Source organism: Pragia fontium DSM 5563 = ATCC 49100 (assembly GCF_900112475.1).
In the GTDB taxonomy this organism is placed as follows: domain Bacteria; phylum Pseudomonadota; class Gammaproteobacteria; order Enterobacterales; family Enterobacteriaceae; genus Pragia; species Pragia fontium.
Map to the genome: position 1 here is coordinate 461,372 of NZ_FOLW01000001.1, position 57,671 is coordinate 519,042.

Below are 57,671 nucleotides of genomic sequence, written 5' to 3' on the forward strand. Positions count from 1 at the left end.
GAGCATATCCGTAAATTCTATGCTGAACACGGCGATATCATTCTGAAACCGCTGGACGGTATGGGTGGTTCCTCGATCTTCCGCGTCAAACCAAACGATCCTAACCTGTCAGTCATTATTGAAACCCTGACGGAACTCGGTACTCGTTACTGCATGGCGCAAAACTTTGTTCCTCAAATCACCGATGGAGATAAACGCGTTCTGGTGGTTGATGGAGAACCTGTTCCCTACTGTCTGGCCCGTATTCCCAAGCAGGGCGAAACTCGTGGCAATCTAGCCGCAGGTGGACGAGGCGAAGCTAGACCATTAAGTGAAAGCGACTGGAAAATCGCCCGCAGTGTCGCGCCAATCCTGAAAGAGAAAGGTTTAGTGTTTGTTGGTCTGGATATCATCGGCGATAAATTAACCGAGATTAACGTCACCAGCCCAACCTGTATCAAAGAGATTGAAGCCGCATTCCCTGACGTTTCTATTACTGGTATGTTAATGGACGCTATTGAGCAACGTCTGAAGAAATAGTCATATCGAATCAATAAATTCGCTAAATATCACTCTGGTTTCTGAATTTCGAGATCCAGAGTCGATTTTTAGCGCCAAAATCATTCATTCTGAGCAACATCGAACCTCTAAATTTGTTATAATTCTCACAGGATGGCTGTGTTCATCCCTTTTTTTTATTTAGTCGGTGGTTTAACACGATGAACTTACAGCATCATTTTCTTATTGCTATGCCTACTCTGGAAGATCCCAACTTCAGCCATTCTGTGGTGTATATTTGTGAACACAATAAAAATGGTGCCATGGGGCTGGTAATTAACAAACCTCTGGGGCATCTGATAGTACAGGAAATTCTGGCCAAGTTAGACATCGATCCGATACCAAGAACCTCGAATCTTCATCTCAACAGTCCGGTACTGGATGGTGGGCCGCTGGCCGATGACCGAGGGTTTATTCTTCATACCCCGATGCAAAAATTCTCATCCAGCATTCAAATTTCTGATGATGTCATGATCACCTCTTCTAAAGACGTGCTGGAAACGTTGGGAACCGCCTCTCAACCACCGGAGGCATTAGTCGCCTTGGGCTATTCAGGTTGGGAAGCTGGCCAGCTAGAGCGAGAATTACTGCAAAATAGCTGGCTGACGGTGGAAGCCGATAGCAATATCCTGTTTCACACCCCTATCGAGCAACGCTGGCAGGCCGCAGCAGGCAAGCTGGGCGTCAATATCCACACCATTGCTCGACATGTAGGTCATGCATAATGGCTAATCGCACGGTTTTAGGATTTGATTTTGGCACTAAAAGTATTGGCGTAGCAATTGGTCAGGAGATCACTGGCACCGCCAGACCGCTTACCTCATTCAAAGCTAAAGAGGGCGTTCCTGACTGGCAGCAAATTGAAAAACTGCTGAAAGAGTGGCTGCCGGATTTAGTTGTGGTAGGACTGCCGTTAAATATGGATGGCACCGAGCAACCCGTTACCGCACAGGCCAGAAAATTTGCCAACCGCATTCACGGGCGTTTCGGCGTACAAATAGCCTTACATGATGAACGGCTAAGTACCGTGGAAGCGAAAGCCGATCTCTTCGATCGCGGAGGCTTCAGAGCCTTAAACAAAGGAAGCGTAGATGCCGCTTCCGCCGTCATTATTTTAGAAAGCTGGTTTGAACAGCAGTTAGGCTAACTCCCTATTACTTCAATAGGTTATCCAGCGTACCACCCCAATCAATGCTCAACTTAATGTTACAGGCCTGAGTCGCAGAATAATACACGGTATATCCCTGACGATTAGAGGTGCCTTTATATTCAGGTATCTCGCCGCAGCCGGTAATCACGTAATCGGTATTTGGCAAAGGAATTGAGTTTCCTGCCCCCAGTAAAGCAAAGTACTTACCGTACTCCCCTTGCCCGACCTTCTCTACCAACACATAATCGTTGGCGTTTAACTGGGTTCTGCTAACAATTTTTGCCGCACGCCCCTGGGCATCGGTCTTGCCAAACAGCGGTTTTTGAAACGCCGGATCGACTTCACCCTCTTTAATGACCACTAGATAAAAAGGTGTATTCGCCATTGGCTGATTTGTTTTTGGCTCCAGTAAACCAACGGTAATTTCAAACGTGCCTTCAGAACCATAGGTCGGTAATGTATTGTTATAATACCAATACCCACCACCGCCAATGCCCGCCAACAGAATTAATGCTACAACCCAACGTAATGCTTTCACTGCTTAATATTCCTTTTTATTACCTTGCTATGAATGGCGCCTACCCATAAAACAATAAATAGTTCAGCACATTTCAGCATAATAACAAAACCGTTTCTGGAATAAAGTCAGCTACCCCTCAATAACGCCTTCAGATACCAACTTAGCTCGATTTTGTTCCATAGTTTGCATACCTGTAGCCATTCCGGTCTGCAATAACGTTTGTAGTTGGTGACCTTTTCCCTCGCGAATCATATTGCTGACCGCTGGCGTATTTATCAGAACTTCGAATGCGGCAACTCGCCCTCCCTGACGGCAAGGAAGAAGCTGCTGGCAAACAACCGCGCGCAAGCTGGCGGCCAGTTGGCTGGCAACAAACTGTTTCTCTTCCGCCGGAAATACATCCAGGATTCGCTCAACGGACTGTATTGCTGAGCCGGTATGCAACGTGGCAAATACCAGATGCCCGGTTTCCGTCGCCGTTAACGCCAACCGTATGACTTCGGCATCACGCAGTTCACCGAGCAAGATAATATCTGGATCCTGACGCAACGCCGCATGCAGCCCCAGAGAGAATGAATTAACGTGAATCCCTATCTCTCGCTGTTGAATCAGGCTTTGCACACTATGGTGAATAAACTCAATGGGATCCTCCAACGTAATAATATGGCGAGATTGGTGGTGATTGATCTCAGCAATTAATGCCGCCAGCGACGTCGATTTCCCACTTCCCGTCGCCCCGGCCACAATAATCAAACCATGACGACGGCTCAACAGCTCAATTAACGCCGGGGGTATTCGTAGCGCTTCAGGTCTTGGAATTTCCGAACGGATAAAACGCAAGGCGGCGGATATCCCAGACCGCTGGCTGAAAATATTCGCCCTTAAACGCGTGCCATTCACCACCATAGCGCAATCCAGTTGACCATCTTGTTGGAATATCTGCCGCTGTTCGTCATTCAACATCGCCAAAAGCTGCTCTGACAACGATTCATTCGGCAACAAACTAGCGCCACAATGTTGTAAATCACCATTTACTCTCAATACGGCTAAATGCCCGGCGGAAAGATGCAGATCGGAGGCATTTTGCTTTACACTATAGGCAATTAATTCACATAGATTCATAAACGGGTTCCCTGAATAGACTTATGACGACTATCCAACAGAATCTTGCCGCGGTTAGGCAGAAAATTGCCGTCGCAGCACAACAATGCGATCGTTCTCCAGAAGAAGTTCAGCTACTTGCAGTTAGCAAAACCAAACCTGTAGCGGCGATTCAGGAAGCGATTGACGCCGGACAACGACAATTTGGCGAAAACTATGTACAGGAAGGCGTCGATAAAATTGCGCATTTCAATACCACACCTTTTGCCAACCAGTTGGAATGGCACTTTATCGGCCCTTTACAATCAAATAAAAGCCGTTTAGTCGCCGAACACTTCCATTGGATGCATACTCTGGATCGGGAAAAAATCGCTCATCGGTTAAACGAACAGCGACCGGCTGATATGCCGCCATTAAACGTGCTGATTCAAATTAATATCAGCGATGAACAAAGCAAGTCCGGCATTTCGCTAACAGAACTTCCTCAACTGGCACAGCAAATTAGCCAGTTACCTAATCTGGTATTTAGAGGATTAATGACTATTCCGGCACCTGAACCGGATCCTGCGCATCAATTGGCGGTATTTCAGCAAATGACCCAAGCATTTAACCAGTTGAAGTCCGAGCACCCACAAATAGATACCTTATCGATGGGCATGACCGATGATATGGCTAATGCCATTCGAGCCGGTAGCACCATGGTGCGCATTGGCACCGCTATTTTCGGTGCACGTGATTACGCTTAATTCGCGGGAATGATTCATTGGTTATCCGTGTGAAAACGAATAAAGAGAGACTTATCATGCAACATCGTAACATTGCGTTTATTGGTGCTGGCAATATGGCCAAAGCGATTATCTCCGGTTTAGTCAACAACGGTTATCCTGCTCAGTTGATTACCGCGACATCCCCTTCCATGAAGCAGGATGGCCCGCTGCATAACCAATACGGCATCAACTGCAGTAACGACAATATCGCCAGCGTTCGTCAGGCCGATGTAGTGGTATTAGCGGTAAAGCCGCAAATGATGGCGGAAGTCTGTGAGCAAATTCATCAACAGGTGGATCTAAATGGCAAGCTTATTTTGTCCATCGCCGCCGGCATCAGCGTAGAACGCTTCTATCAACTCCTCGGTAAAGTCGATCTTATCCGCATCATGCCTAATACACCTTCCCTGATCGGTTTAGGAATGAGTGGCCTGTACGCACCGGCTCAGGTTTCCATGCCGGATCGTCAGTTCACAGAACAACTGATGCAATCCGTGGGGGAAATCTGCTGGGTGGAACAGGAAAGCGGCATAAACAACATTATCGCCGCCGCCGGCAGTGCGCCAGCCTACTTCTTCCTGTTTATGGAATCCATGCAACAAGAAGCAGAGCGTCTGGGCTTTACCTCTGAGCAAGCGCGGTTGTTAGTTCAACAAACCGCCTTAGGAGCAGCGCAAATGGTAGTCAACAATCCCCAGTTAGATATTGCTACGCTACGTCAGCAGGTGACTTCCAAAGGAGGGACAACCGCAGAAGCATTACGGGTATTCAACGAAAATGGCCTGCCTGAAATCGTCGCCTCCGCGATGCAGGCTGCCAGCAAACGCGCCGTTGAAATGGAAAAATCCCTTTAATATGCGCTCAGGCAATGAATTCGCGGGTTCATTGCCATTTTTCCTTGAATTACTATATGCTAGCCACCAAATATAGCGCTGTACCATTTATCAGATTCAGAGCTGGTTGAGTGACTCAATCAGACATAGCCAAAGGGTTAAATATGAGTTTTTTATCTTATCTTATTGTGACTGTGCTCGATCTTTATGTGTCAGTACTGCTGCTACGAGTCTGGATGCAATGGGCAAAAGCCGATTTTTATAACCCATTCTCACAGTTTGTTGTGAAAATCACCCAACCGATAGTGGGTCCACTACGCCGAGTGATTCCATCCATTGGCCCTATTGATACCGCTTCAGTCCTGATCGCCTATATCCTGATCCTGCTGAAGTATGTACTTGGCTTATGGATACTCAATCAAGTGTTATTGTTCTTCCCGGTTTATTTGCCGCTGTCACTGCTGGAATTACTAACCATGGCAGGAAAATTGGTATTCTGGGTGATTATTATTCGTGCGTTGATGAGCTGGATCAGCCAGGGACGTAATCCGGTGGATCAGTTACTCATTCAGTTAACCGAACCCTTGTTATATCCAATTCGCCGCTTACTGCCGTCAATGGGTGGTATCGATCTGTCACCGATGATCCTGATTATGGTCCTGTACGGATTAAACTATCTGAAGTCCGATATTCTGGCGCTGATCTTATAATGAGCGCAGTTGAACAACAGCCGGATGCCATTGTGCTCCGGCTTTATATTCAGCCTAAGGCCAGCCGCGATCAAATTGTTGGTTTACACGGTGAAGAGTTAAAAGTCGCCATCACCGCTCCACCGGTTGACGGTCAGGCTAACGCCCATCTTATCAAGTTTCTGGCTAAGCAGTTCCGGGTCGCTAAAGGCATGGTGGATATTGAGAAAGGTGAGCTCGGTAGGCATAAGCAGGTGAAAATCAATCATCCCCAACAAATCCCACCAGAAATACAGAATTTACTGCCGTCTTCCCACGAGTAGCAGCGATCTTCACATCAGCATTTAAGTACATGCTCATCGATACGGAAGACATATCACTACCGAGTTTTGTTAGGTATTCACTTCAGCGACAGAGCGCATCGGCTCCAGAACGAGTATCCAGCCTAAAATAAGGTGATTACCCAGACCGTTTCACCGATTAAATTAAAATATCTGTGATGTCTTCAGTAAATCACAATGATAGTCCTGAATATCTCCGGTATAACCTAGATTCAGCCCCAATATATCCAGCCGGTTTGCCAGCATTAAATACATCGACGTATTGGCTTTATTGGTAAAGGGCACCAGCGCAATACCGTATTTAGCCATATTCTCTGCCGCATCGGGTACCTCAGCAGCCAACCGTTGAAACAGGCTCATCTGCCGGAATTGAAGTTCCGTTAACGTACGGGCGATATAATCATGATTGTTAATGCCATACTCCACCTTGGTCCACTTTTCGCTGAACTTATCCATTTGGTTATCCAACAGCGCTTTAATCTCTGGTTTAATGCAAGAGATATGAATATGGAGCTGTTCCTGACTACGCCCATAGGCCGAATTAATCGTCAAAGCCACCATATTACGCGGTATCGGTTGACCCGCTTGTCGAGCAAGGTAGTCCCGAGAATCCCAAGCCTTACTGAAATAGTCAGTCGTATCAGGTTGCAGTAAACGTTTATCTTCAATACCGCTAACTTTAGTGGCCGGAATTAACAAAAAATGCAAAGGGCCATTTCGATCCTTGAAAATAACGTATCCTTTGGCGACATCCGGCGTCAGGATCACATCCATACAAGAAGAAACCTGAGATTGCTTCATTTGCTGCTGAGGAATGCACTGCTGGCTGATGATTTTCCACAAGCTATCTGAATGACTGCGAACCCATCCCCACCAAGCCGCTAAAATAACTACAGCGACGATGAAAATAGCCGTCAACCATTTAAATAATTTCAACAGTCGCTTGTTGTTTTTCATTTATATTTTCAATCACTAATATGACCATTATACCGTCAGATTATAACACATTTGGAACAACACGTTAGAGTTTGGAAAAATATACCAATAGTATTATTTTTAATATAAATCAATATGATGGAATAACTCAATTAAGCCATCATATTGATTGTCCCCCATACCTGTGCAATAAAAAAGTCACTTTATACCATTTTCACTCATCAGCCAGCCTATGTTTGAGTTATGCTATGCGGCATTAAAAGTGAATGCATCAGCAGTAAGTCTGAGCATTTAGTATCATCCTCAGCTCAACTCTCGATAAAGGTCTCAATAAAGGTGGACTCCACTATGCAGAAACTCGTTCTGGCAACCGGTAATCCCGGTAAAGTTCGCGAACTGGCAAATCTTTTAGGCGATTTTGGTTTTGAGGTGATTGCCCAGACCGATCTTGGCGTTGATTCCGCCGAAGAAACCGGATTAACCTTTATAGAAAATGCCATTATCAAAGCCCGCCACACCGCTCAGGTTACCGGCTTACCGGCTATTGCTGATGATTCGGGCATTGCGGTAGATGCCTTAGGCGGCGCTCCCGGTATTTACTCTGCCCGCTATGCCGGCTTAGATGCCAGCGATAAAGCTAATCTGGAAAAACTGCTGGAAACGTTAAAAGATGTCCCGGCTGACCAACGCCAAGCCCAGTTCCACTGCGTACTGGTTTATATGCGCCACGCTAACGACCCAATCCCACTGGTCTTTCACGCCAGTTGGCCTGGAGAGGTCCTGTTTGAGCCAAGCGGCGACGGCGGGTTCGGTTATGACCCGGTATTCTACCTGCCAGAGTTGGAATGCACTGCCGCAGAATTAAGCCGTGAGCATAAAAGCAAAATATCCCACCGAGGTCAGGCTCTGAGTATGTTACTGGATACGCTACGCAATGCTTAAGCTGCCACCGTTAAGCCTCTATATCCACATCCCTTGGTGCGTGCAGAAATGCCCGTACTGTGACTTTAATTCTCACGCATTGAAGGGTGAAGTACCGGATAGTGATTATGTAAATCATTTGCTGAACGATTTGGATAACGATATCCAACTCACCAGTGGTCGCTCCATCAGTACCATTTTTATCGGCGGTGGCACACCAAGTTTGCTCAGCGCTGAAGCAATGCAGAAACTGCTGGACGGTGTACGCGAGCGACTACCGGTAGATGCGCAGGCAGAAATCACCATGGAAGCCAATCCGGGCACCGTTGAAGCCGATCGCTTTAACGCTTATCAGCAAGCCGGGGTTAACCGCATCTCAATTGGGGTACAGAGCTTCAATCAGGCTAAGCTTGAGCGTCTGGGCCGCATACACGGCCCGCAGGAAGCTAAACGCGCCGCTCGGTTAGCGCAAGAGTTGGGATTACGCAGTTTTAATCTCGATCTAATGCATGGTTTACCGGATCAGACGCTGGAGCAGGCTCTTGACGATCTGCGTCAGGCCATTGAACTGAACCCGCCTCATCTTTCATGGTATCAACTCACCATTGAGCCCAATACCCTGTTTGGTTCGCGCCCGCCGGTACTGCCGGATGATGATGCTTTATGGGATATCTACCAGCATGGTCACCAGTTACTGAGTACCGCAGGATATCAGCAGTATGAAACTTCCGCCTACGCTAAACCGGGTTATCAATGTCAACATAACCTGAACTACTGGCGTTTCGGCGATTATCTGGGGATCGGTTGCGGTGCCCACGGCAAGTTAAGCTTTACTGACGGACGCATTCTAAGAACGGTTAAAACCCGACATCCGCGCGGTTACATGACCGGTAATTATTTAGATAAGCAACATAACGTTGAAACAGATGAGCGCCCTTTTGAGTTCTTTATGAACCGCTTCCGCCTGCTTGAAGCCACACCCAGGGCTGATTTTGTTAACTTCACGGGTTTAGATGAAAGCCTTATCCGCGACAAGATCGATAGCGCGCTGGAACAAGGTTACCTGACAGAAACCGCTGAAGAGTGGCAAATTACCGAGAAAGGGAAATTATTTCTGAACTCGCTGTTGGAGTTATTTTTGTAGCCTAATGTTACTGTCATCCGTGCAAAATCTGGAACGCGTAACCATAGGCGAAGCAAACATTCACATAGTAAATAGCTCGAAGGGTGAGTGAAACGAATCATCTCACCCTAAAGCCAAGCGCTGCGATTAAGCTAGATTCCGGTTTTCACCGGAATGACGGAAAGGCGACCGATAAAAACATATCACCATATTAATACCGTCATCCCGACAAACTTACTGAGGTAATACTCTTAATAAATCAACACGCTGCTGTTCCAGTTTAACGACTCGACCACAGGCTTCTTTACCAAACTGGTCAAAATCTTTTTCCTGCTTCTTCCATTCGTCCTGAATCTGCTGCTGTAAGCCGCCTAAACTGCCTAAAACTGCCTGTAATGGATTACTGGATTTTCCTGCTTTAGCCACCTGTTGTATGCCCAGTTCATTAATACTGTCCTGAAGCACGCCACCTAATGTATTTTGCAGAATAGTACGGCCATTAGTTTCCACCTGAGCAACGGCCTGATGATGGAACGCGATGCCTTCGGCGCGCGGCTCCAGCACTTTTTCCATTTCTTTGGTCAGATCGGAAGACAGCGTAACCAAACGCTTACGGACATTACTTTCCGTACCCAGCTGTTTAACAATAATACCGTCAAGCGCGCCCTGAGCCGTCTTCAAACGGGAGCGAACACCATCATTAATATAAGGCAAATCACCGCGTAAACTTTGTTGATAAGTCACGGCCTGGTTACGCGCGGCATCAGAAAGCGCTAACGCTTTGCCATTACGGGTAACATCACCATTTTTAGCGATCACCAATTCTCCGCTGGCGCCGACAACTTTAACCGTTTGCTGATTAATAAAAACGTCATCCTGCGGTTTAACATTACACTGATAAGCCGCTTGAGCCTGACAAGCCATCAACAGCAACAACGCTGCGCCGGTTTTTCGTAACATAACTATTCCTCAATAATTGACGCGAAATGGTTCTATTGACCGTCTTCGGCCTTCGCCTTCGCTGAACGCACCTGAGTATAGACAGTAATGTCAGGTGGGCGTTCAATATGAATTGCAGACAATGAAAAGAACTGATTGGTGATTAAATTAGCTTAATTGTAGATTTCGTCCGCTAACAATATTGAGACTAAATCAACACCTGTGTAGCGGCGAGTAAGGGGTGTTAACGGCGAACACCCTTTACAACCCCCGCCTTGCGCTGACGACTGTTGACCGGCGCTACGCGCCGGCAACCTCAGTCCAGACGAAGGCTTAACGTACCGGCCTAGCGCCGTTCCAGACGGCGCTAGGCCTTTCACAGCATCCATGCTGCTCATGCTATCTTCGTCTAAACTGAGGCAACATTCGTACGCTAAGTTTAAAGGTCAAGATCAAAAATTATTCGTCGTAATAATTAATATCCATCAGCTCGCTGACTTTTACATTCAGCATACCTTTATCTTCCAGCCAGTTACTCACAATACCGCGATGTTCTTCAGTACATTTACCGATTTTCTGTAGGCAAACCAAACCATCCCACTGTAGGTAACCACCACCTTCAAAGGACAGCCCATGAGTCTCAAAGACTTCATCGATAAAACGATCGATCGTTTCATCAATTTTCTCAACCGGCGTTCCTTCAGGAAACGCCCAATTAACTAAAAATCCAATTTCCTGAAACTCATCAATCCGCATTTTTTTACGTAAACGACGACTACGTTGGTGTGCCATTATTCAATCCTCTCAAACATCAAATCCCAAACACCATGCCCCAAACGTTGACCGCGCAACTCAAACTTGGTGAGCGGACGAGAATCAGGACGCGGCACATAAGTACCATCAACAGACAGGTTACGATACGCGGAAATCGCGTTCATCACCTCTAACATATGCTCGGCATAATTTTCCCAGTCGGTAGCCATATGGAAAACCCCACCTACCTTCAATTTTTTCAGAATCTCCATCGCGAACGGAGCTTGCAAGATACGGCGCTTATGATGGCGCGCTTTATGCCATGGATCGGGGAAAAATAGCTGAACCATATCCAGAGAAGCATCAGGGATCATCTTGTCCAACACTTCCACCGCATCGTGACACATCACCCGTAAATTCGCCACATCAGCTTCGTGAGCGGATGACAGGCAAGCACCAACACCGGGGCTATGCACTTCAATCCCCAGAAAATCCTGAGTCGGATTATCCTCAGCCATTTTGACCAACGACATCCCCATACCGAAGCCAATTTCCAACGTAATTGGAGCGCTACGACCAAATAATGCCGATAAATCCAACGGTTCTGGCTGAAACTCAACCCCCATAACCGGCCAGTAGTTATCCAGAGCAAACTGCTGCCCTTTGGTTAACCGCCCCTGACGGCGAACAAAGCTCCGAACGCGGCGTAATGCGCGCCCATTCTCATCAAACTCGGGAGAAATCACATCATTAATCATAGAAATTCTGTTTTATGTCGATCGCAGTTAATTACGCACTATATAGCCCAAATAATTCAAGTAGCGGTCAGACAGCCAAGAGTCCCCTGCAACGTGAAGTATGACGGGTATACAAATTCAAACCGGCATAATACCTTATATTAGACAAATCCTTAAACAATCCCTGATGAGCAATCACTCTAAGCTCACTATTTATTACTCTAATCAGGTAAAGATAAATCATTATCTCAAGTTACGGTTTACTCTGGCGGTCGTCTGTGCTGGAATCACCCCCATATTATTTTCTATCCGGGAAACATCACACTTATATGATGCAAGCGAAACCATTTGCACAGGCAGTTTTGAACTGGTACCAACAATACGGTCGAAAAACCCTTCCCTGGCAAATTGAAAAAACGCCGTATCATGTCTGGTTATCCGAGGTGATGTTGCAACAAACTCAAGTTGCTACCGTTATTCCCTATTTTCAGCGTTTTATTGCTAAATTTCCCGATATTAATTCGCTGGCCGCTGCGCCAACCGATGAGGTGTTACATCTCTGGACAGGACTAGGCTATTACGCCAGAGCACGTAACCTGCATAAAGCCGCCAAAAAAATCGCTCAAGAACATGGCGGTATTTTCCCCACAGATTTCGACACGGTTTTCGACCTACCGGGTATTGGGCGTTCTACCGCCGGTGCTATCCTCTCGCTATCCCTTAATCAGCACTACCCTATTCTTGACGGTAACGTAAAACGGGTCATTGCTCGCTGTTATGCCGTTGAAGGCTGGCCGGGTAAAAAAGAGGTTGAAAAACGCCTGTGGGATCTCAGTAGCGAAGTCACACCAGCCCAAGGCGTTGCCCAGTTTAATCAGGCGATGATGGACTTAGGCGCGATGGTCTGTACTCGTTCCAAGCCGAAATGCGAGCTCTGCCCGTTAAACAACGGCTGTATTGCCTATGCCAACCAAAGCTGGTCAGCTTATCCGGGTAAAAAACCGAAACAGCAAATCCCAGAAAGAAACGCGTGGTTCCTGTTACTCAAGAACAATGATAAAGTCTGGCTGGAACAACGACCGGATGTCGGACTCTGGGGCGGCCTTTACTGTTTTCCACAATTCAGTGATGAGGCTACCATGTCGCAATGGCTGGAACAGCGCGGCATGTCGGCTAAAAATTTAAAGCAGCAGATCGCTTTTCGTCATACTTTTAGCCACTTCCATCTGGATATTATCCCGATGTTACTCGACGCTATCCCGGATAAGCGCTGTTTGGATCAACCCAACGGCCTCTGGTATAACCTGGCGCAGCCACCCTCCGTTGGTTTGGCAACGCCCGTTGAACGATTACTCAATCAGCTTAGAAATGAACACGAGGATTAAGCATGAGCAGAACCATTTTCTGTCGTTACCTGCAAAAAGAAGCCGAAGGGCAAGACTTCCAGCTTTATCCCGGTGACCTAGGCAAACGCATTTTCAATGAAATATCTAAAGAAGCATGGTCACAGTGGATGACAAAACAGACTATGCTTATCAATGAGAAAAAATTGAATATGATGGATCCGGAGCATCGCAAGCTCCTTGAACAAGAGATGACCAATTTTCTGTTCGAAGGCAAAGACGTCCAAATTGATGGATATACGCCACCTAGCCAATAATCTTTATTTTTAAATAGTGCACCATCAGAAAAATGATCATTAACTTTAAAAAAATCTGTGCGTTACTGCTGGTAACGCCTTTACTGTTTTCCTGCGGTGGTAAGAAACCCAAGGTTAACACCGACCAATATATTAAAGATACCAATGCCTTCGATATTCTGATGGGGCAGTTTGCCCACAACGTAGAGAATATCTGGGGCATGAGTGAAGTCCTGATCGCCGGTCCAAAAGACTATGTGAAATACACCGATCAGTACCGCACCCGCAGCCATATCAACTTTGATGCCGGTACGATTACCGTGGAAACGCTGTCTCCGGAAGATCCTGTTGGGAGTCTGCGCCAAACGATTATTGCCACCCTGTTGATGGGTGAAGATCCACAAACTACCGACCTCTACTCTGACGTAAACGACATCCAAATCAGCAAAGAGCCGTTTCTGTACGGTCAGGTGTTAGATCAGGACGGGAATACCATTCGTTGGCAATGGCGTGCCTCCCACTTTGCCGATTATCTGTTACAGACCAAACTGCAAAAACGCACCGTTGGCCTCCGTGTGATCTGGTCGGTGAATATCCCACTGGTGCCAAACCACTTGGATAAGCGTGCGCATAAGTATCTGTCTTATGTACGTAAAGCATCGCAAAAATACAAAGTGGAAGAATCACTGATTTTGGCGATTATGCAAACCGAATCCAGCTTTAACCCATACGCCGTCAGCCGTTCAGATGCGCTGGGTCTGATGCAGGTAGTACAGCATACCGCCGGTCAAGACGTCTTTAAAATGCAGGGTAAATCAGGCAACCCAAGCCGTAATTATCTGTTCGACCCAGAAAGCAATATCGACACCGGTACCGCTTATCTGGCTATTTTGCAGAACAACTATTTGGGTGCCATTACTAACCCAACCTCACGTCGTTATGCGGTTATTACCGCCTATAACGGCGGTGCGGGCAGCGTATTAAAGGTGTTCTCCAGCGATCGTAATAAAGCGCCGGATGTGATTAACCGTATGTCACCGGGGGATGTGTACCAAACCTTGACCACTAAGCATCCGTCGGCGGAATCGCGTAACTATCTGTATAAAGTGAATACCGCACAGAAGAATTACCGACGCTAACACCAATCTTCAGGCCACTGACAAACGGTGGCCTGAAACCCAACAATTAAGGAATATCGCTATGGGTGGCATCAGCTTACCTCAAATTATCGGCATTGCAGTCGCCGTTGGCATTGTTATCTTCTGGCAAAAGCGCCAGCGTGACAAAGCTACCGCGCTACGCAAGCAGCAAGATAACCAGCAAAACAGTCAGGATTAATCATGTTTTAATGACAAAAATTCAATGACAAAAATAATGCTATTCGCTCAGGTTGATAGCGTTATTCAAGGAGCTTGTCGATGAATGTGGAATTGAATGTTAATGGACTCAGCTATATCGCCTCATTTCCAGACCAAGATATACGCGAACTACACCTGCCGCTACTGCGCAAATTAACCGCATTACAACAGCAAAAAAAACGGCGCTTGATTGTCTTTCTGGCTGCGCCTCCCGGTATTGGTAAATCAACCCTGACCTGCTTCTGGCAAACCTTATCCCATCAGCATATCGAGTTGCAGAACCTTCAGGGACTGCCCATGGATGGCTTTCACCACTATAACAGCTATCTGGATGAACATAATCTACGCGCCAGAAAAGGCGCTCCGGACACTTACGATCTGGGGCTGCTGAAGGACTATTTAAAACAGTTAAATCAGCCGGAACCCTGCTGGCCTAGTTACGATCGTAACCTGCACGACCCCATTCAAAATGCTATTCAGGTCACCGCTCCCATTGTGGTGGTAGAAGGTAATTGGTTACTACTCAAAGAACCGGGATGGCAAGAGCTGATACATTATTGTGATTACAGCATTTTTATCGGTAGTCCAATTGAAAACCTGAAGCAGCGCCTGATTAATCGCAAAATGAAGGGCGGATTGCGCCATGCTGATGCAGAAAACTTCTTTGAAAACTCCGACAGTTTGAATGTAAAACGGGTTTTGGCCAACAGTCAGCGCGCTGATTTAACCTTAATGATGCTGGAAGATGGTTCATATCGTCCAGTGGGCAGCCATAGCACCCTGTAAAGACGATCATTTGGCTCTGACCGAACAACTAAAATATGGCTCCCGGCTTGTTCGGGAGCCATGATAAAACATTGAAATAGCCTGAATATAGCACGCCAGATACAAGGTTAAGTCTCTACTATCAATTGAAATCACCAAAAAACTCACAGAGCGTTCGCTAAAATAAGTCATATGTGTCATGGTTCTTCACTTCAAACGCAGTATATTCTCCAATGAACCAGATTAACCCCCGCACTCTCTTTGACAGGCAGGCTAAGTTTTTGCTCAAATACCGCAACGTGTCTACTTACCCCATCCGCTATTGGAGTAACCTGATGTCTCATCAGTCATTATTAAAATTATTATGTCTCTTCTTTGGCCTCTTAACCCCGGTTGTTGGGTTCGCCGCAGATATTGATGGTTCAACGCTTAGTCTGGCTTGGGGAATTCCGTTTGTCGGCATTTTGCTCTCTATCGCTCTTTGCCCGTTAATTATCCCAACCATTTGGCATCATCACTTTGGCAAAATTACCGCACTCTGGTCGGTACTGTTTCTGATTCCATTTACCATGACCTTTGGTATGGATCTCAGCGTAGGTTTGGTTTCCCATGCCATGCTGGCGGAATACATCCCATTTATTATTCTATTACTGTCGCTATTTACCGTTTCAGGCGGCATTTTGGTCAAAGGTAACCTGCACGGTTCACCCAAGCTGAATACCGCCCTGTTGGCTATTGGCGCGGTATTAGCCTCACTGATGGGAACCACCGGCGCTGCGATGCTGTTAATCCGTCCGCTAATTCGCGCCAACGATAATCGCAAACATCGGGTTCACGTCATTATTTTCTTTATCTTTCTGGTGGCCAATATTGGCGGCGGCCTGACACCTCTCGGCGATCCACCGCTGTTTATCGGCTTTTTGAAGGGAGTAGACTTCTTCTGGACTGCTCAGCATATGCTATTACCGGTATTTATCTGTACGGCGGTATTACTGGTGCTGTTCTATCTGGTCGATAGCTATTACTACAAACGTGAAGATGAACTTGAACCACGGGATCCAACACCTGACTCAAAATTACGTCTATACGGTAAATTTAATTTTATTCTGCTATTAGCCATCGTTGGCAGCGTATTACTCTCCGGCTTCTGGAAACCCGGTATCGAGATCACTCTACTCGGCGTTCATATGGGGCTACAGGATATTAGCCGCGATGTTCTACTGTTGGTCATCGCCGGTCTCTCTATGCTGTTTACCGCGAAGCAGATTCGCTCTGCCAACCAGTTTAACTGGGAGCCGATTCTGGAAGTGGGTAAATTATTTGCCGGTATCTTTATTACCATAGGCCCGGTATTGGCAATACTGCGTGCCGGTCAGGAAGGCCATATGGCGGGCTTAGTCGCGATGGTGTCTGACTCGCAAGGGGCACCGATTAACGCCATGTATTTCTGGCTGTCTGGCGCGCTATCTGGCTTCTTAGACAATGCACCAACCTATCTGGTGTTCTTTAACCTAGCTGCCGGTGATGCAGCGACGCTGATGGGCCCACTTCAACAGACTTTACTGGCTATCTCTATGGGTTCCGTGTTTATGGGCGCGCTGACCTATATTGGTAATGCACCAAACTTTATGGTGAAGAGCATCGCCACCCAAAGCGGCATTAAGATGCCGAGCTTCTTTGGCTATATGAAGTGGTCATTCGGTATTTTAATCCCGTTGTTCTTAATTTTGACCGGTATTTTCTTTCTGGTTTGATTATCGAGGGGGTTGAAGAACCTGAGATAAATCATGCAATGGCAATTGGTTAAGAAAGTGCCAAACGTTAGTTTTATTTGTTGCCCTTTTATTGAGCGCTGGAATTCAGCCGACAACTGAGTGAGGGAGCACGCCCATCAGGGATGATGGGCGAGGCGCTGCTTCGTCTGGAACGAATCAGCGCCGGTGCGTTAACCCGAACGAAGGAGGAGGGCAGTCGCCGAAGGCGGCCTGGATTCAGGGGCGAAGGCGCGGAGTGCAGAGGCGCTCGCCTTAGCGCCTCTGCTCGGCCACGTGCACCCACGTTGATTCATTCTCTGTACTGATAGTGGACGAAACTTTCGCTGTCATTAAACTTAACTAACCATCAGCAGATTATTTCAACTATCAATAACCAACCATCGCCGACATTGAAACCATAATAATCACAAACAATATACCAAACGCAATCAGTGCTCCAGCCAGATTGGTTCCGCCTTTAGCGGCTAATGCCGGAACGATATCATCGCCTTTGGCCACAGCCAGGGTTTCGGCAATTTTCTTATCCATATGCTGTTTATAGAGCTTATTTGCCAGCATACCGGCACCAATCCCCAAAGCGATGCTGGTTACGTTCATCATGGCTTCAGATACTCCCATTAGTGATTCAATCACCGTCAGCAAAAAGCCAAGTCCCAAGTAAATCGCCGCGTATCCGTACATTTTGCGATAAATAAACCAGAACACGCCCAGAAAGAACGCCGCCCAGTTCCAGCCTTTAGGAATATCCTGCCCCTGCGGGAAGAAAGAATAATACTTACTGCCAACAAAAATTTTCGAATATTCATTGGTTGCCGCGGCTGGCGTACTCTGAGCGGTACCGGTAATAACGTCAGAAACCGCATAAGGATTTACCGAAGCTGACTCATCACATACCACGCATTCGCCGTTATCATTAACCGACATATTTCCACATTTCGAACACTTATCCATGACATCTTCCCGTATTTATCGCAGTTTATTCTCTGCCGTTCACATCGCCGGATAGCAAAAATCGGGCTTATAGTATCGTTCATAGGTGGGGTTTTCAATAAAACCACCGTGCTGATAAGCTCAGCACGGTGGTTGAATATCTGAAGTTTTTTATCTCTGCGTACAGATAATCATTAGAGGAATAGCATCAAAACAGCGAAGATATACGATTAAGCACCGGGGTAAGTCTTAATCAATTCAAATACCCCGTTAATAATAAATTGGATACCCATACACACCAGTAAAAAGCCCATCACCCGAGAAATAGCTTCAATACCGCTTCGGCCAACGCGCTGCATAATCATTCCGGAGCTACGTAGGCTGATCCACAATATCAGTGCCAATATCAGGCTGGTGGCAATCACCGAGCCATAAACAACCCATTCACTGTAGTCCAACACCTGATGCCAGGTTGATGCCGCGGAAATCACCATAGCGATAGTTCCCGGCCCCGCAGTACTCGGCATGGCAATAGGCACAAAGGCGATATTCTGGGTGGCGGGTTTGATTACCTTAGCGCCCTCGCCCTCTTTGTGTTCCAGAATTTTATGAGCACTCGGCGGCGGAAACAGCATTCTAAAACCAAGATAAGCCACAATCAGACCGCCGGCGATACGCAAACCGGGAATAGAAATGCCGAATAACTTCATGACTACTTCACCACAGAAGAATGAAATAATCAGAATCAAAAAGACATAAAACGAGGACATCATCGCCTGACTGTTCCGCTCTTCCCGGCTCATATCTCCGCTAAGGCTAAGAAACAGAGCGACAGATGTCAGCGGGTTAGTCAAAGGAATCAGCAATACCAGCCCCAGACCAATCAGGTGTAACATTTGCAAAATGGCATCCATTATTATGGGCTCACTATTATTAAGTTATAAAACAATAAAACGTCAGCATTAACCTGTCGGCTAAAACCAACGCGATGCCGTACACAGGGCATACAAAGGATAAGTTAACCTGACGTTATCATTCGAGCGGCCAGTATAGATAGCGCGACGGAATTAATATTAGCAACCTGAGCCTAACGCCGCATTAAGATTCTATCCGCCGGCAAATTTGGCCATTTTTTTAGATATATTGCGCGGAATTGTTTGAAAAAAAAGCAACTAATCAGCTTTTATAGCCTTACTGAATTAAAGTATTTGACCTTCACCGCGTAATCCGGTTTAATGTCGCTCCACTGCCCGGATAGCTCAGTCGGTAGAGCAGGGGATTGAAAATCCCCGTGTCCTTGGTTCGATTCCGAGTCCGGGCACCATATTTAGAGAAATAGACGTCAATCGACGTCTATTTTTTTATTCAAAATTCAGTCACACTCTATCAAAACTAACAATTACCCCGACGGCTCCTGCTCTATTTTATCTGATATCGTTAGAGTAACTGCCTGAACTCTCTACTGGTATAGTGGCTACCTTGGTCCGAGTGATATGATAATCCTGTAGGTTTACCTCACGCTTCCCAGGCTATTGTCAGGGCTTTTCCTGTCAGTGCGGAGTCTGAAGAGAATGACATTACCCAACCCACAGCTTTACGTGAAAACAGACCCAATATAACGGCCAAATATGTCCAATGTTTTCCCGTCCAGATATAGGTCACATCACCACACCAAACTTGATTTGGCTCAGTTAGTACACATAGCGAAAAATAATTAAGGAACATCATTGTTCAAATAAACAAATAGCAGTTCGATAGTAGAGACAGACACTATTTACCAGAATTGTAATTCAACTTAAAAAATTTCTTATTTCGCAATAGATTAATTTTAACTACCACTTACCAATCTCTAGTTCATAACATCTTTGGTTCATAATAGATAATGGGCTTCTGAAATTTTAGGATGTCTTGGGTTGTGAGTACACACATTTTAGTTCCAAGTACTTTTTGAGATTTCCAGCGTCAGGTTATTCAGGGATTAATGAAATCACTCACTGTTGTATTCAGCCAGCGATCTGTGATCTCCCTCGCTTCATTTAGTATGATGAACAGGTGAAAATCCAGTATTTCTGTCCGGTAAGTCTGGTTAAACCGTTCGAGAAACGCGTTTTACGTCAGCTTTCCCAGATTGATAAATTCTAGCATCATGCAATGGGCTGAAGACCATGCATGATGCTAGAACCAGTGATATCCGTTTCGGCCGCGATTCATCCACATTTTTAGTAGATACCCTCGGTTTACCACTATCCTATCCAGTACCCGAACGACCCACTTCTGGTGCTCTGTGAATCGGAATATAAATTTTAAAGAAAGTATAAAAATCTATCTGCTAGTTTATTTTTATCTTCTATATTTTATATTCTAGAGAAAATCTCAACATTACTTTTTCTGCATCTCACTGACATTTGTTATTGGAAGACAGAGCCACAAATAGGATAAATCTTAATATTCTGCTGATGTTTTAAATTAGCTAATCATGGTGTGTAGTAAAACCAATAGCATTTAGTGTTACTGACTATAACAATTTCTATTTTAAAAAAATTTCATGTAGAGGATTCATAGAATGTTAACAACAAAACAGATTTCTGCAGGTATCGTAATTGGTAGCCTTTTATTAGGTGGCTGTACTTCTAAGGTTGCTAACAATACAGAATTATCTGGTTTCTTGTCTGATTATACTCACTTGCAGAAAGTGAATAGTCCTTCAGGCCAAACCGTATTGCGCTGGGTCGATCCTTCTGTCAATAGCAAACAATTTACTAACCTCTATTATGAGCCCATAAAATTCTATCCGACACCTAAACCAACAGCACAAATCAGTCAGGATACCTTAAATAAAGTGCTTAGTTATACTAACCAGAACATCAAGTCTGCTTTAGGTCAGAGATTTACGCTGGTTAACAGTCCTAAAGGAGCGAATACTTTAATATTCCGAGGTGCAATTACTGGCGTAACTACTGCTAACGAAGGTCTGCAATTCTATGAAGTTATTCCTGTTGCGTTGGTTATTGCCGGAACTATGGCCGTAACCGGAAATCGAAGTCAAGATACCCAATTGTTTTTTGAAGGTCAGTTCATCAATGCAGCAACTGGAAAACCTGTATTTGAAGTTGTACGTAAAGGCTTTGGTAAGCAATTGAATAACGACTCCCAGAAACTCACCGTGGAAGATCTGAAAAAGATTGTTACTGATATGGCTTCAGACATTACTCATTATCAATAAAATAGTGGGCAAACTTAATCCTGATATAGGTTGACCGTTTTCGACTTTAAAACGCCTGATGTACTTCATCGGGCGTTTTGTATGTACGTGATGTCCGCTACCTCATCACACCACACTGCAACATAACGCGCTCATTACAGAATTCTGAAGGCTTTGCTGCGCCTGTGGCTACGCGTTCCAGTTTTCACTGGGATGACGAATTGATAAAGCATTGCACAAATATTCGACATCAATAATCAATTCTATATATCTATCAACGCCATAGTTTCTCTCCCTAAAAAACCTTATTCCCCCCAACAAACAAAAAAAGCGTACAGTGCCAAAACACCATACGCTTTATCAACCAACTAATATCAGAAGCGGTACTTAACCCCCACCGTCACAGAAGTATCACTGTAACCATTGCCCCCAACCTGCTGGCCTACGTTAGTCCACAAGTTCAGGTGCTTGTTCACTTGGCCTTCAGTACCCAGCTTCAGCTCACCAACGTTACGGCTACCTGACTGCTGCTTAACTTCGACCCCGTCCAGTACTGCCCCAGCCTGCTGGCTGTTGTACAACCAGTTAGCTTCGGCATAAACGGTAAACAGCTTATCGGTGCCTTTATCTTTATCGCTGACGCCATCACGAGAGATCTTCACGCCCAAGCGGGTTTGAACATTGTCTTCTCCTGAAGAGCTAATTAGCGAGCCACCTGCTTCCCGGTGATCATCAGCTTTAATACCGTTCCAGTTCACCTGAGCCTGCGGCGTAATAAACACCTCGCCGTTAGCACTCTGATACACCGGTAAACGATAACCAGCCTCTAATGAAGCACTAAAGCCATCCATATCATAACGTTCGCTGGCCGCTTCATCGCCATTAACTTCTGCATTCAGCCAGCTGTACTGCACCCAGCTGTCCACATAAGCGCCGTTCAGTGTCGCTGCATCCTGATACCAAGTGGCATAAAGACCGGTGCTATAGCCATCAATCGAACTCTTGGCTTGAGCGCTGATTAAGTCGGAACGCACCTTACTATCTGCTTTACCATAAGCCATCATCACGCCCAGCCCCAGACGGTCATCATTAGCAAACTGTGTACTCAGCACTTCACCACCACCCTGTACCACATAGCTATTGGTAGCCGTTTTTAGCTGACCACTGCTATCGCGATGTTTAGTGCGAGAACCGACTTGACGCAGCCACATGCTGGAGTCTTCCGCCCGGCCATCACGGTCGGATAAGCGTAGGCTAAACAGCTGACCTGCCGCCGCCATATTGGCCATGTAACCTGCCGCTTCCGGACGACGTATTGACTTCTTGCCATCCAATTCTGAACGCAGATACCAGTGACCATCATCCGGCGTGGCAATACCGCCCTTATACAGGAAGTATTCATACGCCCCGGCCACAGCTCGGCCATTCAGGGTAAACTGGCCATTGGAACTACCACCTACCTCAATCAATTTAATGCCGTTAGCGGTCTGCACACCAGCACCGCGGGCACTGCGTACCACAACGTCAGATTTGCCTGCTGTATCGCCGGTAATCACCAGACGATCGGTAGTCGCCTTATCGCCATCAAGGTCGGTATTAAACACCACGGTGCCATTATCACCGATATAGTTACCGTTAATGGTAAAGGTACCCTGCGCCTGAGCGCCGCGGTTCACCATTGAACCTACCAGTAAGGTACCCTGATTCACCACGTTACCAATCACGCTACCGTAGCCACCTAACGCACCATTTTTCTTAATGGACACATCGCTGGTCAGGCTGGCTGGCGTTTCCCGACTAACTTCACTAGTCGCTTTGCTACCCACCACCAGAAGACCATCTTCAATTTCGGTTAACGAGGCGCTGACCTGATTACCATCAATCTGCACCGTTCCGCCATCGCGCTTAATGATTTTTCCGCTGCCGGAGATACTATTGTTCAGCGTCCAGATGGCATCATCTTTCAGCGTACCCAGCACCAGCGTACCTTCATTATTCACTTCGGCCGTTCCCAAGTGGCTATCGCTGTAGACACCCAGCGTACTGCCACTTTCGGTGGTGAAATTACCGGCATAGTCACGGTTATCTCCCCCCAGCGTCATATTGGCATCGCCGCTTAACTGCACCTTACCACTGCCTTTCAGACCGTTTAACAAAGTGCCCTTCGCGCCGTCCAGGTGCAGCAATCCTTCATTAGTAATGATGCCCTGACCCAGCCCCTGCGGTTTGGTCAGGCGCGCGGTTGCTCCACTGTCGATGGTAGTAGCGCCCGTAAACAGACCGCTGTTTTCCGTCAGGTTCAGAACGCCATCCTTCAGGCTCAATAAGCCCTGTCCGGTAAAGCTGCCATCCATTTGCCCGCCTTGGCTAACGGTCAATTGGCCGCCATTGATATCGATCAGGCTATTGCTCATGGCATTCAGGCTACCGACGGTCTGGCTGTTACCGTTCAAGTCGATCCCAGTGCCACTTTGTAGATTTAACGCTGAGGTCTGACCAAAGCCATTATCGGTAATTAATACCACCTTACCGCTATTTACATCGGTCGCTCCGGTGTAATTACTGGCTGCATTACCAATACGTACCGTACCAGTCGCGTTAACGGTAAAGCCGCCTTCACCGGTCAGTTTAGCCCCTAGCGAGTTATCCACCGCAGTGCTGTTATCCAACATCACCGACTGGCCGGCAAAAGCATCAATCTGACGTAATCCGTAACCAATATGGATACCGTCATCCTTCACCACGGCCAGATAGTTGTAATGGGCGTTACCCACCGCAGTCGCTCCCTGATTAAGAGCAATGACAATGTCATCCGTCAGAGTATTGCCTGCGCTATCGGTTAGTCCTAATTGACTACCAGCACCGTTGACCTTGTCGGCTGCCACAATCTGGTCATACACATAATCATCTTGATCAAACAGCGAAGTGCCGGTTGGTGGCAACAGATTCGGTAACAGCTCTGGTGTAGTGACCACCAGCTCACCACCGCCACTCACATCCAGATTGTTCACCGCCAAATGCCCGGTTGGTCGCTTGTCAGTACTACTGTAACCGACCTCCAGATGCCCACCGTTCATGACCAAATTACCCAGAGTATTATTGCCATTAAGCCGGAGACTACCCACCTTACCGGTGCTGCGATGACCGCCAAGCACTAATGTGGCATCCGCCATCGTTGCACTGGCAGCGTTATCCAGCGCAAAGTAGCCATTATTCATCACTACTTGACCCGTAAAGCTTCCACCGTTACTGGTCGCATTCAGGCTCAGGGTGCGATCTTTATCCCCTAAATCAACGGTCATGCTACCGCTACCGGTTAGTTGACGGGTAAAATCAAGATCAGCAGCGACTGATTTCAGAATCGATAACGTACCGCTAGCGGCCAGATCGATTACGCCTTCAGCACTGGCTAAGTTATTCAGATTTTCAACCTGTAGGGTACCGTCGGCAACGTTTAGCTGCGCAGTATTTGCACTGTTGTCGCCGGTCCAGACTAGCTTACCCGCACCTTCTTTGGTGAACGAGTTTGCCGCATTACCTTGGTCATTCCAGCCGTTCATAGTGACGGTTTTATCACCGTCCACAATAACGCTGCCTGCCTGAGCTAACGTCACATCACGATCGGACGTCATATCCGCCGTTATCTGTAATTTACCGCCGTCCAGAACCACTTGATTAGAGGATGCACCCAAATGGGTATCTTTGGAGATAGCGACAATGCCATCTTTAATCTGGGTATTACCGCGGTAAGTATTATCACCGCTTAACGTCAGGGTTCCGCTGCCGGATTTAACCAGTTCGCCCACGCCGCTAACCATCGCCGCCAGCGTGACCGCTTCGGTATTATCCACAATAAACTCACCGGCGTTCTGTACCGCACTGGTATTACCCAAATGTTGATTGTCGTTAACCGTTAAACGGGAGGTACCGTCAATCGCCAACGTACCGCCAAATTGACTGTTATCGCCGCTTAAAAGAATATCACTGCCATTCTGGCTATTGAGCTGTCCACGACCGGACAGATTATTCGCCAACGTGCCAGTGGTATTATCCAGCGAAGCATCACCTTCAACGATAATATTGCCGCTACCCAAAGCCAGCACATCTTTTAATAATGCTTCAGCGCTTGCTTCTATGGTCGTAGTGGCGCTCAGGCTATCATTCGCGTTATTAACGGTCAGGGTTCCACCCGCCACCGTCACGTTTCCGCTACCGGTTAATGCACCAGATGAATTGCCGCCGTTGGTCAGAGTCAAATGGCCACCGTTCAGATTTAGCGTGGAATTCGCTGTGCCACTCAGTGCACCAATAGTCTGGGATTTACCGTTAAGATTAGCGGTAGTGTTCGCCGCCAGATTCAGCTGTGATGTGTTACCCAGTGCGTTATCGGTTCCCACTATCAGGGTACCGGTTTGCAGATCGGTCACGCCGGTATAGCTGTTATCCAGATTACTTAAGGTTAGCGCATCCGCACCGTTACCAGCCTTGATACCCAAATCCCCGCTGCCAGTGACTTTAGCTGACAGCACTTTTTCGTTACTCAATCCGGTATTAATCAGCAGTTGGTTAGCGCCTCTGGCTAACAAATCAAGCTGAGACAGGCCATAACTGACATACAAACCATTCGCCAGCCCATCATTGTCTTTAGTGGTTAAGCGATAGTCGTAATGCGCATTAGCCGCATGGTCAGTACCCTGCATTACCGAAGTGGTGGAGACATTGGTAATCACATTACCGGCCTCATCGGTGATCGCGATATTACCGGCCTCACCTACCACGGTGGTAGCACTGACCAGCTGCATTAATGTTTTGCTCTGCTGATCCAATAAACCGCGCTGCGGATCCGGGCCAGTTACCTTGCTATTTTCCACCTGATTGCGGGCGATTTTTATCTGACCAGTTTGGCTGACGTCCAGCGTATCTGCGGTAATCGTCGCCTTGGAAACCGTGTTATGCGGAATACGGCTACCGAAGTCCATGGTGCCGCCCTTAAGCGCCAAACCACCGATGATTTGATTACCTTCTCCAACCGTGGTGGTGTTATTCGCCATCACCGCTAAAATAGCGTTTGTCAGGGCTGAAGTATTAAAACCACTTAACGCGAAATCGGTACTGTTCATCTGCACGGTACCGGCAAATTGATTGCCACTGGTATTGGCAAAATCAAAAGTAGTACCGGACTGTACGTCCACTAAACCTGTTCCAAGTAGGGCATGATTCAGGGTATAAGCCGCCGTCGGGTTGAATACCAGAGATGACGTATCATCAATAGCAATTTTACCCGTTGTGGTGTTGGTATCACCCATTTGGATTTGTTGGGATGTGGTGAAGCTGGCGCCATTGACCAAATTAATCTGGTCAAAATGCTGAATTACCGAGGCATTCGCCAGAGTATAATTCGCACCATCAAAAGTCAGGCTATCATCGGCCCCGCCGATACCGGCATTCAGGGTACCGAAGGTCGCAGCGCCTTTAACGGTAACGTGGTGTTCCCCGTCATTGGCACCAATAAAGCTGACAATATGGGCACTGTCCGCCAACGTCAGGCTGTTTTTACCTTTACCGACAGATAGCGCACCATTCAATGTCGCACTATCACTCAAACTTAGCGTGTTATTGCCATCTCCCAACGTTGTGGTTGTACCGGTAGTATTGCCGGTTAAGGAGAGGCTATTTGCACCATCACCCAGCGTAATAGCGCTTAATATCGCATCGTTAAGCGTGAGAGTGTTATTACCGTCGGTGGCGGTCAGTGTGCCAATGGTCGAACCATCAATACTGACCTGATTATCGCCACGACCCAGAGAGAGCGTTCCCGCGGTTGAAGCGCCATTCAGATTAATCTGGTTATTGCCTTCACCCAGCGTAATATCCCCCAGCGTACCCGCTGTGGCGGTTAAGGTGTTGCCACCATCGCCCATCACCACGTCAGATACTCGGGCATTGTCCATCGACAGGGTATTATTTCCGTCACCCAGAGTCACATTACCCGCTTTCGATTCACCGGACAACGATACCTGATGAGCAGCTTTACCCACCAGAATCACATCACCAACGGTGGAGGCATCCGTCACGTTTACCGTCTGAACCTTATCGCCAGACAGTTCAATGTTGCCAGTCTGCACTGAACCACCGGATGCAGTAACAGTATTGGCTCCGCCATTGGCTTTAATATTACCGGTCAGCGTACCGCCGGCCAGATTGATCAGATTATCACCGGTCGCAAAATCCAGGAAACCGGTAATGTCGCCGGTATTAGTGAAGGTTTTATTGCCGGTATTTGACATGGCTATCGCCGCAATATCGGCAGAAGAAGCTTTAATGGTGCCGCTATTGTTAATGGTTTCAGCATCATGCACATTCAGTACATTGCCATCAGCTACCGTCGAATTTGAAATCAGGTTGCCCGAGTTAGTAACCGATTTAGCCCCTTCCACATCAATCGCCGATCCGCCAGTGGTATTGAGAATATTCACGCTGGCGCCGGTATTCACCGTCCGGTTCTTACCGTCAAGGGTAGCCTTCACGCCGATACCACTGCCTGATACATTGACGGTTAACGCAGCTGAATCAGAAAAGTCTAAATCAGCAGCTACAGCGCTGTTATCTTCATTGAGGTATAAAATGCCGGTACCATCTGTCACATCAATGGTGCCGGAGTTAGTTTTCGCCAGTGAGGCACCGGTTTTGATCCCGATACCACTACCACCAACCATAATTTGGGTATTATCCAGCTTGATCCCACTGATGCCGGCGATATTATGAATACCGATACCGCTGGAGGTGGCATCACTCATATCAATCACCGTATTGGCAACGTTAAGTGATACCGCTCCGGTATCCAGCAGGATACCGTCCGCCGTTCCTTTGGCGACAATGGTGCCGGTCCCGGATACCGCACTCAGATCTAAACCTGCGCCCGCATCAACGTGGATCGCGGCTTTGCCGTCTACCGCAGTAATGGTGCCAGAGTTACTGATGGAACTCTTTTCACCCTTGATATGAATCGCAGTGCCGTTGGCGCTGATATTGCCGGTATTGGTCACATTACCGTTATTGACGTCAATGGCAGTATGATGACTTCCCTTGGATAAATCGATGGTGCCCTGATTATTTACCGTACCGCCATGCTGAGCCAGAAAGGCAATCGAGTCGCTGCTGCCATCGCCGGAGCTCACTGAAGCGTTATTTTCAACAATACTGCCGCTTCCGGTTGATTTACCCACTACCGCATTGCTGCCGGTAACATTGAATACCGCGCCCAGAGCAATAACCGCCTTACCGGCATTCTCTGCCAATACCCCAGTGGCATTAGTGCCTACTGTGATCTGACTGGTTGCCCCAAGTATTGCCTCCGATCCCACTCCGCTAACCCGAACACCGGAGGTTATTTTGTCACTATCGACTTTGCCAGACAGTGCCAAATTTAGATCGCCAGCAAACGAACCACCGTCGGTAACATAAAACAGGGTCGCTCCGTCGCCGTTAACCTGCGTTAATTCACCGCCCGCTTCAGTAATAATGTTAGAGCCCGAGCCTGATACCCAAAACGCCACCTGATCCGACTGATTGGTATCAAAATTCACCTCGACCTTATCTTTTAGCGTCACGGTGCTACCACCCGAGGCTCTTACCCCTACCGAACCGGATCCGTTCATATTGACTGACGCTGCGTTAATGCCATCACCGACGGTGACCGCTACTTTCGCCCCTTCAGCTAACACACCGACGGTACGTGTTGCGTCGTCGCTGCCGTTCCAACTACCGTTTAGAATAAGATTACCGGTAGAGCTCAGCGTGGTTTGTTCAGTATTAGCTGAGGCGACCAAGCCTACGCTACCGGCACCGTTCAGCGTGATATTACCGCTGTTGGAACCAACGGCACCTTCAGCCACCCGAATACCGGTAACATTATCACCGGTAAATTCGATATTTCCGGAATTGACTAAACTTGCCTGATTACGGGCAATATAGCCGGTGACACCATTAAGAGATGAAGTGAGGTTAGCCGCGGCAACCAGTCTGGTCGTGCTGTCTATCGCACCATTATTACTACCGTCAAGTTTATGCCCCTGACCATCAGCAATAGCGGCAATGGCACCTTGACCGCTTAAGTTAATGACGGTGGAATTATCGATAGTGCCTAACGCACCACCTTCGATTTTAACCCCAGTAGCGTTAAGGCCGCTGACATTTAGGGTCAAGCCGCCGGCACTTACCGTGGTTCCTGCATCCGTGCCAACGATAATCGCTGAACCTTCTCCGCTGGCGGTCATCGTCGCACCGCCAACGCCACTTAGGCTGGCGCCACCAGCGATACGCATTAGCGTTGACTCAGCGGTAGAAACATCCTGATTGCCGGTACTGGTATTAATAATTGACGAGCCAGCGCCGTAGATATAGTAACCAATCTGGTGCGTGCCATTACTGAAGTTAACCGCACTATCGCCGCTTAAGGAAATAGTTCCGGAATCACTGGCATATACCCCAACGGTATTGTCTCCCAACAGGTTAATATTGCCGCCGGTGAAGCTAATTAAAGTAGATTTACCTTCTGACCAAGCACCATAGTTAACGAAGCCCTGAGACGTATCGTTACCATAAACATTGATAGTACCGGAGGAAGATATTTTGCCATATCCAGTCGTTTTAAGGGCGATGTTGCCATACCCACGCACATTAATCGTACCGGTATGAAACATATCGGCGACATAACCAGCAGGATTACCACTTCTGGATATACCAACGTTAGCTAATACATTGGCGGCTTCTTTACCTGCGCTATCCCGATTACCATCCAGATTAATGGTGCCGCTATTGGTGAAATTAATGTAACCACCGCCAGCATTACCTCTGAAAACGCTGGTACCTTGAGCCTTCTGACCAACGTTAACCGTTCCTTTATTCTCTGAGGCGACATTGTTTTTAACCGCAGTAGAAAATAGCACCGCATCGGAGCCATTGCCGATACCAACAAAAGAACCATCGGTAGGATTAATGCCAACATTAATCACACCATCGACATCATTGAGGAAGGAACTATCGGCGTCATTGAAACCTAGTCCACGGAAACTATCATAATTACTGTCGCTGGTATTATTCTCATAGGCTGCAAAATTAATAACGCCGGTATTCTCAAAACGCCCACCGCCACGCACATTAATAAGCGGGCTATAGGAGTTCATATTCTTGCTACTACTATAAGAATTAATCGTGCCGACGTTTTTAAATAACCCATCTTTCCAAACAACAATCGCCTGCCGTGGCGTATTATCGGCCTCAGCCTCGCTGCCCAATTCAATCAAATTATTATTGATAAAGGTGGCTTTTTTATTGACCAGTATGGCAGTTATAGCACCGCTATAAAGTGAACGGATGATGCCGTTATTAATGCCCAGCGCAGAGTCCGTGACCACAACCATGCCATATTCGCTTTGCGAACCAGGTGACGTTGAGTTTATGCCAAAACTCATAACGCCAGACATCGATGTGCCATTTAACTGAGTCAGAACCGCATCTTTGGCGATCTCTACGGTAGCATTTGCCCCCTGACCTTTCAGTAAAGCTTCACCTAATCGTCCAGTGCTCAGCTCTGGGGCAATCCCGCCACCGGAACTGGAAATAGTATAATCATAAACATATTTAGTGGTCTTATAAGCTCTTGATAGCTCTTTATCATAAACCGGTTGAGAAGTAAGACGCCCCGCTCTCACTTCATCAGCTAGCCAATCCAGATAAACTTTATAGCTGTCAAAATCGGTCACTGTTTTCGTCGAACCATCGTAGGCGGTAAATTCGCCAAGATAGGTGGTATGGCTCAACCCTTTGCTGCCAATAACGGGATCGCTACTGTCTGGAAAAATATTGGTTACGTTCATCGGGCGATAGCTATTACTGCTCTGCCATACCACTTTTGCCTCGCTGGCTCCGGTACCATCCGCCAAAGCCATTGTGGTATTACGACTAACCGGATTAAGTAATTCAGCCTCTACCTTAAGATTAGCAATACCATTGGTGACCTTAACAAATCCCGCATCATAGAAAAAAGTCGCCGGACCAGGCATTGGAACAGAACTTATTACGTCGTTAATACCATTGGAGTTAAGCAGTGAAGCCCCGGGGGAAATAGAGATATTCGTCGTTACCCCAGCCTCGTTGGTTAAGGTAACGATTTCTTTTTCTGATGCTTTAAAGTCTAAAGAACCATTTAACGTTTCAGGATCAATACCTGAAGCCGCTCCCACACCTGTAGCCCAGCCATTATCGTAAGCATCTTTAATGCTAATACTCGTAACCTCAGGTCTGTCAGTTCCTGCTGTTTTTATTGATGTTGGACCATTAACCGTATAGTGACCACCGTCATCGATGGTTAATGCCCCTGCGCCATTGTTGAACTTCTCGTAATCCCATACCTGATTATCCAAGGTACAAACGTTAAATTCATCACAGGAAGCTGCCCCTGACCAAGCGATTGCTGGCTGAGCCACAGTAGAGAGTAGAGATGCCAGAGCTAAACCCGCTATTCTTTTATTGGTTTTAGTTTTCGTTTTACCGCGACTTAGCTCTGAAGTGACCACCCATTGGCCTAATGCACTGTTCCATATGATTCGATAAATTTTATTCATTACCTATTCCCTTCGCCATTATTCCCTAACAAAAATAACCAAATAAAGCTCTGGTTAACTAATTTAAATACTCCACATTATTTACAATAGTATTGTAGTAAGAAGCACATAAGCTATGCGTAACACATAGGAGGTGACACATAAGAAACCAATCAAAAAACGTAAAGAAATTAGCTAAAATATATTACACCCTATAAATTACTATTCAAAATTAATTAAAAGACACAGATTAATTAATAAAATTAAAATATCTGCATCAACAATACATTTCACTATATATATAATATTGAAATTCGTTATTGAACCTAAAATAAGTATATATCAACACTCCTTTTATATAGTTTTTTATATTGAATTTTTACCATATATAGATTTTAAACCCAAAAATAAAGAAAAATAAAGAAACATAAGCCAGCAGCAAAACGACACTATAATCACCATGAACAGTTTAAATAACCGTATCCAGCTAATTTATTTACATGTATTACGAAAAAAATCAGAATCATCGACTAAAAAAACAAAATAATACTACTTTCTGGTTAACCCATCATAACGTTAGATTTATAATCCCGCGCCTTCTGATATAAAACAATAAACAGTGGGTCTTCAAAAATCCAACGGACAAACTCATTCATGAGGTTTCCTGATATCCAAGGCAATGGATATGCTATCAGGCCGATTCTTCCCGCAAAAATAACAGTTTTAACAACTTTATATTTAAATTTATATATATCCCGATAACAATATTCACATTATAACAACGAATAATCATTGGCGATCTTTTGTCGCTATCCGTTAAGTGGTTATAACAATCAGCAAAAAATGATGAATATAATAACTCTCTGTTTAATTACACTGAATTATTTGCCACCAAATAAAAACGTAAGGTGACTTATTAAAAGCAAAGAAAACAACAGCGACAAATGAAACAGGTTGATTATTCTGTATTATCTATAGTTGCACGGAAAAATCTGGCCTCAGTGCCTAAATTGGTCAGTTAAACTTAATGAGCGCGAAAGTTTCGTCCACTATCAATAAATTAACGTTGAAGCACGTGGCCGAACAAAGGGCATTAGGGCGAACGCCCTCTGTATTGAAGGCTCCCCAGAAAAATAAGCATGCATTTCTGACTACTATTTATATTGTCATCCCCACATTTATACCGTCATCCCTGCGAAAGCGGGGACCTCGTTCTTAAGCCAAGCGTCGTCGTTAAGCGAAAACATTAGATGATTCGCTGCGCTCCCCTTCAGGCCATTCGCTATGCGAATGTTTGCTACGCCTGCGGCTACGCGTTCCGGTTTTCACCGGAATGACGAAGATGTTTTGAATCCGTATGACGATAAGGTATTCAATCACTCTGTGCCGTCATTCCCTCATAACAAAAAAAGCGCACAGTGCCAAACACTGTACGCTTTATTAAACGGTTAAAATCAGAAGTGGAACTTAACCCCCAACGTCACAGAAGTATCGCTGTAGCCATTACCTCCGACCTGCTGACCCACGTTGGTCCACAGGCTCAAGTTCTTATTCACTTGGCCTTCAGTACCTAGCTTCAGCTCACCGACGTTGCGGCTGCCTGACTGCTGCTTAACCTCAACACCGTCCAGAACTGCCCCAGCCTGTTGGCTGTTGTACAACCAATTAGCTTCAGCATAAACGGTAAACAGTTTATCGGTGCCTTTATCTTTATCACTGACGCCATCGCGAGAGATCTTAACCCCCAGACGGGTTTGAATATTGTCTTCTCCCGAAGAGCTAATCATTGAACCGCTGGCATCACGATGCTTGTCAGCTTTAATACCGTTCCAGCTCACCTGCGCTTGTGGCGTGATAAACACTTCACCGTTAGTACTCTGGTATATCGGTAAACGATAACCCGCTTCTAACGAAGCACTAAAGCCATCCATATCATAATGTTCGCTATCGGCTTCATCACCGTTAACTTCTGCATTCAGCCAGCTGTACTGAGCCCAACTGTCTACATAAGCGCCGTTCAACGTGGCTGCATTCTGATACCAAGTGGCGTAAAGACCGGTGCTGTAGCCATCAATCGAACTCTTAGCCCGAGTGCTGATTAAGTTTGAACGCACCTTACTATCCGCACTACCGTAGGCCAGCATCATACCCAGACCCAGACGGTCATCGCGACCGAACTGTGTACTTAGTACTTCACCACCGCCCTGTATGACATAGCTGCTGGTAGCGGTTTTTAGCTGACCGCTGCTATCACGGTGCTTAGTGCGTGAACCCGCCTGACGCAGCCACATGCTGGAATCTTCCGCCCGACCATCACGATCGGATAAGCGTAGACTGAACAAACGCCCCGCCGCTGCCATATTAGCCATATAGCCAGCCGCTTCCGGACGATAAACTGACGGTTCTGGCGAGGTGCTAGTCAACGATGAACGCAGATACCAGTGACCATCATCCGGTGTAGCAACGCCTCCTTTATACAGGAAGTATTCATACGCCCCGGCTACGGCACGGCCATTCAGGTTAAACTGACCATTGGAACGCCCGCCCACTTCAATCAATCTAATACCGTCAGAAGTGGTCTGCACACCGGCACCGCGAGCGCTGCCCACAACAACGTCTGACTTACCTGCGGTATCGCCGGTAATCCCCAAACGGTCAGTGGTAGACTTATCACCGCCAAGGTCGGTATTAAACATCACCGAGCCATCATCGCCGGTATAGTTACCGTTAATGGTAAAGGTACCTTGTTCCTTAGTACCGCGATTCACCATTGAACCTACCAGCAAGGTACCCTGATTCACCACGTTACCAATCACGCTACCGTAACCACCCAGCGCACCGCCTTTCTTGATAGAAACATCACTGGTCAGGCTGGCCGACGTTGTCCGATTCGCCTGACTGATCGCTTTACTACCTACCACCAGAAGACCATTTTCAATTTCAGTTAACGATGCACTGACCTGATTGCCGTCAATCTGTACCGTTCCACCATCGCGCTTAATGATTTTTCCGCTGCCGGAAACGATATTGTCCAGCGTCCAGATGGCATCATCCTTCAACGTGCCCAGCACCAGCGTACCTTCATTATTTACTTCAGCCGTTCCCAGATGAGTATCACTGTAAATACCCAGCGTGCTGCCGCTTTCAGTGGTGAAGTTACCCGCGTAATCACGGTTATCGCCACCCAGCGTCATGTTAGCACTGCCGCTTAACTGCACCTTACCGCTGCCTTTCAAGTTATTGAGCAAAGTGCCCACCGCGCCGTCCAGATGCAGTAACCCTTCATTCGTAATGGTGCCCTGTCCCAACCCCTGCGGTTTGGTCAGGCGCGTGGTTGCTCCACTATCGATAGTGGTAGCGCCCATAAACAAACTGCTGTTTTCCGTCAGATTCAGGATACCGCCCGTCAGGCTTAATAAACCCAGACCGGTAAATTTGCCATCCATTTGTCCGCCTTGGCTGACGGTCAGTTGGCCTCCATTGATATCAATCAGGCTACCGCTCATGGTATTCAAACTACCAACGGTCTGCTTATTACCGTTCAAGTCGACTTCAGTACCGCTTTGCAGATTTAACGCGGACGTCTGACCAAAGCCGTTATCAGTAATTAACTCCACCTTACCGAGCTTAATGTCCGTCGCTCCGGTGTAATCACTGGCCGCATTACCGATGCGTACCGTACCGGTCGCATTAATGGTAAAGCCGCCCTCACCGGTCAATTTAGCCCCCAGTGCGTTATCCACCGCGGTGCTGTTATCCAGCATCACCGACTGGCCGGCAAAAGCATCGAGCTGCCGTAATCCGTAGCCGATATGGATACCGTCATCTTTCACCACCGCCAGATAGTTGTAATGAGCATTACCAGCCGGCGTTGAATCCTGATCAAGGCGGATAACAATATCTTCTTCCAGCGTATTACCTTCGTCGTCGGTCAGCCCTAATTGGCTGCCAGCACCGTTGACCTTGTCGGCAGTCACAATCTGGTCATAGACATAATCATCTTGATCGAATAGCGAACTACCGGTTGCTGGTAATGGATTCGGCAGATTGCCCGGCGTGGTGACCACCAGATCGCCACCACCGCTTACATCCAGCTCTTTCACCGTCAGATGCCCGGTTGGTCGATTGTCGGCAGTACTGTAACCCACTTTCAGCTGTCCGCCGTTCATGGTCAATTTGCCCAGAGTGTTGTTGCCGTTAAGCTGAGTACTCCCCACCTTACCGCTGCTACGCTTACCGCCCAGTACCAGATTCGCATTGGCCATCGTCGCACTGGCGGCGTTATCCAGCGCAAATTTGCCATTATTCATCACCACTTGACCGGTAAAATTGCCACCATTGCTGGTCGCATTCAGGCTCAAGGTGCGATCTTTATCGCCTAAATCAACGCTCATGTTCCCGCTACCGGCCAGTTGACGGGTAAAATCAAGGTCATCCGCCACGGACTTCAGGATAGATAAAGTACCGCTAGCCGCTAAGTCCACCACGCCTTCAGCGCTGGCCAAATTGGTTAGGTTTTCAACCTGTAAAGTACCGTCGGCAATATTCAGCTGCGCTGTATTCGCGCTGTTGTCGCCGGTCCAGACCAGCTTACCCACACCTTCTTTGGTAAACGTATTTGCCGCATTCCCTTGGTCATTCCAGCCGTTCATAGTGGCAGTTTTATCACCGTCAACGATGACGCTGCCCGCCTGAGCTAACGTCACATTACGATCGGAGGTCAGATCCTCCGTTACCTGCAATTTACCGCCATCCAGAACTACTTGATTAGAGGTCGCTCCCAAATGGTTATCTTTGGAGATAGCCACAATGCCATCTTTAATACGAGTATTACCGCTATGGCTATTGTTGCCCGTTAACGTTAGGGTTCCAGCGCTGGATTTCACCAGTTCGCCGGCTCCGCTCACCGCGGCTGCCAGCGTCATCGCCCCGGCATTATCCACAATAAACTCACCTTCGTTTTGTACCGCGCTGGCATTACCCAGATGTTGCGCCTCGCTCACCGTTAAGCGGGAAGTACCGTCAATCGCCAGCTTACCGCCGAAATCACTGTTATCACCGCTTAACTGAATATCACTGCTGTTATTACTGTTCAGTTGTCCACTACCGGATACACTATTCGCCAGCGTGCCGGTGGTATTATCCAGCGTAACATCACCATCCGCGACAATCTTGCCCGTGCCCAGTGCTAACACATCCTTCAATAGTGCTTCTGCGCTTGCTGCTACTGTCGTAGTGGCACTTAGATTCGCATTGGCATTATTGACGGTCAATGACCCACCAGCCACGGTCAGGTTTCCACTACCGGTTAACGCACCAGACGATGTTCCACCTTTGGTCACAGTCAGATGACCACCGTTCAACGCCAGCGTAGAACGCGCTCCGCCATTCAGCTCACCAATAGTTTGAGTTTTGCCGTTAAGATTAGCGGTAGTGTTCGCCGCCAGATTGAGCTGTGACGTATTACCCAGCGCATTATCAGTCCCAACGATCAGGGTGCCGGTTTGCAGATCGGTCACACCGGTATAGCTATTATCCAAATTGCTTAGGGTTAAGGCATCATCACCGTTACCGGCCTTGATACCTAAATCTCCGCTACCGGTCACTTTGGCTGACAGCACTTTTTCATTACTCAATGCGGTATCAATCAGCAGTTGGCTGGCACCACGGGCTAACAAATCAAGCTGCGACAAGCCGTAGCTAACATACAGGCCATCTGCTTGCCCATTATCGTTTTTAGTGGTTAAACGGTAGTTGTAATGCGCATTGGCCGCATGGTCGGTACCCTGCATCACCGCAGTAGTGGACACATTGGTTATCACATTACCTTCATCGTCGGTTAACGCCAGATTACCGGCTTCTCCAACCACCTCTCTAGCGCTGACCAACTTGAGCAACGTCCGTCCTTGCTGATCCAGTAAACCACGTAATGGATCTGGACCAGCAACGGCAGTATTCTCAACCTGACTACGGACAATTTTAATCTTACCCCGTTGGCGAGTATCTAATATTCCTGTCGTAATCGTAGCCTTAGAGACAGTGCTATGTGGAAGGCGACTGCCGAAGTCCATGGTTCCGCCTTTAAATACCAGACCACCAATAATTTGATTACCTTCTCCAACCGTGGTGGTGTTATTCGCCATCACCGCTAAAATGGCATTCGTCAGGGCTGAAGTATTAAAACCACTTAACGCAAAATCGGTACTGTTCATCTGCACGGTACCGGTAAATTGATTACCGCTGGTACGGGTAAAATCAAAGGAAGTGCCAGATTGAACGTCCAATAAACCAGTTCCACTCAAGGCATGATTCAGGGTATACGCTCCAGTCGGATTAAATACCAGAGATGACGTACCATCAATGGCAATTTTACCCGCTGAGGTGTTGGTATCACCCATTTGGATCTGTTGAGAGGTGGTGAAGTTGGTCCCGTTGTTCAGATTTATCTGGTCAAAATGCTGAATAGCAGAGGTATTAGCCAGAGTATAATTCACACCATCAAAGGTCAGGCTATCATCGCCCCCACCGATACCGGCGTTCAGGCTATCAAAAGTCGCTTTACCCTTAATCGTGACCTGGTGTTCCCCACCATTGGCACCGATAAAATCAACGATACTGGCACTATCAGCCAGCGTCAGGCTGTTTTTACCTTTACCCACTGACAGAGTACCGAACAACCTGGTTTTGTTACTCAAACTTAGCGTGTTATTGCCATTCCCTAACGTCATGGTGCTGCCGTAAGTACTACCGGTCAGGGTAATATTATTCGCACCATTTCCCAGGGTAATATCGCTTAACTTTGCATTGTTCAATCTTAGGGTATTATTGCCGTCGGTGGCGCTCAGGTTACCAATGGTCGAGTCATCGACACCGATATGATTATCACCACGCCCCAGCGTTATCTCTCCAGCAGTTGAAGCACCGGTAAGGCTAATCTGGTTATAGCCCTCACCCAGCGTAATATTACCCAACTTACCTGCAGTGGCGGCTAAGGTATTGCCACCGTCGCCCATCACCACGTTAGATACTTCTGCCTTGTCCATCAACAGAGTATTACTACCGTCCCCCAGAGTAATATCAAACGCTTTCGACTTACCGGATAACGACACCTGATGATTGGCCTTACCCGCCAAAATCACATCACCAACGGTAGATCCATCCGTCACTTTTACCGTCTGAACTTTATCGCCAGCTAACACTATGGGACCTAACTGTACCGAACCACCAGACGCAGTAACGGTATTGGCTCCGCCATCGGCTTTAATACTACCGATCAGCTTACCACCGGCCAGATTGATCTGATTATCACCGCTAATAAAGTCCATAGAACCCGTAATATCACCAGTGTTAGTAAAGGTTTTATTACCGGTATTTGACATGGCAATCGCTTCCATATCGGCGGAAGAGGCCTGAATAGTACCGCTGTTATTGATGGTTTCAGCACCATGCACATTCAGTACGCCACCCTTAGGTGCCTTCGACTTTGAAATCAGATTGCCAGAGTTGCTAACTGATTTGGCACCGGACACGTCAACCGCCGGGCCACCCGTTGTATTCAGTATATTAACGCTGGCACCGGTTTTAACCGTCCGGTTGTTGCCATCAAGAGTCGCTTTTATCCCAACGCCATTACTGCCTGATACATTGATGGTTAACTCAGCTGAATCAGAAAAATCTAAATCAGCAGCGACGGCGCTGTTATCTTTATTAAGGTATAAAATACCGATACCGTCTTTCACATCAATAGTACCGGAGTTGGTTTTCGCCAGCGAAGCGCCGGTTTTAATACCAATACCGGTGCCAGACGTTTTAATGTGGGCGTTATTTAGCGTAATGCCACTTACCCCGCCCACATTATTAATACCAATACCGCGGGACATAACATTACTCATATCAATTTCGGTATTGGTAACCTTAAGTGATACCGCCCCTTTATCCAGTAAAATACCGTCGGCAGTCCCGCTAGCGGCAATCTTGCCGGTACCGGACTCATCATTCAGATCTAACCCCGCCCCCGCATCAACATGGATAGTGGCTTTACCATCTACAGCGGTAATCGTACCCGAGTTACTAATAGAACTATTTTCACCCTTAATATGAATTGCTGTGCCGTTGGCGCTGATATTTCCGCTATTGGCTACATTGCCGTTATCGACACTAATTGCGGTATGGTTACTCCCCTTAGATAAATCGATAGTACCTTTATTATTTACCGTACCACCCTGCAGAGCCTGAAAGGCAATTGAGCCGCTGCTGCCAGCACCGGCGCTTACTGAAGCGTTGTTTTCAACCACACTGCCGGTTCCGGTTGACTTACCCACCACCGCATTTTTACCGACAATATTGAATACGGCTCCACGAGCAATAACCGCCTTACCGGCATTCTCTGCTAATACACCATTGGCATTGGTGCCTACCGTTATCTGACTGTTTGCCCCAAGTACTGCCTCAGATCCTAATCCATTAACTCGGATACCAGAGGTTATTTTGTCACTGCCTTCTTTACCGGACAGCGACAAATTCAGACTGCCGCTAAACGCACCACCATCGGTAACATAAAACAGCGTCGCGCCGTCGCCATTAACCTGCGTTAATTCGCTGCCCGCCTCAGTGTTAATCTTAGAGCCCGAACCTGATACCCAAAATGCCACTTGATCTGACTGGTTAGCATCAAAGTTCACCGCCACTTTATCTTTTAGCGTCACGGTACTGCCGCCCGAGGCTCTTACGCCTACCGAGCCAGCCCCATTCATATTGACGGACGCCGCTTTCAGGCCATCCCCCATCGTCAACTCAACCTTTTCACCGTCGGCCCATACGCCAACGGCACGCGTTGTGTCATCGCTGCCGTTCCAGCTGCCGTTTAAGGTAATATTACCGGTAGAGCTCAGCTTTGTTCTCTTCGTATTGGCGGAAGCAATCAATCCTACGCTACCGGCACCATTCAGTGTGATATTGCCACTGTTGGAGCCCACGGCTCCTTCAGCCACCCGAATACCGGTCGCATTATCACCGGTGAAGAGGATATTCCCGGAATTGATTAAGCTTGCCTGATTACGGGCAATATAACCGGTGACACCATTAAGAGATGAAATGAGATCGGCCGCTGCCGTCAATTTGGTTGTGTTATCTATCGCCCCATTGTCGCTACCGTCAAGTTTATGCCCCTGACCATCAGCAATACCGGCAACAGCACCTCGTCCGGTTAAATTAATCTTGGTGGTATTATCGATGTTACCAACCGCACCGCCTTCAATTTTCACCCCGGTCGCATCCATACCGCTGACGTCAAGCGTCAAACCGCCGGCGTTTACCGTGGTTCCCGCATCCGTCCCAACGATAATCGACGAACCATCCCCGCTGGCAGCCATCGTCGCACCGCCTACCCCGATTAGGCTGGCACCCCCAGCGATACGCATTAACGTTGAGTCAGCGGTAGAAACATCCAAACGACCAGTACTGGTATTGGTGATGGACGAACCCGCCCCGTAGATATAGTAACCAATCTGCTTAGTGCCATTGGCAAAAGTCACGGCACTATTGCCGCTCAAGGTAATTTTACCAGCGTTGCTGGCATAAACCCCGACGGTATTATCTCCGCGCAGATTAATATTGCCGCCGGTAAAGCTAATATGAGAATTTCTACCTTCTGCCCAAGCGCCGTAGTTAAAAAAGCCCCGAGTGGTGTTATTACCATAAACATTGATGGTACCGGAGGAAGTCAGTTTGCCACTCTCAGTCGCTTTAAGGGCGATATTGCCATAGCCCCGTACATTAATCGTGCCGGTATGAAACATATCAGCGACAGAGTCGATGGAATCACCGCTTCTAAACATGGCAACGTTAGCCAATACATCAACCGCTTCTTTTCCGGTACTATCCCGGTTACCGTTTAAATTAATGGTACCGCTATTGGTGAAATTAATTGAATCACCGGCAACATTCCCCCTAAAAACGTTACTGCCCTGAACTTTCTGCCCAACGTTAACCGTTCCTCTATTCTCCGAGGTAACGTTATTTTTAACCGGGGTAGTAAATAATACGGCGTTTGAACCTTTTCCGACCCCAACATAAGCGTTATTGTCAGGATTAATACCAACGTTAATCACCCCATCAACATCATTGAGGAAAGAACTATCCAGATCTTCAAAAACCAATCCTTGAAAGCTCTCATACCTATTGTCACCGCTCTTTTTTTCATAAGCGGCTAAGTTGACAGTGCCGGTATTTTCAAAACGGCCAGCGCCACGAACATGAACGAGGTAATCGGAGCTATGGCTATAAGAATTAATGGTGCCGGCGTTTTTAAATACCCCGCCTTTCCAAACCACAATTGCGTGCCGTGGCGTATTCTTGGCATCAGCATCAGAGGTACCCACTTCAATCAAATTATTATTGATAAAGGTGGCTTTTTTATTGACCAGTATAGAAGTCATATTACTTTCAGAGAGTGAACGGATGGTGCCGTTATTTATCCCTAAAGCAGAATCCGTTACTACCACGATACCATATTCACTTTGTGAGCCTGGTGCTGTTGAATTCATACCGTGCTTTATAATGCCGGCCATAGAACCCCCTGCCAAATGGGTAAGCACAGCTCCCTTGGCAACCTCAACAGTGGCATTTTCCCCTTGCCCTTTCAATAAGGACTCACCTAACCGTTCAGTAGTCAGTTCAGGGGCAATCCCGCCACCTGAATTTGGAATATCGTATCGATAAGAATATTGTTTGGTGCTATAAACTTTTGATAGTTCTTTATCATAAACCGATTGAGACGTAATACGCCCAGCCTTCACTTCATTAGCCAACCAATCAAGATAAACCTTATAGCTAGCAAAATCGGTCACGTTTTGTTTCGAGCCATCATAGGCGGTAAATTCGCCGAGATAGTTAGTATGCATCAATGCCTTACCACCGGTAACAGACTCACCGCTGACAGGAAAACTATTGTCTATGACTCGTGGGCGATAGCTATTACTACTCTGCCATACCACTTTTGCGGATTTAGCACCGGTACCATCTGCCAAAGCGAAAGTGGTATTACGGCTAATCGGATTAAGCAGCTCGGCAGCAACCTTAATATTAGCGACACCATCGGTGACCTTAACAAAACCGGCATCATAAAAAAAAGTTATCGGACCCGGTGCTGGCATAGAATTTATCACATCATCAGACTTATCGACGCTAAGCAATGCTGCACCCGGGGAAATAGAAATGTTAGTCGCCACCCCAGCTTCATTGGTTAACGTAACCGTTTCTTTTGCTGATGCGTCAAATTCCAATTGGCCATTTAACGTTCCTGGGTCAACATCTCTGGCCTCTCCTACGCCGAAAGCCCAACCATTAGCGTAGGCATCCTTAATGGTAGTATTCGTAATCGAAGGCCTGTTAGTTCCTTCTGTTTTTATTGCTGATGGACCATTAACGGTATACTGCTTGCCGTCACCTATCGTCAGAGCTCCTGCGCCATTGTTGACCTTCTCATAATCCCATTCCTGATTATTCAGAGTACAAACGTTAAATTCATCACAAGAGGCTGCCCCTGACCAAGCTATTACTGGTTGGGCCACAGTGGATAATAGAGATGCCAGAGCTAAACCGGCTATTTTTTTATTAGTTTTAGTTTTTGTTTTACCGCGGCTTAGCTCTGAAGTCACAACCCATTGGCCTAATGCACTATTCCATATAATTCGATAAATCTTATTCATTACTTATTCCCTTTACTTTATTCCATAATAAAAATAACCAATATAATCCCGACTGGTTAATTAGAACGCCGCACATTACTCAACAATTACCACATCTAAATAGCATTAAATTTTCGACACAAAACAAACTTATTTAACCTGAGTTTAATCAAGCTAAATATAATTATGAAAACAATAATTAATCAACGTTACAAAAAACATCAAATGAATGGCAAGCCACTATCTAAAGCATAGTAGCATCTACCTTTAATAAATTAAAAGTAGAACCATAGAAAAATAAATTAAAAATTTAAATCTAGAAAATAATGACTTAACAGCTGAAGACGCCAATCAGTAAATCATAAACCAGACATTAGATCTTAATACGATCGATTCAAGAAACTTTCATTCAAATTAATCATAAAATATAGATTAACCCATTTTAAAACCTCATATGTTATTAATATTATTTACTTGATGAATTATATTCATATTTATTATTCATACTTACACAAAACACACAATCATTTAACATCACCCCAAAATGCAACTCATTAAAATACCTAAACTATTACCAGTAAAATCAAATCAAGATAAAAGCCCCAATGATTAATATATTTAATCATCATCACAAAATAGACTTAGCCACCATATTTACTCGATCTATTAATATATTTTGGAGGAAAAAATCAGCATTATTCTGACAGTAGCCGTTACAGCACTCACGATTCTGGTATGAAGCAATAAACAGTGGGTATCGAAGAAATCCCCGGCGAATAAATTATCCGCCAGGTTTTCTGATTTCAAGGGAGTGGAAATGTTCTACTTAGTGCAAATTTTGGGAAGGATATCAGTCTACCTATCAAAACTTATAGATAACCCCTGTAGCAGCGGTCACGCTATAAGAACGATCAATCATCGGGCTATCTTTGACGGTATCGCTTAAGTGGTTATAACGCCCCATCAAGAATAGCTGCCAGTTATCATTGACCGAATAATAGCCAGCAAAAGATTGATAAGCGGAACTGGCACTTTCAGCGCGATACTTTGACATGCCACTGCGCTGCGATTCTCGCTGGCTGACACCAAAATAGTAATCATTGTATAAACGACTCTGCCATTGCACCCCAACACCGGGTACCAGCTGCCACTTGCCGAATTTAAACGAATACTGATAGCCAATATCCGCCAGCACCCCATCGCTATTACCCAGAATGTCGGTCGCTACGCTGCCGCTAATGATTCCCCAGCCAGCATGATGCTGATAACCAACGCCGGCCATCGCTGAAGCACGTCGTTTATCCAGCTTTTTCATCATCGAATGATCGCTATCAGCAGGCTTAAAGCTCAATGGCGAGTAATGGATATTAATATTAAGGCGATGAGTATCGGTATTAATCACCTTTACTCCAGTATCTAACCCATTAATATAAAAATATTTCCCCTGATAAGTCACAATCGGTATCGGCATAACCTGAGTTTTATACTCCCGATAGGCTAATTTTTCGGTCATAACACCAGCGCCGAGCGACCAAGCATCAGCATAAACAACACTTGGCAGAAACACGGCAGCTAAAGAAATTGCGCCAATGGATGACCTCAAACCACGAGTCGAGCCATAAAAACCGTTCGTCATAATCAATACTCCAGAGTTATTTAATCAAAAAGTTACCGTCAATCCCCATCGAGGACTGATTAGCTAAGGAAAAAAAGGGGGTTCTGCGGCAATAACCACCGCAGTACAATCATGCTAAGGAGGAGGCAAATGTCGCCGTAGTTGATTTACGTTTGATAAAAATTGGCGAGAAGCAATATCCTGCGTCATACACCGAAACAACATGACCAACCTCCTTGTCCATCAATTTTCAGGCTGCGCTTTTAAGAACAAGTCTTGTTCGATGGCAATCAACAGAGCGGCAACCAGCAATAAGATCATGGTCCAGAGACATTTGGTTAACGGTTCGGTCTGCATCAGTTCCGCCGCCATCACCAGTGCAAAATGAAACAGAACAGCGGCTGGGATACTGCGCTGACAGCGGTAATAAAACCAATTAGCCAAGATGGTGGCCGGAAGCATACTAATGAAGAAATTAGCGACATAAATTCCTCCCGCCTGCCAAAGTTGATTCTGATAAGTGTCGTGAATAAAAAACAGCGGTAGATGCCAGAGCGCCCATAATCCACTAAACGCCAGAGAGGTTGGTAGGAGTATTCCCCAGACGCTTCTCAAGCTGTCAACGCCGTAGCTGCGCCAGCCCAACTCTTCCATTAGTGCGGCAATCAGCGCCAGCGGCAACATAGGAAGAAATCCAGCAGAAAAAGCAAACTGACTTGCGCTATGGCCTGACAGTACAGACAGCCAAGTTGCTGCCAGTAGCGGAATCAGAATTAACCCCAGCATTATCAGTAAACGGCTTGGGGTTATTCCTTTTAGCGCAAATACTCTGCTGCGATAGTCCTGTCGTAGCAGGCTATTGCCGGAAGTACGCAGCATGACCCAAGCAGCAACAGCCGGACCAAGTAGCCCCAACAGAGCTGTAACCAGCGTCAACTGCCGCATATCGGGTAAATAGCTTAAGTAAGCGGCCACTGACCACGGCAGCCAAGAGAATAAAAAAACCAGACCAAAAAAGCGTAGAGGATAATAGCGGATTGGTTGTGTGATATGTCCCATCGATTAACTCCCTCCTTGGTGAACTACAGTTTTTCTAGCGATACCTGCCATTTATCGTCCCTAAATTGATGATGGAATGTTCACACCTTAGCAATTGACTGACGGTCGGTCAATGAATAAAACAAAATCGGTGAGTTGTATCTTTTGCCCTTTTTATTGAGCACCTACGGCTGCACGTTCTGGTTTTCACCAGAATGACAAAGAGGAACACTGAAAAACCAAATAAAAAAACGTCAGTACCTATCGGTATCTGACGTTTTCTGATTGACCACCTAAACCAACGGAACCAACATTCCGTTGGTTAGGCTAACTTCTACATCACACTAACCACCGTTGGCGGAGCGAACATCAATGGTCAACGCCGCAGAAGTACTGGCACTGTCCTGATTAGCCTGCTCCGTTGCCGTTGCCACAACCTTTAACACCACTTGACCACTAAACGATGCCGGTGGCGTAAACGTTAAGTGAGCTAATTGCCAGTCGGTAATATCCGCGGTTTGTTGAACGTTAGTCGCAGTGAAATGATGAACGCCATCGCTCAAGACGCTACCTTCAGGTAAATCCTCCACCGTCATACGCAACGTTTCGGAGCCGTCAGTATCCGTCAGCGCCGCACTTATGGCTGACAAGGATATTGGCGTGTCCTGCATTCCCTGATTGGTGGATAACACCTCGGTTAATCCAATGTTATCTACCATCATGCCACGTCCTTCACTGGAGAACTGGGTCGCTTCGGTAACAATACGCAGCGTTTGCTTACCGCCCTTGCCGACAAACGACAGGCTCAACGGTTGCCAATTCAGCCCATTGTTATCACTGACGCTTTCACTGCTACCGATACGTATACCATCAACATAGATACCGATACGGGTATAGTCCGCACTAAAGCCCAGACAACCGGCTACATCTAAACTTAACTGATAGTTTACGTCAGCCTGCGTCACCATATTGCGTTCAATACCCAGGGTTTGTGCCATGGTTCCCGCTGCATTGGTCAACTCTAACCAGTTTCTGCCATTACCAGCGGCAGATTTAACCACTTTAAGCTGTCCTTTGGCATTCTTCATCCGGTCATTGCTACCCCAGATTTTGAAACCATTTTTTCCACCGCGATAATTATCCGGCCCGGTAACCAGTTTCCATCCCTCCAGCTCACTGCGCTGCAGCAATGTTCCTAAACTACCGATGGTAGATACGCTTTCCCAACCGGTGCGGAACAGTTCCCGAGTATATTGCCCATCGCTGAGAATCAACTGTGGCACATCCGCTACTGGCGTCACCGTCAGACGTACGGTAGCCGGAGCCGCATCATACTCACCATCGTTAACCGTCCAGCTAAAGCTATCTTCACCACTCCAGTCAGCCAGTGGAATATAGGTCACGGTATTATCCGCATTAAGCTGCAATTGACCGTGCTCTGGCTGACTAAGAATACGCAGGGTTAGCGTATCGCCATCAATATCACTGGCGTTAGACAGCAGATCGAGCGTCAGGCGGCCATCCTCATCCAGCGTGGCCTGAATATCCTGCGCCACCGGAGGATGATTAATCGCGCTCTGAATGACCGTCAACGCGACGCTCGCAACGTTAGACAGCGTAGAGCCAGCGCTAAGTTGATAAGTGAAGCCATCCTCACCATACCAACCCGCATTTGGCATATAGGTAAAGCTGCCGTCGGTATTCTGCACCAAACTACCGTGCTCAGGTTCCTTAATCAGCTTCACCACCACACCAGTCAGCCCGCCCAGATCGTCGTTATCCATCACGTTGAGCGTTATCTGGCTATCCTGATCCAACGTTGCGGTATCGTTATAGGCATGCATTTCCACTTCACCGCTAACGCTGTCCACCGTAAGAATAACCGTAGCTACGTTGGAAAGTACCGAACCGGCACTCAGCTGATAAGTGAAGCTGTCCTGACCGTACCAACCGCTATTCGGCGTATAGGTAAAACTGCCGTCAGCGTTGTGTACCAGACTGCCGTGCTCCGGCCCCTTCACCAGCTTGGTTGTCACACCAGTTAGCCCACCCAGATCGTCATTATCCATCACGTTTAGGGTTAGCTGAGTATCCTGCTTCAACGTCGCTATATCGTTATAGGCATACAACGGAGCGTTAGCAGACTCACCCAGACGTAATCTGCTGATAGTTACCTGACTATGGGTTGCCGCATGACCCCGGCCAAAACCAATCAGATCAAACGACAGATTAATCGCCGTTCCCACCGCTACGTCGCTCAAGTCGATGAGCACGCTACGGCTACCGTCAGCATTCAGGGTACTGGTAACCCCATCCGCCAACCGCAATTGATCGTCAGCCTGTAGATTGAAGAGTGCATTGCTGTGGTTAACACCGATAGACGGCAATGGAGATATTCCGCTTGCCGCGTCAATCACTGCGACCTCAAAGGCATCATCCGGTCCGTTATCTACATCATCCAACACAATATCCGTCAGTCTGAAAGAGAGATAACGCTGATTTTCTCCCAGCACAAACGCCTGATTCAAACGGGTTTGGCTGGTAGCCGCTTCCGTTAGGGTCGCTGTATTGCTGACAAAACCAACCGTGCCGGTGGTGCTCCAGCCGCTGCCGTCGGCAAATTCGGCGTTGGTGAGTATTGGGTTGATATTCGTAACCTCAGCCTTCCTACCCACTCGCTTATAACTTGAGCTTGGATGTATTTTGGGTGCTATCTCGGCCTGAATAATGCCAGTTTCAAGTATCGAGCTATCCAACATCTGTAATGGCTGACTGCTAGCTACTTCCATTACGGCATCATCTATAAAAGTATCTAAACTACGTCTTACACGTTTAGTTTCACCATAACTTTTTCTATCAATATCAACTTTGTCGATGCACGCATAATGAGTAACATCCTTTGTTCCTCCCTCTATACTGAAAGAAAAACGCCCCGCTTTCCCTTTTAATTCCGTTGGTATAGTAACTTCCCGAGATCGCCAGCCACCGTCACCTAACTTAGTAGTATCAAACAGCTGTAAACTTAAGTGTTTTCCACCTATAGAGGTAAAATTAACGACTAAATTAACCTCTTTATCCCAAGGGCCATTTTCGTAAATATAATTGTAGCCAAGATTCGCTGCCGAACCAGTAAACACTTTAAATCGTTTACCCACATAAACGTCAAACGTTAGCTTGGACACATCTTCTTTAAAATACATCCAATCATGCTGTAATGGATCCTCTCCCTGAATAAGCCTATATGAATAATCAAAAAAGTACTCCTGAGCCAGTGCGAGAAGGGCCGGTAGATTGGTTAATTTCTTTAACACATATTTACCAAATTCGCCCTTCAGCTTGGTACCCAGAGTTTTTAGATCATCAGCGGTAGGCTTGTATGAAGTACTCTCCTTTAAGAAATTCCATGTCTGACCTAAAAACTTAGATGGAGCGATATTTTTCATCGTATCCGATGCACCGTCTTTAAGCTGGTCCATCAAGTCCTTACGGGCGCTCTCAAGGATTTTATACAATACCTGAGCTCCATCCTTAGTAAAATCCTTGCCTAATAAAGTTCTAAGCGCCTGCTCAACGCGTTCCCAACTAAGAGAAACAACTAAATTCAATCCTTGCGATGAATTTTTAATCCCTCCCTGCATTGACCAGCCAGGAATTTCCGTCCACATACCGGTTAACCACTGTAGCGGTAAACGCCCATATATCGGAGCATAGCTGGACTGGAAATCACCGTTAAACACTTTCTGTTCCGCTACCAGAATATGTCCATGCTCAGAATGATTACTACCGTACTCGGTATTGTTCTCTGTGTATGAGATTACACCAGCACCGGTTCGTACCTCTTTCCAGTCGTCATCTGTGGCCCCACCAAGCACCGACCATGCCCAGCCGGTACCAACGCCTTCCCAGCTTGCTGTTGAATGCTGTTGCTGTGATCTATGCTCAGTAATCGTTTCCTTAGCGTTGTACCATGAGTCACCGGGTATATCGTTAAGGTCAGCCTTAAGCCTAAACAATTTCGCTGCCCACCGATTATCGTGCTCTGACTCCAGTTCATCACGCCAGTTATAGCCATTGCGCCAAATAATATTATTAAATCCCATTGTCAGTTCGTTCCCCTCTTTCAGGGATAAATCGGCAGTTCCTAAATACCAGGTTTGTACCCGACTATGTGGCAGTGCTACTCCAAATCCTTTGTCACCAGCGAAGATCTTCCAATCAGAGGCCTTCACTATCGTATCTGTCTCAAACCAGGCTCGACCGTCCAGCAGAATATCAATCGCCGCGCCTGGAATTGAACGACCGTTTGGCGTCAGGGTTGATCCTTTTTCATTCCCCCATAGCTTCCACACATTCTTCAAACTATCCTTCCTTCCATGACTCCCTAACGTTTGGTAATAGTTATCGGCAAAACTAATATTACTCCACATTTTAACGTCTGGATCGTAGAAGTCAGCATACTTGATGGTACCAAAACCAAGAACTTCAGTTAACGCTTTAAGCCCTTTCACACTGCTACGGAAACGTCCAATCCATACTGCTGCGCTAACTCCCGCCGCGGTAAACCATGGAACGAGAGCAACACCATAAGCAGCAGCTTCCACCCAGAATAACTTATCATCAATATCATCCAGGAAGTCGGCTATCCGCAAATCCAACGCACCCTGTATGTGGTCGTGTGGATCTAACGTCGTCATATGAATATTCTTCACTTTATCTGAGAAATGGAGTCCTAAACGCTGGATTACCTCACTATTAACCGATGCTCCACGACTGTGCCCGATAAAATGAAGCGGACAGTCAAAAATCTGCTCGCTATCATTTAAAGACACCATAAAGGCAAACAGAGCACTAGCCGCCGCTTCAGCAAAGCCTGAGTCATTAATGCCGGACTCATTAGCCCAGTCAGGTAATATAATCAGCGGCTTACCTCTCTTAATCGATTCCCGTTGAATCGGTAGGAACTTATCATCAATCGGCCGACCCTTGCCTGGTTGGTGATTCTCATCCCAGACCCTCACCTTGCCAGTATCCTTCTCCATCTTAATGATAGTGCCACCGTTGTTAGCAACAATGGATCGTGCCAGCTCAAGGGAGGCGGTTTCAGCGGCGAATAGAGGATTTAAAGAAAGCGGCGGCTGGAAGCCATGAGTCACTATCATAACGACAGGGAAATTCTGATTTTCCTTCGCCTTGACTTTCTCTACTTTAAACGATTTAAAATCACGATGGGTATTACCCGTTTTGGTCTTAATCTCAACGGCCCAATAATACTGTTGGGCTGCAGTAAGACGAGAAAATTCAGTAACTTTTCGACTGTCTACCCTATATTTTCCACTCTTCTCATCATATACCAAACCTCTAATTTGGGCTTCAGCGAGCGTAATATTCTTCCATGACAAAATGCGTCGAATATTTCTATCTTCATTCCAATTTTTTGTAATGTAATCATTTACCTTCTGGGAAATATCATCCGTTGCCTCAGGTAAAAGGTCTTCTGGCCATAGCCCTTGCCCTAACGGCTGGCTACTGACATAGAATGATAAACTGGCAATATCAACGCCACGTTTTACCTCCCACTCAAATATTGGTTGCGTACTGGCCTCAATATTCTGTATACCATCCAGGCCACTACCCGGCCCCAATAATTTCAATACGATGCTGGTTTGAACAGCCGCATTAACACCAAAGATAGTTCCCTGAGCATCCGGTGATAACCGATCGATCTTCATCGGTTGTGCGCTTTTACTCTTAGGTTTCGGATTTTCCACACCGTCTGAGAAATCCAGCTCCAGTGGTAAATACTGGTTTTGAGTTTCCTTAAAAGAACGCGTTATCGTCTTCATCAAGCCATCAACATTCCACACCAGTAAATAGTGGTAAAATGATGAAGCAGGATTCATTGGAGGATCTTCTTGCCACACGGTTCCAAGCAACTGGGTACCGTCTGCCGATAATGTCAGTTTATCAAGCGCCCCTCCCATAATAGGTGTCGTCGCCCCCAGGTATTTTGGCTTTCCTTTTTTGCCAAATGGATCCCTTACAAAGCCAATTTTACCGCCGTTTTGCTTACTAAACGCTTCGCTATAATTACCCGCCGTATAGATGGGGGTATAGTAGACAAAGTTATAATCAGCAACCAAAGCGTATTCATCACCATCATACTTCAGATAAACCACACCGTTAACGCGTTGAATATTCTGTAGGAATCGCTTTTGAATATAGCTAGAGTCAGAACCGGGATGAAGTGCTGCTTCTGCTTCAATCACTTTCGCAGAAGCAAGTTCCCCCTCTGCTTTTAGCTCACAGATTATTGCACTGAGCCCATAGTTATAGGCCAATGAACTACCTAACAGGAATTCACCTGGCTCCCCAGCGGCAACAATATGATTAGCACCTTTACCTGTACCTATACCACTACCTAAAGCGACTTTATGCACTCTACCGCTGGTAAGTTTTCCAGTCTCACTGTCAACATTTTTTAAATCAATAACGTAAACATTACCCTTATCCGCATTAAAATTATGTCCCAAGCTTCTAAAAGTGAGAGGGGCCGTAACGGCCAGATAGCGATTTTCACTTATAGCCAGATCAAAATACCCCAAGCGAGCAGCCGGAATTTCCTGAATTTGCTGCTGCTGATAGCAGTAATTAGTGCTGGCCATATTAACGTTGATACGCATTAAACGATCTGGGCCAGAGATATCCCCACCATAGCGATCGCCCTCTGCTGCATACAACCAGTTATTAGCAAATGCTAAGGCACTAATATTGGCATTACTACCGTGTATCCGTATGGTAAAAAAGACTTCACCTACCAGCAGATCTACCGCATAGATTTTGCCGTTACGACCCGCTATATAAGCTATCTCTTCATTCTCGGCCAGTACTACTTGGTTGGTTTTACCACCGTTAAGCTGGTTAGCCAGCTTCTCTCCTTTCTCATTTACCGTAATACTTTTCACAAAACTCAGCGGGAATAATTCTGCTTCATCGCGTTCCCCTGAATCTTGGTACAAATTAATACCTGCGTTAGTCACCACCAACGTCATGCGCTTTTTATCTAACCTACTGGCTTCAACAGCGTTACTTATGTAGCCTGAGTCACGGTAACGGACAACACCATTCTCATCTATATATACCGCCACGCGCTCAACAACAAAGCTATGTTGGGATACGGCAATTCCCTTAGGTAAGCTAATACCTTCAAATTTGAATCGCCCTTCTGACATAGGTGAGTAAATACTTTCTTGCTCATTTAGTAGCCGGACTCCCATGCCTGGGGGGGTGTATGCTTGCTCGCGGAGTCCACCCAATGGCGGCCAACTTTTAGGTTTAATCCATAACCTATACTTAACCGCCATTACGCTGGCATCATTTGTTGCTGCTTTTCCGGCGATATTGACTTTAGCATCTCCGTCTAAATCTATTGAAAATGTATCAATTATCGGCTCCTCTGGCTTTGGCTGCTTTGGCACACCAAAATCAACAACAAAATCAACAACCTTGTCTTTATCCGCTAAAGGCTCCAAATCATATCGTTGATAGGCACCAGCATAATTAATCTCACGGATACTGCATGCTAAACCTGAAATTAAGAGTCCAAACATTATTCCTCTTGTATTGCGAGCCAAGACCCCAACGGTTATGGCGGCTGCACCAAGGTATAACAAATCAGTATCTACCAAAAATGAGGATTTTTTCATCGATCCGGTATTTTTGTCATATTCAAATTTTGCTGATACACACAGAATATTTCCACCGGCCATGACACCCGGGTATGGCGGACTAGCAGTACGCGCTATGCCATCTGCGTCAACGAAACCGTTATCAATAATAAACCAAGTAGGTTGTAGTTCTCCGCTTTCACTTAATCCCATCCCCTCTCGCAGGAACAACACTTCAGTATCAGCATCCACTCCTGACACCTTCATTTCCAACTGTATTGGCAACAAAGGATCGCTATCACCGAGAGCTATATGGATAACCCCTAATGCATTCAACTGATCTTCATTCGGTAACGGTATATCAAGCTCGGCCAGTTCACGTTTTGCCACTGACACCGTAATATCTTTGTCCAGCGCACCTGGCGGAATCAGTAGCATATTGCCGTTGTTATCACTAACGACAGCACCATCCTGAGCAAATACCTCCACCGAACCATAACGAGGCTCTGCAACCCGTAGCTCAATCGTTTGTTGCTGACCACCGGCAATGACATAAATACATGCAACACCTGAAGTTTTAGACTTAAGAAGACCATCAGGTGTAATTTCTGCCACACTTGCATCAGAAACGATATAGCGGAAGCCAGTATTGGCCGCACTAATATCACCATCCTCAAAAATCGATGTCGCTTTTATTTGCCGCTCACCATGCTCTTCAGCCAACATAATCGATTGTGGATAAACGTCAATTTCATCTCCGTTTTGGTTCAGAACCGGCATCGTCCAAAGCGGAGCGATTTCAACCACCAACGCATTCACCGCCACAATACCGCGCGCCGTGACGCTAAACAGCGTTTCCCCTTCAGCTAAACCATGAATAGCATCCTGCTCATCAACCCTGAGTAAAGTGTCATCATCAACGCTAACGGTGATGTAATCGCCAAACAGTTCAACGCCTTGTTGATCGGCAAAATCCCCGGTCACATTCAGCGTCATGCTTTCACCTACACCTAACACTGCCTTACGGGCAATATTAATGCGCTGTAATTTCGCATCACTGATGGTAAAGGCAATCTCAATCGGCTCGCCGGCAGCAAAACCGTCATCCGCTAGCACTCGAATGGTTGCCGAACCGGCATAGCCCGCTTCTGGGGTAAAGATCAGCGTCTGTCCATCCGGTGCCAGAACCGCACTACCGTGCGTGCCGTCCAAAATGCGCCAGAATACTGCTTCACCTTCTTGATCGATGGCAATATCATCCAGTCGGGTACGTACGCCAAGATCAACGTGAGTCAGAACCGGCTCTTTAACAGCAACGTTCTGCGGCGGTTGATTAGCCCTAAAGCCGGTATTGGCATACAACAGCTGACGATCGCGATTATCAATCACCCCGTCACCGTTTAGATCCCCGGCCAGATTCTGCGCCAGCAGCAGCGCCTCCCATTGGCTACTATCGGTGGCATCGACCTTACCATCCTGATTCAGGTCGCCAACGATCGATAGGCGGATCTGTGCCTCACCGCTACCGCGCAGGCTAATCAGTTTGGCTCCGCCCTGCGTGATACGCAGCAGATAAGTAGTTTTCCCTTGATGGGTAGACGTTGAAATGATGGCAGCATCGGTAACGTTCAGCGTTGCTCCCGCAGGCAGTTCGGCCGCCAGCGCCACAATAACTGCCCCCGAGATGCCAGGCTTATGCACCATACTGGCGATTTCACTATCGCGGATAACAAATGCCAGGTTAGTGTCCTGAGAGGTATTCAGGCTGCCCTGCCAAACGTTACTGCCGCCGTGCACCCAGTTAATCACCGCGCCTAAATTAGCGGTTAATGGTGCCGTTAACGGTGTGCCATCGGCCAGATACACCATTGGCATACCCGGCTGTTGGTCACTGAGTTTACGTATCAGCAATAAACGTCCGCTGTCGTCATAACGATAAATGGTGGTCTGTATGTCACGCTGAGCATTCGGATGAATAATCCGGATAATACGCCCGGCGCTATCACGTTGAATATCGATGCGATCGCGCAGATTGCCACCGACCAATGCAATACCCGCATCGGAAACCAGCCAATCAACCCCATCGCTGAAAGTGATGCGCGTAATACGGCCTAAACGATCCAGTTCATAACGGCTACCGTCTGGCCCGGTTAACGTATAGCAAACCGGTACCCATGGCAGGCCAGAGACCTGATCGTAAAGGGCATCGCCCATTAACATCAGCGGCTGATTGATATCGGCAGCTTGACCATGTGCCGCCAGTTGCCAGCCGCGATCGGTACTAAAATGAGCAGCCCAAACAATCGGCGCGCCCGGCTTAGTGCTAATGCGTTCACTGACCGCATTCAGAGTAAAGCTGAGGTGATGGCTACCGCTGGCAGGATCCGCCAGAACCGCCGGAATAACCAACCAGACCCGAGCACCATCACGCCAGGCCGCAGTTGCCCCTGAAGGCAACGTCGCCTGTTGGTCGCTGCTTAATCCAATATTCAACCAAGGGAGCGCCCAGTTACCGAAGTCGCCACCAACTTTACCGGCTTCATTATCCCATTGACGTCCCAGTGCGACACTGTGTCCACCTAGGCTTACCAGTGCATCGATTTGCGTTATCGTACGTAGCGATTTATTGGCGCTGTCAATAATGATCAGCGTCTCGATTTCGCTGGTTCGATCCATCAGATCCCAAGCGGTGAAGCGCAACTGATACACCCCGTTACGCCACTGACGAGGATCCAACTCGGCGAGTGACAAAATCTGATCGATATCATGAGCAACGTACTCTTGCTGCGCCAAGGTATACCACTGATTGCTGCCGGCAATGGCGATTTGTAGCCGCCATCCCATCAGCTGTTGTTCACTTATTCTCACCATTAACGGCGTTAGCTGATCCAAGGTAAACGGTACACCGTTCGGCTCTAACAGGTTGTGCCAGGCAATAATTGGTGCCTGATTGTCCTGCGGATCGCGTACCCGCAACATATGGGTCGCGGTACTACTAAAGCCATCACAATCGACTGCCGTCACCCGCAGCGTCATAATTCCGGCTTCGGACGGCGTTAAATGGAGTCTTCCGGCACTGTCTATCACCACATTCTGCCATTCGTCACTGTCACCGTAACGCATTTGTACCGTGAGGCTATCAATAGCGTTCCAACCTTCAGCCCGAGCGGTAATCACCACTTTCTGCCCCGGCAATACTGGCGTATCCGGTGTGGCATTAATCAAAATGCTCGGTGCATTTTCCGTCACATCCGCCACCACGCGCAGCACAAAGTTGCGCCGCGTCGTATCGTAACCGTCGGAAACTTCAACGGTGACCACATGGTCGTCGATCTGTCCCGGCCCCGGCGTCCATACCAAGCGCTGCTGCGCCCGATCGTATCGTGCTCCCTCCGGTAAATGAGGGAAACTGACGCTTAATGCCTGAGTCTGTTCCTCGCCATCCGGATCGATGGCGTTAATACCCCGTTGTTCACCGCCGCCTAACGTTACCGGCAACTCAAAAGTATCCCCAACCACACGGGCAAAGTTGTTGACGGTCACCAATGGTGCACGGTTAACGTCGAACACCCGAACCTGAACCCGTTGGAAGCTCTCCGCTTCACCATCTGTGACCCGGAAGGTAAAGATAAAGGCACGATCGATGCCGTTCGTGTTATCAACCACGTCAAAATCTGGCGTCCATTCGAAATAACCGCTGGAACCATCGAAATACACTCCCTGAGGCGTGTTTTCGTCATACACCAGATTCATCATTAAGGCATCCAGATCCGCATCTATCGCCCGTAGGGTAAAGCTCAGGGTTTCCCCTTCATTAATCAACTGTAGTGGTACCGGCAAAATGCGCGGTGGCTGATTAACATTGGCAACGGCAATGTCCAATGTGCGAGTGAAGCTGGCAGCCCCATCGCTACAGGTTACGGTTAACCCCCAATGTCCCGGCGTGCCGGTGTTGCTGTCCTGCGCAGCCAGCATATCTGGCGTCCAACTCAGCACGGCCCGATCGCCGTTCTCCGTCGGCGTTAATTTCATACCGCGCGGCAAGTT

The 57,671-nt window shown here is 47.0% G+C and carries 29 protein-coding genes, 1 tRNA gene and 2 pseudogenes (2 of these 32 running past the window's edge); 17 read left to right on the plus strand and 15 right to left on the minus strand.

Annotated elements, in window-relative coordinates; genetic code table 11:
- The 3 genes from gshB to ruvX all read left to right on the plus strand — a co-directional run.
- Positions 1–519: the 3' portion of a glutathione synthase gene (gene gshB, locus BMZ28_RS01995; protein ID WP_074820337.1), read on the plus strand. Its footprint begins 432 nt before the window's first position; the window shows 519 of its 951 coding nt (coding positions 433–951); the start codon falls outside the window, past its left edge; its stop codon occupies positions 517–519.
- 179 nt (positions 520–698) lie between these two features.
- Positions 699–1,262: a YqgE/AlgH family protein gene (locus BMZ28_RS02000; RefSeq protein ID WP_047779932.1), complete on the plus strand. Its 564-nt coding sequence runs from the start codon at positions 699–701 to the stop codon at positions 1,260–1,262.
- A complete protein-coding gene (gene ruvX, locus BMZ28_RS02005; protein ID WP_047779931.1) occupies positions 1,262–1,684 on the plus strand; it encodes a Holliday junction resolvase RuvX in 423 nt (140 codons plus the stop codon). Before BMZ28_RS02000 ends, ruvX begins: the two co-directional genes overlap by 1 nt.
- 7 nt (positions 1,685–1,691) lie before the next feature.
- Here ruvX and BMZ28_RS02010 read toward each other — a convergent pair whose 3' ends face one another.
- Both BMZ28_RS02010 and BMZ28_RS02015 read right to left on the minus strand, forming a co-directional pair.
- A complete protein-coding gene (locus BMZ28_RS02010) occupies positions 1,692–2,225 on the minus strand; it encodes a hypothetical protein (RefSeq protein ID WP_074820339.1) in 534 nt (177 codons plus the stop codon).
- 111 nt (positions 2,226–2,336) lie between these two features.
- Complete coding sequence (locus tag BMZ28_RS02015; protein WP_074820341.1) at positions 2,337–3,329, minus strand: type IV pilus twitching motility protein PilT; 993 nt, start codon at positions 3,327–3,329, stop codon at positions 2,337–2,339.
- A 23-nt stretch (positions 3,330–3,352) separates the two neighbouring features.
- On the opposite strand from BMZ28_RS02015, the gene BMZ28_RS02020 reads away from it, so the two are divergent.
- From BMZ28_RS02020 to yggU, 4 genes are all read left to right on the plus strand, one after another.
- A complete protein-coding gene (locus tag BMZ28_RS02020; RefSeq protein ID WP_074820343.1) occupies positions 3,353–4,054 on the plus strand; it encodes a YggS family pyridoxal phosphate-dependent enzyme in 702 nt (233 codons plus the stop codon).
- A 56-nt stretch (positions 4,055–4,110) separates the two neighbouring features.
- A complete protein-coding gene (proC, locus tag BMZ28_RS02025) occupies positions 4,111–4,929 on the plus strand; it encodes a pyrroline-5-carboxylate reductase (RefSeq protein ID WP_047779927.1) in 819 nt (272 codons plus the stop codon).
- Positions 4,930–5,072: 143 nt separating this feature from the next.
- A complete protein-coding gene (locus tag BMZ28_RS02030; protein ID WP_074820345.1) occupies positions 5,073–5,618 on the plus strand; it encodes a YggT family protein in 546 nt (181 codons plus the stop codon).
- Positions 5,618–5,920: a DUF167 family protein YggU gene (yggU, locus tag BMZ28_RS02035; RefSeq protein ID WP_047779925.1), complete on the plus strand. Its 303-nt coding sequence runs from the start codon at positions 5,618–5,620 to the stop codon at positions 5,918–5,920. The genes BMZ28_RS02030 and yggU overlap by 1 nt, the downstream gene beginning before the upstream one ends.
- Positions 5,921–6,082: 162 nt before the next feature.
- Here the strand turns inward: yggU and BMZ28_RS02040 are convergent, their stop codons facing one another.
- Entirely contained in the window at positions 6,083–6,895 is an 813-nt protein-coding gene (locus BMZ28_RS02040; protein ID WP_074820348.1) for a CDP-diacylglycerol diphosphatase, read from the minus strand.
- A 327-nt stretch (positions 6,896–7,222) separates the two neighbouring features.
- On the opposite strand from BMZ28_RS02040, the gene rdgB reads away from it, so the two are divergent.
- Together rdgB and hemW are read left to right on the plus strand one after the other, a co-directional pair.
- Entirely contained in the window at positions 7,223–7,816 is a 594-nt protein-coding gene (gene rdgB / locus BMZ28_RS02045) for an RdgB/HAM1 family non-canonical purine NTP pyrophosphatase (protein ID WP_074820350.1), read from the plus strand.
- Positions 7,809–8,939 (plus strand): radical SAM family heme chaperone HemW, encoded by a 1,131-nt coding sequence (gene hemW / locus BMZ28_RS02050; RefSeq protein ID WP_074820351.1) that lies wholly within the window; start codon positions 7,809–7,811, stop codon positions 8,937–8,939. Before rdgB ends, hemW begins: the two co-directional genes overlap by 8 nt.
- Positions 8,940–9,152: 213 nt before the next feature.
- Here the strand turns inward: hemW and BMZ28_RS02055 are convergent, their stop codons facing one another.
- The 3 genes from BMZ28_RS02055 to trmB all read right to left on the minus strand — a co-directional run bounded on the left by BMZ28_RS02055 (position 9,153) and on the right by trmB (position 11,368).
- The gene (locus BMZ28_RS02055) at positions 9,153–9,878 is read right to left on the minus strand and encodes a DUF2884 family protein (RefSeq protein WP_047779921.1); all 726 of its coding nucleotides are present in this window, start codon (positions 9,876–9,878) and stop codon (positions 9,153–9,155) included.
- A 438-nt stretch (positions 9,879–10,316) separates the two neighbouring features.
- Positions 10,317–10,649, minus strand: a complete 333-nt coding sequence (locus tag BMZ28_RS02060; protein WP_047779920.1) for a YggL family protein — start codon at positions 10,647–10,649, stop codon at positions 10,317–10,319.
- Entirely contained in the window at positions 10,649–11,368 is a 720-nt protein-coding gene (trmB, locus tag BMZ28_RS02065; protein ID WP_074820353.1) for a tRNA (guanosine(46)-N7)-methyltransferase TrmB, read from the minus strand. The genes BMZ28_RS02060 and trmB overlap by 1 nt, the downstream gene beginning before the upstream one ends.
- 308 nt (positions 11,369–11,676) lie before the next feature.
- Between trmB and mutY the strand changes: the two genes are divergently transcribed.
- From mutY to BMZ28_RS02090, 6 genes are all read left to right on the plus strand, one after another.
- Entirely contained in the window at positions 11,677–12,732 is a 1,056-nt protein-coding gene (mutY, locus tag BMZ28_RS02070; protein WP_169052206.1) for an A/G-specific adenine glycosylase, read from the plus strand.
- Between the two features lie 2 nt (positions 12,733–12,734).
- Entirely contained in the window at positions 12,735–13,007 is a 273-nt protein-coding gene (locus tag BMZ28_RS02075) for an oxidative damage protection protein (protein WP_047779917.1), read from the plus strand.
- 32 nt (positions 13,008–13,039) lie between these two features.
- A complete protein-coding gene (mltC, locus tag BMZ28_RS02080) occupies positions 13,040–14,125 on the plus strand; it encodes a membrane-bound lytic murein transglycosylase MltC (protein ID WP_047779916.1) in 1,086 nt (361 codons plus the stop codon).
- A gap of 61 nt (positions 14,126–14,186) precedes the next feature.
- On the plus strand, positions 14,187–14,324 hold the full coding sequence (locus BMZ28_RS17420) for a hypothetical protein (RefSeq protein ID WP_169052205.1): 138 nt from the start codon (positions 14,187–14,189) through the stop codon (positions 14,322–14,324).
- 80 nt (positions 14,325–14,404) lie between these two features.
- Positions 14,405–15,130, plus strand: coding sequence for a nucleoside/nucleotide kinase family protein (locus BMZ28_RS02085; RefSeq protein ID WP_074820358.1), 726 nt, complete (start codon positions 14,405–14,407; stop codon positions 15,128–15,130).
- Between the two features lie 314 nt (positions 15,131–15,444).
- Positions 15,445–16,863, plus strand: a complete 1,419-nt coding sequence (locus tag BMZ28_RS02090; RefSeq protein ID WP_047779914.1) for a sodium:proton antiporter — start codon at positions 15,445–15,447, stop codon at positions 16,861–16,863.
- A 387-nt stretch (positions 16,864–17,250) separates the two neighbouring features.
- On the opposite strand, the gene BMZ28_RS02095 is transcribed toward BMZ28_RS02090, so the two are convergent.
- A complete protein-coding gene (locus tag BMZ28_RS02095; RefSeq protein WP_083399614.1) occupies positions 17,251–17,835 on the minus strand; it encodes a DUF2628 domain-containing protein in 585 nt (194 codons plus the stop codon).
- 209 nt (positions 17,836–18,044) lie between these two features.
- On the minus strand, positions 18,045–18,719 hold the full coding sequence (locus tag BMZ28_RS02100) for a MarC family NAAT transporter (RefSeq protein ID WP_373876080.1): 675 nt from the start codon (positions 18,717–18,719) through the stop codon (positions 18,045–18,047).
- 343 nt (positions 18,720–19,062) lie between these two features.
- Here BMZ28_RS02100 and BMZ28_RS02105 point away from each other — a divergent pair.
- Positions 19,063–19,138 (plus strand) — tRNA-Phe (locus BMZ28_RS02105).
- A gap of 116 nt (positions 19,139–19,254) precedes the next feature.
- On the opposite strand, the pseudogene BMZ28_RS02110 reads toward BMZ28_RS02105, so the two are convergent.
- Together BMZ28_RS02110 and BMZ28_RS17590 are read right to left on the minus strand one after the other, a co-directional pair.
- Positions 19,255–19,509, minus strand: a pseudogene (locus BMZ28_RS02110) (DDE-type integrase/transposase/recombinase); the annotation flags it as partial.
- A gap of 235 nt (positions 19,510–19,744) precedes the next feature.
- A pseudogene (locus tag BMZ28_RS17590) lies at positions 19,745–20,082 on the minus strand (integrase core domain-containing protein); the annotation flags it as partial.
- A 295-nt stretch (positions 20,083–20,377) separates the two neighbouring features.
- Between BMZ28_RS17590 and BMZ28_RS02120 the strand changes: the two are divergent.
- Entirely contained in the window at positions 20,378–21,037 is a 660-nt protein-coding gene (locus BMZ28_RS02120; protein WP_074820364.1) for a DUF3313 domain-containing protein, read from the plus strand.
- Between the two features lie 353 nt (positions 21,038–21,390).
- On the opposite strand, the gene BMZ28_RS02125 is transcribed toward BMZ28_RS02120, so the two are convergent.
- The 5 genes from BMZ28_RS02125 to BMZ28_RS02145 all read right to left on the minus strand — a co-directional run.
- Positions 21,391–31,641, minus strand: a complete 10,251-nt coding sequence (locus BMZ28_RS02125) for an autotransporter outer membrane beta-barrel domain-containing protein (protein WP_074820366.1) — start codon at positions 31,639–31,641, stop codon at positions 21,391–21,393.
- A gap of 1,433 nt (positions 31,642–33,074) precedes the next feature.
- Positions 33,075–43,328 carry an autotransporter outer membrane beta-barrel domain-containing protein gene (locus BMZ28_RS02130; RefSeq protein WP_074820367.1) on the minus strand — a complete coding sequence of 3,418 codons (10,254 nt, stop codon included), beginning with the start codon at positions 43,326–43,328 and terminating at the stop codon, positions 33,075–33,077.
- A gap of 841 nt (positions 43,329–44,169) precedes the next feature.
- Positions 44,170–44,943, minus strand: a complete 774-nt coding sequence (locus BMZ28_RS02135) for a MipA/OmpV family protein (RefSeq protein WP_074820369.1) — start codon at positions 44,941–44,943, stop codon at positions 44,170–44,172.
- Positions 44,944–45,165: 222 nt separating this feature from the next.
- Positions 45,166–45,981, minus strand: a complete 816-nt coding sequence (locus BMZ28_RS02140) for a CPBP family intramembrane glutamic endopeptidase (protein ID WP_047779908.1) — start codon at positions 45,979–45,981, stop codon at positions 45,166–45,168.
- 323 nt (positions 45,982–46,304) lie between these two features.
- Positions 46,305–57,671, minus strand: partial view of a CARDB domain-containing protein gene (locus BMZ28_RS02145; protein WP_074820370.1) — the end only. The gene runs 22,416 nt beyond the window's last position; the window shows 11,367 of its 33,783 coding nt (coding positions 22,417–33,783); its start codon lies off the right edge, out of view — the gene reads right to left on this strand; the stop codon is at positions 46,305–46,307.

What these genes read in the sequence shown, in the direction of transcription:
- mltC (WP_047779916.1), top strand. Translation starts at nt 13,040, where the DNA reads ATGATCATTAACTTTAAAAAAATCTGTGCGTTACTGCTGGTAACGCCT.
- BMZ28_RS02060 (WP_047779920.1), bottom strand. Translation starts at nt 10,649, where the DNA reads ATGGCACACCAACGTAGTCGTCGTTTACGTAAAAAAATGCGGATTGAT.
- BMZ28_RS17420 (WP_169052205.1), top strand. Translation starts at nt 14,187, where the DNA reads ATGGGTGGCATCAGCTTACCTCAAATTATCGGCATTGCAGTCGCCGTT.
- BMZ28_RS02000 (WP_047779932.1), top strand. Translation starts at nt 699, where the DNA reads ATGAACTTACAGCATCATTTTCTTATTGCTATGCCTACTCTGGAAGAT.
- BMZ28_RS02015 (WP_074820341.1), bottom strand. Translation starts at nt 3,329, where the DNA reads ATGAATCTATGTGAATTAATTGCCTATAGTGTAAAGCAAAATGCCTCC.
- mutY (WP_169052206.1), top strand. Translation starts at nt 11,677, where the DNA reads ATGATGCAAGCGAAACCATTTGCACAGGCAGTTTTGAACTGGTACCAA.
- rdgB (WP_074820350.1), top strand. Translation starts at nt 7,223, where the DNA reads ATGCAGAAACTCGTTCTGGCAACCGGTAATCCCGGTAAAGTTCGCGAA.
- hemW (WP_074820351.1), top strand. Translation starts at nt 7,809, where the DNA reads ATGCTTAAGCTGCCACCGTTAAGCCTCTATATCCACATCCCTTGGTGC.
- proC (WP_047779927.1), top strand. Translation starts at nt 4,111, where the DNA reads ATGCAACATCGTAACATTGCGTTTATTGGTGCTGGCAATATGGCCAAA.
- BMZ28_RS02140 (WP_047779908.1), bottom strand. Translation starts at nt 45,981, where the DNA reads ATGGGACATATCACACAACCAATCCGCTATTATCCTCTACGCTTTTTT.
- BMZ28_RS02120 (WP_074820364.1), top strand. Translation starts at nt 20,378, where the DNA reads ATGTTAACAACAAAACAGATTTCTGCAGGTATCGTAATTGGTAGCCTT.
- BMZ28_RS02130 (WP_074820367.1), bottom strand. Translation starts at nt 43,328, where the DNA reads ATGAATAAGATTTATCGAATTATATGGAATAGTGCATTAGGCCAATGG.
- BMZ28_RS02095 (WP_083399614.1), bottom strand. Translation starts at nt 17,835, where the DNA reads ATGGATAAGTGTTCGAAATGTGGAAATATGTCGGTTAATGATAACGGC.
- yggU (WP_047779925.1), top strand. Translation starts at nt 5,618, where the DNA reads ATGAGCGCAGTTGAACAACAGCCGGATGCCATTGTGCTCCGGCTTTAT.
- BMZ28_RS02030 (WP_074820345.1), top strand. Translation starts at nt 5,073, where the DNA reads ATGAGTTTTTTATCTTATCTTATTGTGACTGTGCTCGATCTTTATGTG.
- BMZ28_RS02040 (WP_074820348.1), bottom strand. Translation starts at nt 6,895, where the DNA reads ATGAAAAACAACAAGCGACTGTTGAAATTATTTAAATGGTTGACGGCT.
- BMZ28_RS02055 (WP_047779921.1), bottom strand. Translation starts at nt 9,878, where the DNA reads ATGTTACGAAAAACCGGCGCAGCGTTGTTGCTGTTGATGGCTTGTCAG.
- BMZ28_RS02020 (WP_074820343.1), top strand. Translation starts at nt 3,353, where the DNA reads ATGACGACTATCCAACAGAATCTTGCCGCGGTTAGGCAGAAAATTGCC.
- trmB (WP_074820353.1), bottom strand. Translation starts at nt 11,368, where the DNA reads ATGATTAATGATGTGATTTCTCCCGAGTTTGATGAGAATGGGCGCGCA.
- ruvX (WP_047779931.1), top strand. Translation starts at nt 1,262, where the DNA reads ATGGCTAATCGCACGGTTTTAGGATTTGATTTTGGCACTAAAAGTATT.
- BMZ28_RS02090 (WP_047779914.1), top strand. Translation starts at nt 15,445, where the DNA reads ATGTCTCATCAGTCATTATTAAAATTATTATGTCTCTTCTTTGGCCTC.
- BMZ28_RS02125 (WP_074820366.1), bottom strand. Translation starts at nt 31,641, where the DNA reads ATGAATAAAATTTATCGAATCATATGGAACAGTGCATTAGGCCAATGG.
- BMZ28_RS02085 (WP_074820358.1), top strand. Translation starts at nt 14,405, where the DNA reads ATGAATGTGGAATTGAATGTTAATGGACTCAGCTATATCGCCTCATTT.
- BMZ28_RS02135 (WP_074820369.1), bottom strand. Translation starts at nt 44,943, where the DNA reads ATGACGAACGGTTTTTATGGCTCGACTCGTGGTTTGAGGTCATCCATT.
- BMZ28_RS02075 (WP_047779917.1), top strand. Translation starts at nt 12,735, where the DNA reads ATGAGCAGAACCATTTTCTGTCGTTACCTGCAAAAAGAAGCCGAAGGG.